Origin of the sequence: Paenibacillus monticola (assembly GCF_009664975.1) — a bacterium.
Taxonomy (GTDB): Bacteria; Bacillota; Bacilli; order Paenibacillales; family Paenibacillaceae; genus Paenibacillus_AQ; species Paenibacillus_AQ monticola.
This window is the reverse complement of record NZ_WJXB01000002.1, coordinates 288,358-345,340: the sequence shown is the minus strand read 5'-3', so window position 1 is coordinate 345,340 and position 56,983 is coordinate 288,358. Positions and strand designations below refer to the sequence as shown.

General features: G+C 44.1%; 59 protein-coding genes, 1 tRNA gene and 1 other annotated feature (1 of these 61 cut by a window edge). Of the genes, 37 read left to right on the top strand and 23 right to left on the bottom strand.

What is annotated here, in order from left to right; genetic code table 11:
* Positions 1-60: 60 nt before the first annotated feature.
* On the bottom strand, positions 61-354 hold the full coding sequence (locus tag GJB61_RS06065) for a phosphatidylinositol kinase (RefSeq protein ID WP_154117572.1): 294 nt from the start codon (positions 352-354) through the stop codon (positions 61-63).
* A gap of 818 nt (positions 355-1,172) precedes the next feature.
* Between GJB61_RS06065 and GJB61_RS31540 the strand changes: the two genes are divergently transcribed.
* Positions 1,173-1,274 carry a YjcZ family sporulation protein gene (locus tag GJB61_RS31540; protein WP_229521502.1) on the top strand — a complete coding sequence of 34 codons (102 nt, stop codon included), beginning with the start codon at positions 1,173-1,175 and terminating at the stop codon, positions 1,272-1,274.
* A 172-nt stretch (positions 1,275-1,446) separates the two neighbouring features.
* Here the strand turns inward: GJB61_RS31540 and GJB61_RS06060 are convergent, their stop codons facing one another.
* The 3 genes from GJB61_RS06060 to GJB61_RS06045 form a co-directional block, all read right to left on the bottom strand.
* Complete coding sequence (locus GJB61_RS06060; protein ID WP_154117571.1) at positions 1,447-1,854, bottom strand: hypothetical protein; 408 nt, start codon at positions 1,852-1,854, stop codon at positions 1,447-1,449.
* A gap of 260 nt (positions 1,855-2,114) precedes the next feature.
* Positions 2,115-2,333, bottom strand: a complete 219-nt coding sequence (locus GJB61_RS06055) for a hypothetical protein (protein WP_154117570.1) — start codon at positions 2,331-2,333, stop codon at positions 2,115-2,117.
* A 610-nt stretch (positions 2,334-2,943) separates the two neighbouring features.
* A complete protein-coding gene (locus tag GJB61_RS06045) occupies positions 2,944-3,159 on the bottom strand; it encodes a hypothetical protein (RefSeq protein ID WP_154117569.1) in 216 nt (71 codons plus the stop codon).
* Between the two features lie 322 nt (positions 3,160-3,481).
* Here GJB61_RS06045 and GJB61_RS31110 point away from each other — a divergent pair, with 322 nt between their 5' ends.
* The 4 genes from GJB61_RS31110 (at position 3,482) to GJB61_RS06030 (ending at position 5,079) form a co-directional block, all read left to right on the top strand.
* Positions 3,482-3,649 (top strand): hypothetical protein, encoded by a 168-nt coding sequence (locus tag GJB61_RS31110; protein ID WP_229521501.1) that lies wholly within the window; start codon positions 3,482-3,484, stop codon positions 3,647-3,649.
* A gap of 269 nt (positions 3,650-3,918) precedes the next feature.
* Positions 3,919-4,464, top strand: coding sequence for a hypothetical protein (locus GJB61_RS06040; protein ID WP_154117568.1), 546 nt, complete (start codon positions 3,919-3,921; stop codon positions 4,462-4,464).
* Positions 4,465-4,513: 49 nt separating this feature from the next.
* Positions 4,514-4,762 (top strand): hypothetical protein, encoded by a 249-nt coding sequence (locus tag GJB61_RS06035; protein ID WP_154117567.1) that lies wholly within the window; start codon positions 4,514-4,516, stop codon positions 4,760-4,762.
* 47 nt (positions 4,763-4,809) lie between these two features.
* Entirely contained in the window at positions 4,810-5,079 is a 270-nt protein-coding gene (locus tag GJB61_RS06030; protein ID WP_154117566.1) for a hypothetical protein, read from the top strand.
* A 559-nt stretch (positions 5,080-5,638) separates the two neighbouring features.
* Here the strand turns inward: GJB61_RS06030 and GJB61_RS06025 are convergent.
* Positions 5,639-6,100 (bottom strand): nucleoside deaminase, encoded by a 462-nt coding sequence (locus GJB61_RS06025; RefSeq protein ID WP_154117565.1) that lies wholly within the window; start codon positions 6,098-6,100, stop codon positions 5,639-5,641.
* Positions 6,101-6,460: 360 nt separating this feature from the next.
* Complete coding sequence (locus GJB61_RS06020; RefSeq protein WP_154117564.1) at positions 6,461-6,682, bottom strand: hypothetical protein; 222 nt, start codon at positions 6,680-6,682, stop codon at positions 6,461-6,463.
* Between the two features lie 451 nt (positions 6,683-7,133).
* Here GJB61_RS06020 and GJB61_RS06015 point away from each other — a divergent pair, with 451 nt between their 5' ends.
* The gene (locus GJB61_RS06015) at positions 7,134-8,099 is read left to right on the top strand and encodes a helix-turn-helix transcriptional regulator (RefSeq protein WP_154117563.1); all 966 of its coding nucleotides are present in this window, start codon (positions 7,134-7,136) and stop codon (positions 8,097-8,099) included.
* A 263-nt stretch (positions 8,100-8,362) separates the two neighbouring features.
* Here GJB61_RS06015 and GJB61_RS06010 read toward each other — a convergent pair.
* Positions 8,363-8,434, bottom strand: a tRNA-Val gene (locus GJB61_RS06010).
* Positions 8,435-8,591: 157 nt separating this feature from the next.
* On the opposite strand from GJB61_RS06010, the gene GJB61_RS06005 reads away from it, so the two are divergent.
* On the top strand, positions 8,592-9,398 hold the full coding sequence (locus GJB61_RS06005; RefSeq protein WP_154117562.1) for a class I SAM-dependent methyltransferase: 807 nt from the start codon (positions 8,592-8,594) through the stop codon (positions 9,396-9,398).
* A gap of 51 nt (positions 9,399-9,449) precedes the next feature.
* Here the strand turns inward: GJB61_RS06005 and GJB61_RS06000 are convergent, their stop codons facing one another.
* From GJB61_RS06000 to GJB61_RS05975, 6 genes are all read right to left on the bottom strand, one after another.
* Positions 9,450-10,313, bottom strand: a complete 864-nt coding sequence (locus GJB61_RS06000; protein WP_154117561.1) for a GNAT family N-acetyltransferase — start codon at positions 10,311-10,313, stop codon at positions 9,450-9,452.
* 334 nt (positions 10,314-10,647) lie between these two features.
* The gene (locus GJB61_RS05995; protein WP_154117560.1) at positions 10,648-11,229 is read right to left on the bottom strand and encodes a GNAT family N-acetyltransferase; all 582 of its coding nucleotides are present in this window, start codon (positions 11,227-11,229) and stop codon (positions 10,648-10,650) included.
* Positions 11,219-11,989 carry a DUF4386 domain-containing protein gene (locus tag GJB61_RS05990; protein WP_229521500.1) on the bottom strand — a complete coding sequence of 257 codons (771 nt, stop codon included), beginning with the start codon at positions 11,987-11,989 and terminating at the stop codon, positions 11,219-11,221. The genes GJB61_RS05995 and GJB61_RS05990 overlap by 11 nt, the downstream gene beginning before the upstream one ends.
* Positions 11,965-12,645, bottom strand: a complete 681-nt coding sequence (locus GJB61_RS05985; RefSeq protein WP_338115722.1) for an ATP-binding cassette domain-containing protein — start codon at positions 12,643-12,645, stop codon at positions 11,965-11,967. The genes GJB61_RS05990 and GJB61_RS05985 overlap by 25 nt, the downstream gene beginning before the upstream one ends.
* Positions 12,646-12,655: 10 nt before the next feature.
* A complete protein-coding gene (locus GJB61_RS05980; RefSeq protein WP_154117557.1) occupies positions 12,656-13,033 on the bottom strand; it encodes a GntR family transcriptional regulator in 378 nt (125 codons plus the stop codon).
* A gap of 2 nt (positions 13,034-13,035) precedes the next feature.
* The gene (locus tag GJB61_RS05975) at positions 13,036-13,776 is read right to left on the bottom strand and encodes a hypothetical protein (protein WP_154117556.1); all 741 of its coding nucleotides are present in this window, start codon (positions 13,774-13,776) and stop codon (positions 13,036-13,038) included.
* A 194-nt stretch (positions 13,777-13,970) separates the two neighbouring features.
* Between GJB61_RS05975 and GJB61_RS05970 the strand changes: the two genes are divergently transcribed.
* The 5 genes from GJB61_RS05970 to GJB61_RS05950 all read left to right on the top strand — a co-directional run bounded on the left by GJB61_RS05970 (position 13,971) and on the right by GJB61_RS05950 (position 17,355).
* Complete coding sequence (locus tag GJB61_RS05970; RefSeq protein ID WP_195724250.1) at positions 13,971-14,936, top strand: aldo/keto reductase; 966 nt, start codon at positions 13,971-13,973, stop codon at positions 14,934-14,936.
* 218 nt (positions 14,937-15,154) lie between these two features.
* The gene (locus tag GJB61_RS05965) at positions 15,155-16,201 is read left to right on the top strand and encodes a site-2 protease family protein (RefSeq protein ID WP_154118142.1); all 1,047 of its coding nucleotides are present in this window, start codon (positions 15,155-15,157) and stop codon (positions 16,199-16,201) included.
* Between the two features lie 73 nt (positions 16,202-16,274).
* On the top strand, positions 16,275-16,493 hold the full coding sequence (locus tag GJB61_RS05960) for a hypothetical protein (protein ID WP_154117554.1): 219 nt from the start codon (positions 16,275-16,277) through the stop codon (positions 16,491-16,493).
* An 88-nt stretch (positions 16,494-16,581) separates the two neighbouring features.
* The gene (locus tag GJB61_RS05955) at positions 16,582-17,025 is read left to right on the top strand and encodes a GNAT family N-acetyltransferase (RefSeq protein WP_154117553.1); all 444 of its coding nucleotides are present in this window, start codon (positions 16,582-16,584) and stop codon (positions 17,023-17,025) included.
* A gap of 90 nt (positions 17,026-17,115) precedes the next feature.
* Complete coding sequence (locus tag GJB61_RS05950; RefSeq protein WP_154117552.1) at positions 17,116-17,355, top strand: DUF3892 domain-containing protein; 240 nt, start codon at positions 17,116-17,118, stop codon at positions 17,353-17,355.
* A gap of 75 nt (positions 17,356-17,430) precedes the next feature.
* On the opposite strand, the gene GJB61_RS05945 is transcribed toward GJB61_RS05950, so the two are convergent.
* Positions 17,431-18,660 carry an MFS transporter gene (locus tag GJB61_RS05945; protein WP_338115681.1) on the bottom strand — a complete coding sequence of 410 codons (1,230 nt, stop codon included), beginning with the start codon at positions 18,658-18,660 and terminating at the stop codon, positions 17,431-17,433.
* Positions 18,661-18,917: 257 nt separating this feature from the next.
* Between GJB61_RS05945 and GJB61_RS05940 the strand changes: the two genes are divergently transcribed.
* Both GJB61_RS05940 and GJB61_RS05935 read left to right on the top strand, forming a co-directional pair.
* Positions 18,918-19,469, top strand: a complete 552-nt coding sequence (locus tag GJB61_RS05940; RefSeq protein WP_154118141.1) for a copper amine oxidase — start codon at positions 18,918-18,920, stop codon at positions 19,467-19,469.
* 90 nt (positions 19,470-19,559) lie between these two features.
* Positions 19,560-19,883, top strand: coding sequence for a DUF1292 domain-containing protein (locus GJB61_RS05935; RefSeq protein WP_154117550.1), 324 nt, complete (start codon positions 19,560-19,562; stop codon positions 19,881-19,883).
* Positions 19,884-20,028: 145 nt separating this feature from the next.
* Here GJB61_RS05935 and GJB61_RS05930 read toward each other — a convergent pair whose 3' ends face one another.
* Entirely contained in the window at positions 20,029-21,504 is a 1,476-nt protein-coding gene (locus GJB61_RS05930) for an aminotransferase class I/II-fold pyridoxal phosphate-dependent enzyme (RefSeq protein WP_154117549.1), read from the bottom strand.
* Positions 21,505-21,594: 90 nt separating this feature from the next.
* Between GJB61_RS05930 and GJB61_RS05925 the strand changes: the two genes are divergently transcribed.
* The 4 genes from GJB61_RS05925 to GJB61_RS05910 all read left to right on the top strand — a co-directional run bounded on the left by GJB61_RS05925 (position 21,595) and on the right by GJB61_RS05910 (position 26,301).
* Positions 21,595-22,881: an MFS transporter gene (locus tag GJB61_RS05925; protein ID WP_154117548.1), complete on the top strand. Its 1,287-nt coding sequence runs from the start codon at positions 21,595-21,597 to the stop codon at positions 22,879-22,881.
* Positions 22,882-23,242: 361 nt separating this feature from the next.
* Positions 23,243-23,839, top strand: coding sequence for a hypothetical protein (locus tag GJB61_RS05920; RefSeq protein ID WP_154117547.1), 597 nt, complete (start codon positions 23,243-23,245; stop codon positions 23,837-23,839).
* A 364-nt stretch (positions 23,840-24,203) separates the two neighbouring features.
* Positions 24,204-25,616 carry an NADP-dependent phosphogluconate dehydrogenase gene (gndA, locus tag GJB61_RS05915; RefSeq protein WP_154117546.1) on the top strand — a complete coding sequence of 471 codons (1,413 nt, stop codon included), beginning with the start codon at positions 24,204-24,206 and terminating at the stop codon, positions 25,614-25,616.
* Between the two features lie 136 nt (positions 25,617-25,752).
* The gene (locus tag GJB61_RS05910) at positions 25,753-26,301 is read left to right on the top strand and encodes a shikimate kinase (RefSeq protein WP_229521498.1); all 549 of its coding nucleotides are present in this window, start codon (positions 25,753-25,755) and stop codon (positions 26,299-26,301) included.
* Between the two features lie 26 nt (positions 26,302-26,327).
* On the opposite strand, the gene GJB61_RS05905 is transcribed toward GJB61_RS05910, so the two are convergent.
* Entirely contained in the window at positions 26,328-26,639 is a 312-nt protein-coding gene (locus GJB61_RS05905) for a rhodanese-like domain-containing protein (protein WP_154117545.1), read from the bottom strand.
* 151 nt (positions 26,640-26,790) lie between these two features.
* On the opposite strand from GJB61_RS05905, the gene aroA reads away from it, so the two are divergent.
* From aroA to GJB61_RS05870, 7 genes are all read left to right on the top strand, one after another.
* Positions 26,791-28,083, top strand: coding sequence for a 3-phosphoshikimate 1-carboxyvinyltransferase (gene aroA / locus GJB61_RS05900; protein WP_154117544.1), 1,293 nt, complete (start codon positions 26,791-26,793; stop codon positions 28,081-28,083).
* Positions 28,084-28,119: 36 nt separating this feature from the next.
* Positions 28,120-28,554, top strand: a complete 435-nt coding sequence (locus GJB61_RS05895) for a CoA-binding protein (RefSeq protein ID WP_154117543.1) — start codon at positions 28,120-28,122, stop codon at positions 28,552-28,554.
* A gap of 165 nt (positions 28,555-28,719) precedes the next feature.
* The gene (locus GJB61_RS05890; protein WP_154117542.1) at positions 28,720-29,394 is read left to right on the top strand and encodes a hypothetical protein; all 675 of its coding nucleotides are present in this window, start codon (positions 28,720-28,722) and stop codon (positions 29,392-29,394) included.
* A 384-nt stretch (positions 29,395-29,778) separates the two neighbouring features.
* Complete coding sequence (locus tag GJB61_RS05885; RefSeq protein WP_154117541.1) at positions 29,779-31,665, top strand: glucose PTS transporter subunit IIA; 1,887 nt, start codon at positions 29,779-29,781, stop codon at positions 31,663-31,665.
* Positions 31,662-33,428 (top strand): phosphoenolpyruvate--protein phosphotransferase, encoded by a 1,767-nt coding sequence (ptsP, locus tag GJB61_RS05880; RefSeq protein WP_154117540.1) that lies wholly within the window; start codon positions 31,662-31,664, stop codon positions 33,426-33,428. Before GJB61_RS05885 ends, ptsP begins: the two co-directional genes overlap by 4 nt.
* A gap of 195 nt (positions 33,429-33,623) precedes the next feature.
* Positions 33,624-34,151 (top strand): sigma-70 family RNA polymerase sigma factor, encoded by a 528-nt coding sequence (locus tag GJB61_RS05875; protein WP_154117539.1) that lies wholly within the window; start codon positions 33,624-33,626, stop codon positions 34,149-34,151.
* Positions 34,144-35,568 carry a hypothetical protein gene (locus GJB61_RS05870; RefSeq protein ID WP_154117538.1) on the top strand — a complete coding sequence of 475 codons (1,425 nt, stop codon included), beginning with the start codon at positions 34,144-34,146 and terminating at the stop codon, positions 35,566-35,568. The genes GJB61_RS05875 and GJB61_RS05870 overlap by 8 nt, the downstream gene beginning before the upstream one ends.
* Positions 35,569-35,674: 106 nt before the next feature.
* Here the strand turns inward: GJB61_RS05870 and GJB61_RS05865 are convergent, their stop codons facing one another.
* Positions 35,675-36,199 carry a type 1 glutamine amidotransferase domain-containing protein gene (locus GJB61_RS05865; protein WP_154117537.1) on the bottom strand — a complete coding sequence of 175 codons (525 nt, stop codon included), beginning with the start codon at positions 36,197-36,199 and terminating at the stop codon, positions 35,675-35,677.
* A 225-nt stretch (positions 36,200-36,424) separates the two neighbouring features.
* Between GJB61_RS05865 and GJB61_RS05860 the strand changes: the two genes are divergently transcribed.
* From GJB61_RS05860 to GJB61_RS05850, 3 genes are all read left to right on the top strand, one after another.
* Complete coding sequence (locus GJB61_RS05860; protein WP_229521497.1) at positions 36,425-36,856, top strand: hypothetical protein; 432 nt, start codon at positions 36,425-36,427, stop codon at positions 36,854-36,856.
* A gap of 284 nt (positions 36,857-37,140) precedes the next feature.
* A complete protein-coding gene (gene ccpA / locus GJB61_RS05855) occupies positions 37,141-38,151 on the top strand; it encodes a catabolite control protein A (protein ID WP_154117535.1) in 1,011 nt (336 codons plus the stop codon).
* An 88-nt stretch (positions 38,152-38,239) separates the two neighbouring features.
* Entirely contained in the window at positions 38,240-38,935 is a 696-nt protein-coding gene (locus tag GJB61_RS05850; protein WP_154117534.1) for a 5'-methylthioadenosine/adenosylhomocysteine nucleosidase, read from the top strand.
* Positions 38,936-38,953: 18 nt separating this feature from the next.
* Here the strand turns inward: GJB61_RS05850 and GJB61_RS05845 are convergent, their stop codons facing one another.
* Positions 38,954-39,586 carry a GNAT family N-acetyltransferase gene (locus GJB61_RS05845; protein ID WP_154117533.1) on the bottom strand — a complete coding sequence of 211 codons (633 nt, stop codon included), beginning with the start codon at positions 39,584-39,586 and terminating at the stop codon, positions 38,954-38,956.
* Positions 39,587-39,748: 162 nt separating this feature from the next.
* Between GJB61_RS05845 and acsA the strand changes: the two genes are divergently transcribed.
* Positions 39,749-41,473: an acetate--CoA ligase gene (gene acsA / locus GJB61_RS05840; RefSeq protein ID WP_154117532.1), complete on the top strand. Its 1,725-nt coding sequence runs from the start codon at positions 39,749-39,751 to the stop codon at positions 41,471-41,473.
* 130 nt (positions 41,474-41,603) lie between these two features.
* Here acsA and GJB61_RS05835 read toward each other — a convergent pair whose 3' ends face one another.
* Positions 41,604-44,579 (bottom strand): transglycosylase domain-containing protein, encoded by a 2,976-nt coding sequence (locus tag GJB61_RS05835; RefSeq protein WP_154117531.1) that lies wholly within the window; start codon positions 44,577-44,579, stop codon positions 41,604-41,606.
* 139 nt (positions 44,580-44,718) lie between these two features.
* Positions 44,719-44,979, top strand: a binding site (T-box leader).
* 71 nt (positions 44,980-45,050) lie between these two features.
* Here GJB61_RS05835 and tyrS point away from each other — a divergent pair.
* The gene (gene tyrS / locus GJB61_RS05830) at positions 45,051-46,304 is read left to right on the top strand and encodes a tyrosine--tRNA ligase (RefSeq protein ID WP_154117530.1); all 1,254 of its coding nucleotides are present in this window, start codon (positions 45,051-45,053) and stop codon (positions 46,302-46,304) included.
* A gap of 163 nt (positions 46,305-46,467) precedes the next feature.
* Here tyrS and rpsD read toward each other — a convergent pair whose 3' ends face one another.
* On the bottom strand, positions 46,468-47,067 hold the full coding sequence (rpsD, locus tag GJB61_RS05825; protein ID WP_154117529.1) for a 30S ribosomal protein S4: 600 nt from the start codon (positions 47,065-47,067) through the stop codon (positions 46,468-46,470).
* A gap of 400 nt (positions 47,068-47,467) precedes the next feature.
* Here rpsD and GJB61_RS05820 point away from each other — a divergent pair, with 400 nt between their 5' ends.
* The 5 genes from GJB61_RS05820 (at position 47,468) to GJB61_RS05800 (ending at position 52,511) form a co-directional block, all read left to right on the top strand.
* Positions 47,468-49,450: a sensor domain-containing diguanylate cyclase gene (locus GJB61_RS05820; protein WP_154117528.1), complete on the top strand. Its 1,983-nt coding sequence runs from the start codon at positions 47,468-47,470 to the stop codon at positions 49,448-49,450.
* Between the two features lie 192 nt (positions 49,451-49,642).
* On the top strand, positions 49,643-50,461 hold the full coding sequence (locus GJB61_RS05815) for a hypothetical protein (RefSeq protein WP_195724248.1): 819 nt from the start codon (positions 49,643-49,645) through the stop codon (positions 50,459-50,461).
* A gap of 96 nt (positions 50,462-50,557) precedes the next feature.
* Positions 50,558-51,673: an aminopeptidase gene (locus tag GJB61_RS05810; RefSeq protein ID WP_154117526.1), complete on the top strand. Its 1,116-nt coding sequence runs from the start codon at positions 50,558-50,560 to the stop codon at positions 51,671-51,673.
* A 105-nt stretch (positions 51,674-51,778) separates the two neighbouring features.
* Positions 51,779-52,024 (top strand): HPr family phosphocarrier protein, encoded by a 246-nt coding sequence (locus GJB61_RS05805; protein WP_154117525.1) that lies wholly within the window; start codon positions 51,779-51,781, stop codon positions 52,022-52,024.
* A gap of 193 nt (positions 52,025-52,217) precedes the next feature.
* Positions 52,218-52,511 carry an Fpa/YlaN family protein gene (locus GJB61_RS05800; protein ID WP_154117524.1) on the top strand — a complete coding sequence of 98 codons (294 nt, stop codon included), beginning with the start codon at positions 52,218-52,220 and terminating at the stop codon, positions 52,509-52,511.
* An 88-nt stretch (positions 52,512-52,599) separates the two neighbouring features.
* Here the strand turns inward: GJB61_RS05800 and cax are convergent, their stop codons facing one another.
* The gene (cax, locus tag GJB61_RS05795; RefSeq protein WP_154117523.1) at positions 52,600-53,670 is read right to left on the bottom strand and encodes a calcium/proton exchanger; all 1,071 of its coding nucleotides are present in this window, start codon (positions 53,668-53,670) and stop codon (positions 52,600-52,602) included.
* A 155-nt stretch (positions 53,671-53,825) separates the two neighbouring features.
* Here cax and GJB61_RS05790 point away from each other — a divergent pair, with 155 nt between their 5' ends.
* On the top strand, positions 53,826-54,191 hold the full coding sequence (locus GJB61_RS05790) for an Asp23/Gls24 family envelope stress response protein (RefSeq protein WP_019911482.1): 366 nt from the start codon (positions 53,826-53,828) through the stop codon (positions 54,189-54,191).
* A 118-nt stretch (positions 54,192-54,309) separates the two neighbouring features.
* On the opposite strand, the gene ftsW is transcribed toward GJB61_RS05790, so the two are convergent.
* Positions 54,310-55,554 (bottom strand): putative lipid II flippase FtsW, encoded by a 1,245-nt coding sequence (ftsW, locus tag GJB61_RS05785; RefSeq protein WP_154117522.1) that lies wholly within the window; start codon positions 55,552-55,554, stop codon positions 54,310-54,312.
* Positions 55,551-55,898, bottom strand: a complete 348-nt coding sequence (locus GJB61_RS05780; protein ID WP_154117521.1) for a YugN family protein — start codon at positions 55,896-55,898, stop codon at positions 55,551-55,553. The genes ftsW and GJB61_RS05780 overlap by 4 nt, the downstream gene beginning before the upstream one ends.
* Before the next feature lie 206 nt (positions 55,899-56,104).
* On the opposite strand from GJB61_RS05780, the gene GJB61_RS05775 reads away from it, so the two are divergent.
* Positions 56,105-56,983: the 5' portion of a M20 family metallopeptidase gene (locus GJB61_RS05775; RefSeq protein ID WP_154117520.1), read on the top strand. Its footprint extends 294 nt past the window's final position; 879 of the gene's 1,173 nt are visible here — the first part of the coding sequence; its start codon is at positions 56,105-56,107; the stop codon falls past the right edge of the window.

Genomic DNA, 56,983 nt, shown 5'->3' with positions numbered 1-56,983 from the left:
CCTTTTGTATGCCCATAAAAAAAGAAAGAGGATATGCACAAGCATATCCTCCCCTAATCCTCAAATGAAAAATGGAAGCAAATACAAAGCAGCTATACCGCCAAAAGGTATACGTCTCTGGATAAAGCGACGTCTTGGGAAAAACCCTGGATGAAACCCAAATTGTCGATAAGTAGAATTTTGTGCGGGCATTCCATTCATGTGACCCATCATTTCATTTGTAGGGATAGCAAGGCTAACATAATCCTGATCTACGTGAGCGATAAATCCATCATGTGCTTGACCATCAGTCGTCATTATTCCAACGTATTTATTCATGCAACTCCAACTGACTTGTTGATAATTTGTATCCATGAATAACCTCCTCAGATAATATATCTCGACAACAGTCTATGGACTAGAACCTATATCGTTCACGGCGAATGCCTATAAGTAATAATATTTGGGCGGTGAAGCTGACAGAAGCAACTGGAAACACAAATAATCCCAATTGCTTATTTTCGCCGCTTACGCCCGATCAATCCACCGACCACAAACACAACTAAAACTGACACAAAAGCGAAAATAATCCAGAAAGCGATTCGCAAACTAAACACCCCTTGCAAGTTGTTGATAGCAATTATACAGGGGCTGGTCGCGAAAGGATATGACGATGATCCTATATCTATTGAGGCAGATTCAGCACAATTTACCTGAAGGCCAACGCTATCAATGGGAAGCTGTCCTATAATGAATGGGAGAATGACGAGAAAGATTGAAGCTGCACCAAACTAAGCCAATTTGCGTAGCATCGCTCCGAGCAAAAAAACGCCGCATTATCTGCGACGTTTGCCTCTATTGAAAAATCCGAAAACTACAACCAAGACAATCACAATAATTATCCATGACATAACAGCCAACTCCTTTATTACTAATATAACCAATTACTAGTGACAGAATTCATTGAGGTTAAATTTTTCCACTTTGCCCAATCCACAGTAAGCATTTGCTCATATCTTGAATTGTACTCAATTGCAAAGGGGGGTTAACAAATGAGTGAATGTGGACACGAACATAGAGTCATTAGTCCTTTTACTTCGACAGGAGCAATCTTGGTACTTTATATCTTGTTAGTTATTATTTTAAAAGCCTGCATATTCTAATTATTATTCAATTTCAGAGGAGGAATTATAATGGGTGAATTTGCTGGAGGATATGGTGGATTTACATCTCCCACTGCAATTTTGGTTCTATTTATCTTGTTGGTAATCATATCTAAGACTTTCCTGATTTAAGTATTAGACCATCTAATATGGCTACCTCCTAGAATAGACATTGGATAAAACCCCCTAGTTAATCCGATGAAATTCTAGGGGGAGCTCTTTCAAGAAGATTTAATTGGTTATAAGGTCTCATGAGGGTGAAATCTCAGAAAATACGTTAAACGATTCCTTCTGAACAGGTATATTATTCTCTATATATAATCTTGATCTCCGCATTGGAAACATTATTGATTAGATTTGAATCGTGTTGGGCTCGAATGTGAGAGTCTTGATCATCCGTGAGGAAGAGAGGAACGGAAGAGGGCAGGTTCGTCTTGCTTTCATGTTCTAATTCAGTTGAATAATATACAACTTTTGACCATGGACGACTATTGAAATTTTTACGTGAAATTACATCCTCGACATAAAAACTTTCATTCGATAGACGAGACACTAGCCAATCTCCAGTGCAAACATCCGTATCAAGAGAAAGCTGAATAATCTTCTTTTCTTTACTGTGGCTCATTACGCCTTTTGCAACCGATATTACTTTACCATTTCGTAATACTTCAAAATTCTCACTATATTCGTTGGCAAACTCACTTAAATACATTACGGACCCTCTTTCTGACTACAGTTTATTATAAACTCCTATTTATCATTTGAATCGGCCAAACCATTGAAATAATATACAGGGACAAAGTGGGAAAGATCACGTAGCGGAAGATTAAAATTGAAGATATTCGAGCCGATCGCATAAGAGTAACTTGTCTGACTACGATGATGATTGGGATTGGATGCGGATAGAAGATGTGATAGATGTGACTTCATAAAGAAACGGCCCCATTACTTGCGTGGGGCCGTTTCTGTTATTCAGGAAGTTGCATGTTTTTTGAATTCATTAGGTATAGCGGTTTCTCCAATTATAGATTCTACAGCCTTCCAAGCGTCTTGGAAATTAGTTCCACTATAAGTTGTTCTATTCCGAGTGGGGCTTGTTAGTGACATATCAAAGACGATAAATTCACCCGCTGCTTCCGCGACCCTAAAACTAACGGTACGGTCATTGTTTTGTATTCGTACTTCCTCCAATTTATATCCTCCTCCTCTTCATCATTCATCGTGTTAAATGGTTCAGCCCATTCTTGGACGAATACTTATGCTATTTCATTCTACATATGAGATTATATATGACAAACCGATTAACGAAAAGTATCTAAGATATAAAGGTAGAATTAGGCCTGGGTAGGACATCTTGGTACAAATTATGCCCAATATGCCATAATCATTCTACGAACGTTAGTTCTGAAAATATGTAGTGATATAAATTTTTTTGAGTTCTGCGTTGGAAATGTTGGAGGTTCGATAGAAGAGCAAGTAGAAGGCTCTCTCAATAACATGAGTGAGAGGTTAAAGAAGGTAAATCTATCTCTGGATTCTGTAGTTAAGGTAGATGTACTGCTCAGAGATGAACCATTTCCATGGAATTTGTATACGAAGGCGGTCCTAATGGGCTAAAAGTTAAAATTGATGCAGTAGCATATAAGGGTAAGTAATATAATACAGTAGCAATCAAAAAGACAGCGAAAATCGCTATCTTTTTTTTGATCAATATCATCCGAATTTAGTCTCAATTACATTGTCAATTTAGTTTTCGCACCCGAAAAGAGAACCCGTTAATATGTATGGCGGGGGTTATCTTTTACATATTAGAAAAATTTGAACCATACTTGATATACTGATTTTCATGAGCATCATTAGGATAATCGCGCTTTATTGCATGGAGGTAAGCAACAATAGCAAATGAAGCCATAAAACCACCCACCATGCCTGTGAGTACAGTAAAGAGAGAAAATCCGAATAGACCACCCAAACTAAGGACAGATAATGCCACAAGTAAAAAGCTAACCCATTTCATTGATGTTTGCTCCTTTAGGGGATTTTAACCATTATAGTATTAATGTGGTGTTAATCAATTATACGAAATAATGAGTTACAGGTTCCACTTGTGTTCCCCAGAGTACGATTGCTTATTCATCAAGACATCCAAAGAAAGCTTAAGCCAACATAATAAAAAGAGAGAATGAGAACGACTGCAATGAGTGTCCATATAACAGCTTTCTTCATTTCAAGCACCTCGGTTCTATATGCTAAATAGAACTTAGCATATGTTTGATGTAGACGCGAGTATGTAACACCTCTTTTTTTATAAGGGAAAATATGGTATTGTGAAGGTGAGAATGGAGATGATAATCATGAGATTTCTTTTTGTGATCGGATTTATCATTGTAGTTGCTGGCCCTATGGTGTGGTCCTATATTGCCGTTGGAAAACGTATATCTGCAGAAGAAAAGAAAGCTGGGAGAGACCTAACTAATGAGATCAATCCTTTTACAGGTGGAAGATAAATTGTATTAACCCTACTGAACATGGTGGGGTTATATTTTTGCTCACTAGCTACGGCTACAAGCATTCCTAGCCAGCTCGGTAATTATGCACATTATGAGTGGGATATTTCCGGGAACTCTGTAAGTTCTTAAGATAAGGGAATTTGGAAGAAGAAATATTAAACGGCCTAAAAATAGCTAAGCAAAAAGTAAACAACTCTTCGGTTAACTTAAACGATTATAAGCAACTTTTATTTAGGATCATATCAGATAGGGAGTAGGACGGTTGCATGAGATTAAGAGCATTAATTTTGACAATATTGATAATTTCTTTAATGGGATGTAGTTCTGGATTTAAACCAGATACCTTTTCTGAGAAAGATTTTGCATTTCAAAAAGTAGACGATGTAAACGCAAAGATACATTACGGAATGACACGTAAGGAAGTAGAAAAAATTCTTGGTGAGGGAGAGGAATCTTATTTAGCCTCTGTAATTTACAAAAATGGAGTTATAGTAATGTATAGTAAAGAGAAGGTAGTAGGGTTTGCTTTGAGTGAAGACTCTCATGGATTTTATAAGACTTCAAGAGGAGTTGAAGTTGGAATGAGTAAACAAAATATCATAGAGTTATTCGGAGAAAAATACGCGATTGAAACACCTGAAGGATCCCTAGACTATATGTATAATTTAGAAGATAAAAAATTGCTGAGTAATGAATTTCTAAAAACCGCTGATCAAAAATATAAAGAAAATACATATTTGTTTACAGCATTTTTTAATGAAGATGGAAGTATTCGTAATGTTTATTTACTTGATCACAGGATCTACAAATAACAGATTAATATGGTGGGGTTATTAATAATAACTAAACAGGAGAATCCTAATGAAGAAAAAATATTTAGCCATACTCATGGTTTTGTGTGTCTTATGTCTGCTATGTATACAACCCGGATATGTTGAAGCTGATAATGGGGCCGTGATTGATAGAGAAACAAAAGATAGGCTAATTCAACAATACGGACTTGATAAGCCAGAGACTTCGAGTTGGAGCGGCGTTGATGTTGGAATAAGCAATCTGGTCCAGTTCTTTATAACAGTAAGGAAGATATTATTAATCCTTATGCTTTTGTGATACAGAAGGTTAAATAGAAGTACTGAAAAGCAAGAAGGAGGAAACCAATGATAAATGATATTCTTAAATATTTCGGTAGTTGTGTAATTGCACTTGGACTTATTTTTTGTATCCCTATAGGAATGGACGGCGGAACTATATTTTCTGTTTTAAGTTTAGCAATAGGAGCTTTATCCATCGGACTATTTTTTATTGGTTTTGGAGCCTTGCTCCAGTCTACCCACCGAATTGAAATGAAAATTGCTGGATCTAAGCCCCATGTTCCTAGTAAATACTTTATACCCCCCAGTGAGAAGCCTAGCAATGTTAAAGACTAATTTATATGCATTAGAATATTGACTGATCCTAAAGAGGAGCTAAGACGGACTGAATGAAAACTATACTTAAGACATGAAAGCCTCGGGACTTTTAGAAAGAATGCGAGGGGGGCTTGACCCCTTTGGTGGCAGCGGACAGCAATCATACAAGCTGCAGGTATTTTGAGGGCATCGGCCCAGGGAGGGATAAACGATGCACCCTAAATGCAAGTATTGTGATAACCCTAAGCCACCGAGAGACTACAGCGGTGAATGACAGAGATATCAAACATTGAAGAAGTGTTTGCGCGCATCGCAGCCACGCAGGTCCCCAACTGGAATAGATGTTGCTCCTGCAAAGATTTGCTACTGGAATATGTGGACAACCACCAACACGGACGGTACAACATGTGTCTCTGAATGCTTGGGAGACACCCAAATGCAAACGGACACTACAGGCTGTCCTTCCTTTTGGTCCTATGAGTTGCTTGTGGAGTTGTAGCGAGGCACCATCCAGCCCCCGAGAGAGGGCAGAGGCGGCATACATCACACGTAGTAGTGTTAAAGAGTAGATGAGTATTTAATGGGAGAATGTGTAACCATCGAATACTTTTAGCCCTTCGACATTTAATACTTTTTCTATTACGACTGGCTTATTTGGACTTTTTTCGATAACTTCTTTGCATGAGATCATTATATTACTGCCTGCAATTTCTGCTAGTTGATCATGTGACACACTATAGACTATTTTTCCTAAATTAGACCATACCATAGCGCCTGTACACATTACGCAAGGTTCACAGCTGGTATACAAAGTATATTCATTAAGATCAAAAATGTTGTTTTCAGAGCAAAAAGTACGTATAAGTCCAATTTCAGCATGGTGTGTAGGATCACAATTACTATTTATTTTATTTTCTCCATACATTACAATTTTGTTATTTTTTACCAGGATAGCACCGAATGGTTCATTTCCCTCTTCTCTAGCCTTTAAAGCCATTTTAATAGCCACTTCAATAAATTGTTCATCTTTTTTTATCATAAATAGCACCTCCTATGTAAAGTTACTATAACAGAAATTCATCCATTTTGAATAATAACGTTTCGTTCAGGTCATACGAATATTTTTAGCGGAAATGGATTGCCAGAAGTTCGCCTAGAACCGCCAATGAAGGGGCTTTAATGGGGGCCAGTGAGCACGACGTTACTTGTTATGTTTGCGATACGGACTTCAAAGTCGAGATCAAAAACGAGCCAAGATACACATCCAGTCTGAAAAAAGTTACTGCGTGTTATTATTTCACATTTCTAAGAAATGGCGGCATATATAACATTTACAGTCTTTATAGTCTATGGCTACCGATCTACCAAATAACCTGGCATCGGTAGCCATAGCCAATATCTAATTATTTAAGCAAAAAACTTCATAGGGGACTTTAGAAAAGCTGGATTCAAAATCATCTATAACTGCTCTAGCTTCTGCTTCAGTCATTCCCAACACCTTGAAAAAATAATGAAACATATGATCAACCAGAGTTTCAAATTTGCGTGCTTCGGCTGCATTCTCTGGCTGAGACATGTAGGACGTGTGCTGTCGTACAAGTAAATCAGTTTCAAATCTCATTAACAATCGCCTCCAGTTATTTAGTTTATGCAAAAATACGGGATTGGTATAGGGGTGCTTTTCGGGAAGTTTTGTCGTTTGATAAGTGGCGCAGGTATGGGGAAAATTGACGATTTAGGGGTTATACATCAATCACAGAAATGAAATCATATTAGAGACGAGAAATAACGTGTACTTTAGATTGAAGGCTGTTACTACGGAGTTGGATCAAAGGATTGAATAAATACTGGATGCTACGAAAAACAGAAAGAGAAGTGACGCTCTGGATGAATTCGATACAGATACAAGAAAGTAGCCTATGAGATAGCGGCGTTTTTACAGGTGGCTGGAAAATTGAAAAGATGATTTTTGTTTAGAAGAGAAAATGAAATAACAGCAAGTGAAATCAAGCAGTAATCCCTCTATTTCTTTAAAATAAATGTAGGGTGATCGAAACGGGGTGAATAGACGAATGTACGAGTGGCAGAAACAAATTCAAATAATCGTTGATGAAATTGACAAACATATTAAAAATTATAATGACGAAGCCTTGACACTACGCTTTCTTTCCCACAGGCTGGGCTATTCCGAATTTCATACAACGAAAAAATTCAAAGAAATATCGGGTATGCAATTTAGGGATTATCTGCGGCATAGAAAATTAGCCTTTGCACTAAAAGAAGTTCGGGATAGTGAAAAAATCCTTTTAGATATTGCTTTTGATTATGGTTTTTCGTCACATGAAGCTTTTACCAGAGCTTTTAAGGGAACATATGGTATAACTCCAAGTGAGTACCGGAAAAAGCCTAAGCCTGTCGTTCTTCGTACAAAAATAAACCCTTTCGACCGCTACTTTTTAGGATTGGGAGAGATTGGGATGATGAGATCTACAGATGATGTTAAAATTTATTTTGTAACCGTTCCCGCTCACAAATTTTTGCACATTAAAAACTATGAGAGTAATGGGTATTGGGATTTTTGGCAAAAGCAAAGTCTTATTCCGGGACAGGACTGCGAAACCATTTGCGGCTTACTCGATAGTATCAAGGGCAAATTAGATGACGATGGTGGGAGTGAATCTAACAGCGGCAACGGTCAGATTATGGCGTACATGAATGACCCGAACGGCAGACTCTGCGATTGGGGTATTCCACGTACAGAGTGTTATGGTGTACGACTTCCTTTTGATTATAAAGACGAAGTACCACCACAAATGCTAATGATAGATGTTCCCGAAGCCGAGTATATTGTTTTTGAACATGGGCCATTCGATTATGAGCAGGAAAATCGTAGTGTGGAGGAAAAGATTGAAAAGGTAATGGCAACTTTTGATTTTGCAGGCACGGGTTACTGCTTTGATACTTCCCCCGGTAGAATAATTTACTTTTATTTTAATCCAGAACGGCATTTTAAGTATATCAGGCCTGTGCGGAAGTAGATAAAATCGACTGCCTATCCACTCTTGTTTCTAACGAGAAAATCAAATAGGAAAAAGCAATTTGATGAAATGTGCGTATGGAAAAGAAGAAAAATGAAATTAGAAGTTTTGAAAAAGATTAGTACGGATATTGTGCCATAAAGGAATGTTCAAAGACAGCAGACCATTTTTTAGTAATAGCTGGAGGAGGGAAGAAGGACGTTCAAACCTATCTTCTGTCCATAAAAAGTAAAAAAAGCCTTGATAATCAAGGCTTTTTTCAATAGGACGGATGGGATTCGAACCCATGACCCCTACCCTGTCAAGATAGTGCTCTCCCGCTGAGCTACCGTCCTGCAACGAAATTTATAATACCATAGGATGTGAGGGATTAGCAATATTTTTTTCGGGAACTAGTACATTTCTCTTAAACAGTTAAAACCATTGAAAATTCAGTCCACTGTTTGTAAACTTAGACAAGTGGAAACTACCATATTTTTCTAGGGGGACTATATGCAAGAACAACTAGCACGTGTGAATAAGGCTGCATGGGAAACGAAAGCGTATCAGGCTTGGGTACGACATCATGGAACACCTAATGAACTAGCTCAAAAATTACAGATGGACCCTAGACACCCTTTGCGTTATTGGTTGAAGTACATGGGTAATCCATCAGGAAAGAAAGTACTTAACCTGCTTGGTTCGCACGGTAGGAAAGTGATTTGTTTAGCTTTGTTGGGTGCTGATGTTACTGTGGTAGATATTTCAGAAGAAAATCGCTTGTACGCTAACGAAGTTGCGACGGCGGCCGGTGTTAAACTGAATTATATCTGTTCAGATGTGTTAAATATCCCCAATGAAGAAAATCTCGGAAAATTTGATATAGTATTGATGGAGTTTGGGATTTTGCATTACTTTACGGATTTAAGGTCCATTTTTTCTGTGGTCAGCAGAAGGTTAGGTTCAAATGGTCGGTTGATGTTAACGGACTTTCATCCTTTTGCCAGGACGTGGATGAAAACTATAAATTTACAGGATCCAACAGGGATTTATTTTGATGATAATATCAAAGAAAGAGAAATTGCGTTTGCCCAGCTACTTCCCGAAGAAGAACGATCCGAATTAGGCAAGGTTTTGACGCGGAGTTGGACAGTAGGTGATATTATAACTTCAGTGGCCGCCGAAGGGTTATGTATCCGCACATTTGAAGAGATAAGGAATGCTCAAGACCCAAGTTTTCCTGAGTTCTATACTCTTATTGCTGATAAATTAGATGTTCAACTGACCCCATTATTTGGTTTGACGCATGGTTTGAGATGAGGGGGAGCGGCCCAATAGAAAAGCCTTTCCCATAACGGGAAGGGCTTTAAATTATTTAACGGAGGACACATAATAATGTGACTCAGCAGATATCTCAAATCCTATCGACTCATATAGGTTTAACGCACGTCTATTTTGAGTGACTACGCCAAGGCGAATCTGAGAACAGTTCTGATCTAGCAAGAGTTTAACGATCCCAGAAAGAATTTCACGGCCGTAACCTCTGCCTTGGTATGATGGAAGTACACAAAAATTATGAATAACAGCAGTATCCGCCTGAACATAATTAACTCTGATCATGCCAACCGGAGTCATACTACTCAAAGCAATGTAGTTAACCCGTTCGGCTTCTCTTGTACGCGCAAAATAATTCCTAGTCCAAAATTCTGAATCGCCAAAGGCTTGTGATGAACATGTAATCATGAATTCTAAATCCTGAGCTTCTTCTAAACGTAATACTAGGTTAGAGCGAAGTGGACCAACAGTTTGTAACCGATTCAGAATCATCGAGAATTCAGAGGTTGTTAAGTTAGCCCCTAAATGCTTTATACAATCAATACCTGGTTTGGAATTTGAAGGTATCCTAAAGCGGCGAGTTTGAATGTCATGGATTTGCATATCTGATGCTGCATGTTTCAGTAAACCGTGAAATATCCCCTTGCGACGAAAGTCCGGGTGTACCATGCCGTTGATATTAGCTTCCATACCATCCGAAGTATACCAACTGAGAAAACCGATTAACTGATTATCAATTTGGCACAGGAAGGCCTTATCTCCATCTATCTCCTTAAGGCTTTCTATACCTACTCTTAAACTTGAGTTGTCGGATATCTTGCATAGATGTTCTAACCAACGAATTTGCTCAATTTGAGGATTCGAAAAGTCTTGCATTTTAGAAATTTGATATTTTTGCATGGGGTGCCCTCATCTTGAAGGAAACACGCAGTTTATGGACGAGTAGGCGTTATCCTTCTATAATTTGTCCGTTTATTCGTGGTTATCAATGGGACCGCCTCCTCGATATTGTATTAGTCTATTTTTATTTAAATAATGATAGAAGTCAATCCTTTGCATTCACTCATATAAGTAATTTGAGGTGAATCTCTCGACAAATCTTTTTCAATCATAAAGCTTTATAGGAAAATAGTATCCGTATCCAGATTGCCCAATGCTGATCATGCAACTAATAGAGCAAGAGAAAATTAAGCCTGAAATGTAGAAACAGGAAGAGCAAAAGGCAAGGTTATCGTTAAATTGAAAGGTTCTGATGTTCTAATGAATGCTTCCATTCTTGTTGAAGAATAGCGTAAAGATATTCATCTACCCATATTCCCTTAGACCTATAATTTTGCAATAAATAACCTTCTCTTCTCATGCCAACACGCTCTAATAAACGGATAGATGACTCATTTTCAACGTTGCTATACGCAATTACTTTATGTTTATGAAGTATCTCAAATAAATAACCTAACAATCCGGTTACAGCTTCAGTGGCATATCCTTTCCCCTGATATTCAGGAGCAATAGTAAAACCAATCTCCACAATATCTGGCACGGTTTCTAAAGTATGAACAGCACAATCACCAATTAATTGGTTCGTAGTCTTTAAAGCTACTGCGTATTGGAGCCAAGCTCCAGGTATATTAGGAGAGGCTTCAATCTGCTTGTTTATAAAAGCTACAGCCTGATCGTGTTGGTAGTTATCCCATGATTGGAACCTCGCAATGTCGGGCCTAGAACGATATAAATAAAATGACTCTATATCTGTAAGACAAAACTGTCTTAGCACAAGTTGATTCGTTTCAGTGTAAATAGTTGCGTTATTGTCCATAACTGTTTCCTTTCCCATAAGAGATTGCAGATACATTGAATCCTTTTACGATAAGCCATACTGCTAGAGTCATTTCATACAAGGCTATCGGTATGGCCAACACGGCTCCCCATATTGAAAGCTGTAAAATGATACCGAACATTTCTAAGATGGATGCAATAAAAATGAGTGTTGCACCGGAAAGACCCATGACGGATATAAATCGGGGAATCAGTTTTGATCTATAGAGTAAGTAGCTGCACATCATCGTATTTATGCCCAGCATAAAATTGGGGCCAAGCAGAAAGGTCCAGTCGTGTATTGCTTTTAATAATGTACCTGAAGCTTGAAAAGAGGCGATATCCAGGGCTCCTGCAGATACAAATTTCTGGCTTAAGGTCAATAAGGACAGTACACTGATTATACCCACAGTAATGGCAATCGCTTCAAGAAACCTGAAGCAAAGATGCCATAGTGCAATAGTTTCATTATATTTTCTTAGAATTGGAAACATTGTTGTTGCAGTACCAACTACAGTAACGACAGTAATCAACTCGAAAATCGCTCCCAGCCTTACCTTATTGGCATGTTCAGAACCTCTAATCAGGTAATCGGGACCATTTAAGATAGGATCGTATAAAAGAAGACCTATGACTGACGCCACCCCCGCAACTATAAATAGCACTCCAACAATTTTAGAGCTTATTTTAAGTGAGAAATTCATTGGGTTGTCTCCTTTGTTTGAAAAGATATAAATTAGACATAGTTCTTCTTCATCCAACTTGTGATGCCTTGCCCCTCTGATTCATGTAATTTCTCCACATCAATCATTTTAAGTAATGCTCCGCCTTTGATCGCAATGAAGCAGTCTAGTAAGGGCTCAATTTCCGCAATCTCATGGCTCGTCATGATTAATGTCTGAGATTCCAAGTCAATATAAGAAATCATTCCTTTCACGATAGATTCTCGCACCATCGGGTCAAGTCCGGACAAGGGTTCATCCATCAGAATATAAGGGACTTCTCTCGCTAATGTAAGCATGATTTTTAAACGAGCACGATTTCCTTTGGAGAGATCTTTGATTTTCATCTGAGGTTCCAGCTGCATAAACTTCATGATTTCTCCTGCTTTAGAAAGGTTAAAGTCGGGGAATTGTGAAGCCTGGAAATCCATAGCTTGGTTTACTGTGAATATATAATAAAATGAATCAAGTTCCGATAAATAAGAGACGACTTTGCTTATTCTTCGATTGGCAGTCACTCCATTTACGGTAACAGTCCCACTCGTGGGATACGATAGTCCGGAAATGAGTTTTAATATGGTGGATTTCCCACTACCGTTCTCACCGACGATGCCAATGATTTTACCTATGGGCAACGTTAATGAAATCTCGTGAAGAGCGGAATGGTTCATATATTTTTTCGAAACATTAGTCATTTGAATCAAGCTACTCATCTCCTAGATCAAATTTGTTCAAATAGTCTTTAAGTCCTGAGATGATCTCTTGTGAGCTGCATCCCATTTCCTGCATGACTTGGACGAATAATTGAATCTGCTCATGTTGCAATTGAACACGTTGCTCCACCAACCGTTCTTCCTGTTCCGTAACAAATGTACCCTGACCTCTTTTCGTTTCCAGAATACCCTCACGCTCCAACTCACTGTAAGTACGCTGAATTGTATTGGGATTAACACTATATTTTATCCCCATATCACGGACAGAAGGAAGCTTCTCACCTGCTTTCAATTCTTTGCTTACAATCTGTCGACTGATTCGATCTGCTAATTGCAGATAAATTGGCTTAGAAGCATTAAATTCATCCATCGTTACACCTCAACTTTGTTGTCAATAATCCATGCGGTCAGAATAAATAATCCAATGATAATAACGAAGTTATAAAGATATTCTCCTGTATATATTTGTATAGGGGCTATTGAAAAAGAAGGGAAATTATATGTGATGCCCCCCCAGTTGGTACCTAAACGATATAGGCTAGTGGATTCGAATAGGGATGTTACCCAATTGGGTATGACAATAGCCCCAATCACTACTAACCAGCTCCAACGTCCGATTCTAAATTTGTAAAATTGAAATAGCGACCAAAGAAATAATACGCAAACGCCGATCATTGCAGAAAGTATAATTATATGGGGGAATATTAATAATCCCGAGGTCCAAATATCAGCCCAATACGGTTCTATGAAGCTGGATTTGGGTTCGATCAGCAATCCAGACATTACATACAACATTAATAATGAAATTATTACCATAATCAGCCCGTTTACTATTTTACTAAGTAGCAATCTAGAAGCCGGTTGGGGATTATGCAGCCATAAGTGTAGCTGATTTGCCTCTGTTTTCAAACTGATAAATACCATCATCGGAATATAGAAAATATGAAAAACAATAGCAACTCCTAAGGGGATGAACATAAGCAATGTATTATCTGCTATCTTCCCCACATACATCGTCAACATTACAAACAATAAATTAATGACGAGTCCGACGAAAAAAATGGTTCTTGTCAATTTAAAATCTTTTTTTAATAATGCTGCCCATGCTCTCATTCCATTCATCCCCTTTGACCTAATGTATTAATGCAATAGTACACTAATTCATTGGGTCATGTAAATAGGTAATAAAAAAAAGGTGAGAACCGAGTAAGGAAGAGCCGAATGACGCATGGATATTTCACCTGAAAGGCTATATTATGGCTATACAAGAAGTTTATAACTCTCAACAGAATAGGTGGAAAACTCATATGAAGCTTACTGATATGCCAGGGTCAAATCTACGATTTGCGCCATTGGCGCTGGGCACAGCCGAATTCGGAAGCGCTATCACTATGGAACGTTCTTTTCAGATCATGGATCGGTTTGTCGAAGGTGGAGGCACCTGGATTGACACAGCGCGGGTTTATGCCGATTGGTTACCTGACGGTCATGGGAAAAGTGAAATCACAGTAGGGAGATGGCTGGGAGACAGAGGTCTTCGGAAGGATGTTCTGATTTCTACTAAAGGAGCCCATCCGGATATGTCAACGATGCAGGTGTCACGTCTGGGGGAACAGGATATTATATCCGATGTCGAGGAGAGCTTGAACTGTCTGGGAGTGGATACTATTGATCTGTATTGGCTTCATCGTGATGATGAGAGCCTTCCGGTTGATGGGATTCTCAACACAATGAATGAATTGGTTAACACTGGTAAAATCCGCTATTTTGGCTGTTCTAACTGGCGACCTAACCGGATTCGGGCTGCTGCAGAATATGCCAGCAATCATGAACTGCGCAGCTTTGTTGCGAGTCAGATCCAGTGGAGCTTGGCAGAGCTAAACGAAGATTCAGGTTCTGATCCAACAACAGTCAACATGGATAAGGATGGATTGGAATTTTATAAAGAGACAGGGCTCAGCATGTTCGCCTTTACTTCTCAAGCAAAGGGTTTCTTTCAGAAACTGCATGCCGGAGGTATTGAATCCCTTAAGGATGCGGTAAAAAACAGTTACTATAATGAAGTTAACCGAGGACGGATGGAACGCGTAATGGAAGTATCACGACAAATGAACATTTCCATCTCATCTGTTGTGCTTGGCTATTTAATCAGTCAACCCTTTCCCGTTGTGCCGATTATCGGAAGCAGTTCGGTGGAGCAGGTTGAAGAAGCCATGGAAGCACTTGATGTAAGATTAACTCCTGGGCAAGTGGACTATCTAGAGCAAGGCTGATAGCAACTGAGCTTACTTGATACTATTTTTGAGACATGTCTGCTCTGCTTGCCGGGGCGGACTTGTTGATGTTCTCTCTTGGATGATGAATCGGTGCCCAGAGGAACTTCTTAGACCGTTATGGTAAAATAGGAGGATATCTCTAAAGAAAAATTTATTAGTCAAAGGGGCTCAAGATCTTGCCGCAAAAAGAACCGCAAAAAAATACATCCACACCCATGAAATGGTTGGGAGGCGGAGCTGCCATGCTCCTCCTTAAAGGAAAGGCAATCCTGTCCCTCTTGAAAATAGGCAAAATTGCCGCCCCGCTAATTTCAATGATGATCTCCATATGGGCCTATGCCTTGATTTATCCCTGGGGGTTCGCCGTAGGTTTTGTACTGCTATTGCTTGTTCATGAGTTGGGTCATGTCATTGCAGCTAAACAGAAGGGATTGCCAGTCAGTGCCCCTTTATTTATTCCCTTTGTTGGTGCTCTGATCGCGATGAAAAGACAGCCACTTGATGCTGAAAGTGAAGCCTACATTGCTTTTGGCGGCCCTATACTAGGTTCAATTGGTGCTGTAGCTGTTTTTGTAGCGGCCTATTATACAGACAGTCCGCTCCTCTATTCTCTGGCCTATATTGGATTGCTGCTTAATTTGCTCAACCTGCTGCCGATCCATCCGCTGGACGGCGGGCGCATTGCCGTAGCGGTTACCCGCTGGTTGTGGCTAGTTGGTTTGGTGGGTGGTTTAGCGGTCATTCTCTATCTGCAGTCCATTTTATTCTTTATCATTTGGGCGCTGTTTGCTTACGATTTGTACAAAAAATTCATTAAGCAGCGCAAGAAAGGCCAGGGCAACACCCTGTCATCTGTGTCCAAAGGATTTTTGATTCCAGTGGAGCATCTGAAGGATGTAGGCTATATGATTCCGGGGCCGGACCATAGAAGAGATTTGCCCTTTACGACCTACAGTGATCTGAACCGGCAGCAACATGTTAAGGTCAACTGGGATACTCTTGATTATAATGGTACAGCCGTATTGACGCAGCAAGCTATCATAAGTAAGGTGCGAATTACCCGTCTGGAACATGTGACGCTTGAGAATGGACTTCACCTCAGAATGCATCTCGAAATCCTATATACTCCCTTTGACAACGACAAGTATTATGATGTGCCGGCAAACACACGCTGGAAATACGGTGCTGCTTATTTTCTACTGGCTGGTTTTCTGGCGGGGATGATGTATTTGGTCCATTTGGTGGGGAATGTAAATCTTTAAGGTTTTAAAAAACTCCGAAATCGTCAAAGCTGTAGTAAGAACAACGGCAGATAACGATGAAGGGGTGCTAAGCATGGGTACAAAAGTGAAATGGGGAGCAGTCTGTGCGTTACTATTTCTGCTGCTGTGGATAACGGGTTGTGTCATGGTGAAGCAGGCACCTAGTGTTATAGAGATGCAGCAAATGTCGAGTTTAGATGGAGGTCTGCAGAGCCCATACGGCCCTCAGGCTCCTGTTATGCAGGATGTATATAGCCGCTCGATTCCAGATAACGTTTACTCTGCGGAGTAGGTTACTTGCCCTTCAACTATACAGTTAACCCATTATTCTGTATAATAGGTCAACTATCGTTTCATACATAGAGAGGGGAATTGCAATCATGGCGGCGGAAATCGTACGTGTTATCACAGAGGAACAGCTTCAAATGGGTCTGGATATTCGGGAAAAGGTGTTTGTCGAGGAGCAAAAAGTACCGGCTGAGGAGGAAATCGACGAATACGATGTGATTGGCCCGAATGCGCATCATCTCCTAATCATAGATGGGGGAATCCCCGTAGCTACGGGCAGATTAATTTATTATAAAGCAGGCACTGCCAAAATGCAGCGAATTGCCGTGCTGAAAGATTATCGGGTCAAGGGTTACGGACGTGTCCTGCTGTTGGCGATGGAGGAACTAGCCCGCGAGCTGGGTTTGGAAGCTTCCATTCTTGACGGTCAATGTCAGGCGGAGTCCTTCTACACCAAACTAGGTTATGAAGTGATTTCTACGGAGCCTTTCTATGATGCTGGAATTTTGCATGTACGGATGCAGAAAATCCTCTAGTTATTTGAGCTAAGCACATAATTCACTGTTCCTTTGCACAAGCTATGATGTGCCTCATCAGGGCAAATCTAAGTGCAAGGGGCGAACGATATGGAATCCAGTAACGAACGTGAACGATTTATTGCGGCACAGAAGAATGGTGATGGGGATTTACGAAGCTTCCAGACCTCTTCAGGACGTGTGCTTGACTACCAGCAGGCACTTCAGGAAGTCCAGGCAGGGAAAATTGCAGGAGTTAATGTATTTAAAGGCAGGGACGGGGAAATGTATATTCGCGGTGACGCGGATGGAGATCCAACGAACAACCTTGACCAGCTGCCGTTATTTTAGAATAGTTGTAATGAATATTACCGGTCGGACAGGCGTCTACAGACGCGAATGTCCGGCCGGTTTTAATTGTATGTTTTACCCCTGACTGGAGTAGTCACGTTGCAGAATAGAGCGGCTCATTATCACTCCGAGAATAGAAACTATTAGAAGAATTCCCACAATGGTAAGCGAAATGGATGCTCCTGTATAGTGTATGCTTTGCGTGAACAGACTGACCAGTACAACCCGCATCCCCATTCCGACAGCGCTAAAGAAACTGTTCACCCGACCGATTAGTGCATTTGGAACCAGGTCCATCATCACCGTATTTCGGGCTACCCGAGCTCCTGAATTTCCCCATCCGAGCAATATTTTTAGACTAAGGAAGATGACAATAATAGTTGTCCATGCCGCTATTAGTAAACCGACAGTGAAAATAGTGACTGATAGGAAAACCGTAATATAGGCCCCCCATCTTTTCATCATAAGTGGAATGGTAAATCCGGCAAGTACCGCTCCAATAGCATAGATCATATCTGCTAGACCCAGTACGGTTGCATCCGCCTGTAAATTTTTTGCTATGTAGATCGGCCAAAGATAGTTTCCTACCATGACTCCAATAAACGGCATTAGAGAGCTGATATAGAACAAGACTAGCAAAGGACGGCCCTTTAAATAAGAAAATCCTTCTTTCATATCCGAAAACATCGATATTCTGACCGTAGTCCTGCTGGAATTTGATGTGGAATACGGAATGATAAAGAGGAGTGTAAGGCCTATGATATGTGTCGTGGCATCCATAAGCAGCAGAATGCTCAAATCTGTTCTCTCAATGACAAGACTGGCCAGTCCACCGGCAACCATAGAGGCAACCTGACTTTGTATTTCCATCACACTGTTCAAAGTACGGTATTGGGATCGTTCAAAAATCTCCTGATTGAAAGCGAACTGTGCAGGATAATGGATCGTGTAATACAAGGTGCCGCCCATATATATCCCGATCAGATGCCAGGTGTGAAATTCTCCGGCTAAAAATCCAGCTATGGCAAAGCAAGCAACAATTAGCATCCCGGTCCATTCATTCAGGAGAAGTATAGCCTTTCTGGAATAGCGGTCTACCAATACCCCAATATAAGGGGACAGAAAGAATAGAAAGATCGTCACGCTTAAGGCAGCGTAACCATAGATTTCTTCCCCGTTCTCTCGATTCACAAGCAGCCATGGTACTGCGATCATTGTAATACCCGTTCCTATGGAAGAGGAAATATTGGCTATAAGTAATATAATCAAGCGTCGATCACGCATCACATTTGACAGTGAATTCACCTGCTTCAGTGGTTTTAGGTGTGATCATAACATATCCACTCAATAATGAATAGATTTGTGAAGTGACCCTGATTAGTTGCAATTTAACTCTGGCGACGGTATAACTGCTATTCCCTTTCGATAGGAGTGGGAAGCATAAAGCGCACTATATGAACACCTGCAGCGGTGTAATGAAATTTTTACCTGTATGCAGCGCAACTTGGCGGCGGAAAGGTAGTATATATTAACAGCATGAATTACTTGGAGGGTCTCTAATGATGAGATGGAGAAAAATTGCACTGTGCGTGCTCGTGTTTTCCCTCATGGGCAGCTCATTATTATTCGCAGATGAAGTAAATGATAAAATCAGAGTATGGAGCAACGGAAAAGAAATTGCAGACGGTGGTTATTTAATTGATGGTAAGACTTATATTCCTGCTAGAGAAGTAGGGGGAATTGTGAGTTGGGATGGTTCTGGAAAAGTGACAATCCTCAAGCCAAATGTGCAAATTGTTTTGTTCAAGGGTGATACTGTTTTTGGTAATGTAAATGTAGGCAAACTCAAATTCAAGGTATTATCTCAAGTAGATAGCCTGACGGATGAGATTTCTTCGGTTAAAGTTGCGATTACTGATCCATCAGGGAACATCAAGGATATCGATTCGCGTGATATGGAAGGAACGAAGAAGGAAGATTTCTGGTTCTCAAGCTCGGAGATTACGTATGATTTCAAAGATACCGGTAAATATCGGGTAGGCTTCTATATCAAGGTGTCAAAGAATGGAGATTACGTACTTGTGTCAGAGAAAGTAATCACTGCGCTTAATTAGGGATTTTGTGGCATTGTCAAATTGACCTGAACTTATCAAGCATGATACGATACCCTTTGTAGGATAATTCAATTAAAGTGAGGTTTTACAATGAGCGATCACAAACATGAGCATGACCATGAACATGGTGAAGCATGCGGTTGCGGACATGATCATGACCATGAGCACGAGGAGTTTGTGCTGACCTTGACGAACGAGCAGGGTGAAGATGTAGAGATGGTGCTGGTGGAAACGTTCGACGTAGGCGAGAAATTATACGCGCTGCTGCTGGAACGCGAAAATCCTGAAGCTGATGGCATCATTCTGCGCATGGAAGAAGAAGACGAGGAAATGGTATTGTACAATATCGAAGACGAAGCTGAATGGAAAGCTGTTGAAGAGGCGTACAACGAGCTGCTTGCCACGCAAGAATAGATTTCGGTACGGATAAAGTTATCCTTTGGATAGCTGATATTACACACGATAACTTATCCTTATAGTTCAAGAAGAAGCGGGTACCGTCCATAAAAGGACGGTACCCGCTTCTTCTTAGTTGCTTTGTATTTTAGGAGAAAGATGATCAGGAGATTGGATCTGCCTCCACAATGACTTTAATGTTCGTTATACTACGATCCTCGGGCCCTTTGACTGGAAGTCCAATCTCTACATGGTCTATGATATAGTCAATATTATCCTGGGTAATAATTTCACCAGGAAGAAGAATCGGGATTCCCGGTGGATACACGTAGATGAACTCGGCGATGATGTATCCTGCTGATTCCCGGAAGGGTATCAACTGCGTATCTGCATAAAAGGCGTCTCGCGGAATAAGGGCCAGTTGCGGAATTTCCGGAACCTGCACCTTCATCTCGTAGATTTCCCCTTTGCTGTAATGAATAGCAGATAAGACCCGCAAGGCAGCCAATAATTTATCTACTGAATCTTGGGTATCACCAGGAGTAATCAGGCAAAGAATGTTATACATATCACTAAGTTCTACTTCGATATTGTATTTCGCGCGCAGCCAGTTTTCGGTCTCATAACCGGTGATACCTAAGTGGCGCACGTGAATGTTAAGTTTGGTAGGATCAATGTCGAAGGTTGCCTCAGTGCCAAGTATTTCTTTTCCAAAGCTGTACAGGCCTTCAATGTTATTAATAGTATCCCGAGCATAATTGGATAAAGCGATGGTTCTCGCTGCCATTTCATGTCCGTTCAGAGCAAGATTGCGTCTGGAGGTATCCAGTGAGGCCAGTAAAATGTAAGATGTAGATGTTGTTGTCAGCATGCTCATAATGGTCTGCACCCGTTGCGGGTTGATCAGACCGGTCTTAGCATTCAGATTCAGTACCGAGCTTTGCGTCATGGAGCCGCCCAGCTTGTGTACACTGGTTGCAGCCATATCCGCACCGGCTTGCATGGCCGATATCGGCAGATCCTCATGAAAATGAATCAGTACTCCATGTGCCTCGTCTACCAGAACGGGGACATCGTAGTTGTGGGCCAGTTCCACAATTGAACGAAGGTCGGCACAAACGCCAAAGTACGTAGGATTAATTACTAGAACTCCCTTGGCATCCGGATGGCGCTTTAATGCTCGTTCCAGCGAGCTGGTGGTTATGCCGTGGTCTATCCCAAGATTCTCATCCTGTACGGGTGAGACGAACACAGGTTTGGCTCCGGAGAAAATAATGGCCGACATCACTGATTTATGAATGTTGCGCGGCACAATAATTTTGTCACCCGGTGAGCAAACAGAGAGGATCATCGTCATGATGGCATTGCTCGTGCCCTGTACGCTGAAATACGTATAGTCGGCGCCGAAAGCCTTCGCAGCCAGCTTCTGAGCTTCTAGTATCACGCCTGTGGGCTGATGAAGATCGTCTAGCGGTGCGATATTGATCAGATCTATGGATAGAGCGTTATCGCCGATAAACTCACGGAATTCGGCATCGGTTCCTAGCCCCTTCTTATGTCCCGGAATATGGAATTGAACTGGATTACCGGCGGCATGCTGTTTAAGAGCAGTGAAGAGGGGAGTACGGTGTTGATTCATTTAATGCTGTCACAACCTTTCGCAAATCGTAAATTTTCAAGCAAGCATCAGTATAACAAAACAATCAACATATTACTAGGATGTGATGGAATGCCTGGCAAAGTACAACAGCGTATGCATATTAATTTGGCATCACCTTTTATTATTGAGATGTGGGTCATCATTTTTTTGGTTGAGTTCGTCAAAGGTTCGCTCCTGGTAGCGTTGCTGCCGGTATATATGGAGAACATGTTAGGTTTGTCGGTTACAGTGGTCGGTTTCGCCTTTGCCCTGCAATATTTGGGCGACAACCTCTTCCGCAGTCCGTCCGGCTGGATTATGGAGCGTATTGGTTACCGCTGGACGATGACAGGAGCACTGCTGCTGATTCTGGTGGCCTTGGGGATGATTATCTATGCTAAAGATGCAGTGTCACTTTCAGCTGCGTGCCTAATCTTAGGGATGGGTACCTCTCCGTTATGGCCTTGTGTAATGACAGGTGTAACCGAGCTGGCTGGCTCTACTAAAAGTGGGAGCAGTGGTGCAGCGATGGGTGCTGTCGAAATGGCTTCACTTGCGGGAACGGGGATCGGCCCCATTACAGTAAATTTTTTGATGGATCATGGTGGGCAGAGTTACCGGATGGCCTTTTTATTCCTGCTGGTCTGTGCTGCGGCTGTAGTGGCGGTTGCCCTGTTTCTGCCCAAAAGAATCGGACATAACGCTCCACATGTTGTGCGGGATATGAGTTCAGAGGGGGACGCGGTGGAACGTAAACCATTGGGTCCGCTGGGAAGCCTCAAAAGAACTCTGCAGCAGGTTAGAACGTCGCTGAAAGTTAGTCGTTTGTTATACCCTGCTTTGTTTCTGCAAGCCTTTGCCATTGGTCTCATGACTCCTGTAGTTACGTTATTCGCACGCACTGAACTTCATGTTACTCCGAACCAATTCAGTCTGCTCCTGATCGCGGGTGGAGGGATTACGGTTCTTACGCTAATTCCGGCTGGACGTTTGGTTGACCGCATAGGAACAACGGTGTTCTTAAATATCGGTTTCCTGCTGGCTGCCTTTTCGTTAGCGTTGTTCTCTCAAGTTCGTTGGCTGCCGCTGGCGTTCTGCGCCGTGGCACTGGTTGGTGTGAGCTATGCGTTTATACTGCCGGCCTGGAACGCCTTTTTGGCTAAGCAGGTACCTAAAGGAGAACGGGGAACCGTCTGGGGCTTATTTCTAACCCTGCAAGGCTCCGGTATGGTTGTGGGGCCCGTGCTATCGGGTAAACTATGGGATACCGTTGGACATGGTGTACCTTTTCTCGCCAGCGCTTTTGTCATGCTGCTGCTGTTCGTGCTGCATCTGCTTATTGTCCACCGAACGAAGCTGAAGTTGAACGCTAATTGAACTAATAACGGCAAAAGCCACTGGTGTCCGGAGGGTATATCCGGTACATATCAGCGGCTTTCTTTGTAGGTATGGAGTAAGCGTAAATCCTATAAATGGCATGAATGTAGTCACTGCTTTAATTAATGAACCATTCAATGTAGCCAAACGCAACAAAAGTTCCGCTATAGGGTTTGGAAAAGGAGTGTTGCGGGTAAAAATAGTCAATAAACCAAGTTACCGCTACATAAACTGAAGTATAAAATAAGCGTAAGACGAACGCGAAATTAATTCATTTCTAGTGGAGGTCCTGCGGACAGTATCACTCTAAGTTTAAGCGAAGCTGGCTCATGCTGGCGTATAGCTGTGAGGGGGGATTGCCTTGAACAAAAACGATGAGGTTGAGTATTGTAATCTGGAATTACGCTTTGATAGACAGCATATTCAGGACCTTATAAAAGATTTGATCCAAGAAGGCTATTCCCTTTACTGGAGCGAGAACGAAAGTATCTTTGTTATTTCGGTACGTACCGGCCGCAAGCTGGTGAAGCTGCGCTTTCAACGGATCAAGGATGGTTATAAGCTGGTGGGGGACTATATGATCCGCGATGCACGCCTTTCCGAATGGATGGAGAAATTGATCGGTGACATGCGCGGACACGCCATCGTTAAGCGTTTTCGTGACCGCCAGATTATTATTGAGAACATTTTATTCGGTGAAGTGATTCGTCTGGTAGAGATATCAGGGTATCAACAGCGTGTGCTGTATCAGAAGGGGCCGTTGCTTTCGGATCTGGAGCTAACGAAGCTCTACTACTCTGTAGAGGGAGAGGAACGAATTCTCCAATGTAGGGTGGATGTTGACGAACAGCTGGATCGGCTGAATGAGGCACTGAAGGTGAAGGATCAGGTGCTTGTAGATGAATGTACAAGAAAGCTTACCTTTTTGACTAAAGAATTAGGTATGCTGGAATGGTGAGATAATGGGCAATAGACGCAATCAGAGGCACCCTGAAAAATTAGGGTGTCTTAGTTTTGAGACAAAATTTACTCGCAGGGGTTCACTTCTGCTGCTAAATACGTTAATATAGTCATTGTGATACAATCTTCTTGACTTTTAGGTGTTTGTCAATGAAATTGATCTCATTTTGCAGTCTGACTTTGCTGTCTCTGACAAAGGGTGGTATTCTTAAATATAAGCAAGTATAAGCCTATGTCATACTTAGCTTATATTTTGACGAGAAACGGGTATCGTCCCCGGTAAAGGACGGTGAAGCCGTTTCTTCTTGTGCTGCGAGAAATGGATTTCACAAAAATATAGGGTGCAAAGGGTGGAGGACCAGATGGCAAAACAACAAATCGGCGTCATTGGCTTAGCGGTAATGGGCAAGAATTTGGCTCTGAATATCGAGAGCAAAGGCTTTAGCGTTTCAGTATTTAACCGTTCCCCGGAGAAGACACATGATCTTCTTGGCGAAGCGAAAGGTAAGAACCTCACGGGTGCTTTTACCATCGAGGAATTTGTTGAATCACTTGAAACACCGCGTAAAATCCTGATCATGGTTCAAGCGGGTAAAGCAACCGACTCAACGATCGAACAGCTTCTGCCGTTTCTAGATCAAGGTGATATTATTATCGATGGGGGTAACGCCTACTTCCCTGATACGGTTCGTCGCAGCAAAGATCTGGAAGATCAAGGCTTCCGTTTCATCGGTACCGGTGTTTCCGGTGGTGAAGAAGGAGCACTTAAAGGACCTTCTATTATGCCAGGTGGTCAAGAAAGCGCGTATAAGCTTGTAGAACCAATTCTTACGGCGATCTCGGCCAAAGTGGACGGAGAGCCTTGCTGTACATATATCGGACCTGACGGTGCGGGCCACTACGTTAAAATGGTGCACAACGGCATCGAGTATGGCGACATGCAACTGATCTGCGAAGCTTATCAATTGCTCAAGGATGTACTTGGTCTTGATGCTAAAGAACTTCATGATATCTTTGAAGAGTGGAACAAAGGCGAACTCGATAGCTATTTGATCGAGATTACTACAGATATTTTTGCACAATATGATAAAGAAACCGGCAAACCTATGGTTGACGTCATTCTGGATTCTGCAGGTCAAAAAGGGACCGGCAAATGGACAAGCCAAAGCTCGCTTGATCTTGGCGTGCCTTTGTCCATGATTACCGAATCCGTATTCTCACGTTTCCTGTCTGCTATGAAGGATGAGCGCGTAGAAGCAAGTAAAGTTCTGAACGGTCCGACTAACGAGCCATTCCAGGGCGACAAAGCTGAATTTATCGAGAACGTGCGTAAAGCATTGTTCGCGAGCAAAATCGTATCCTATGCGCAAGGCTTCGCACAGCTTCGTGTAGCTTCCGACGAATACGGCTGGAATCTTAAATATGGTGAGCTGGCTAAAATCTGGCGCGGTGGCTGTATTATCCGTTCCCGTTTCCTGCAGAACATCACGGATGCTTATGCGAACAATGCAGAGCTGAAGAACCTGCTGCTCGATCCGTTCTTTAATGACATCATGGGTTCTTACCAAACCGCATGGCGTAAAGTAATTGCCTCAGCTGTAACACTTGGTGTTCCAGTACCAGGCTTTGCAAGTGCTTTGGCCTACTATGACAGCTACCGTACAGCACGTCTGCCAGCGAACCTGCTACAGGCACAACGTGATTATTTCGGAGCTCACACCTTTAAACGTGTGGACAAAGAAGGCGTCTTCCACCACAACTGGTTGGCAGAGTAACAGTAAATTCATATATTTTGAGATAGCCGCAATCAGCGGCCCGGAAGGCTCCGTGAGAAATAGCGGGCTTTTCGGGTCTTTTTGTTTTTTTGACCCTGTGTTATGATATGACAAATGTCGCGGTTGGAGGGTAGTCATGGCTGGGGATACAGAAGAATTGGAAAGTATGAGCAACATAACCGGGAATAAGAATATCATCTTGGTAGGTATGATGGCTACAGGCAAGACGACAGTTGGTGCTCTTTTGGCTGAAGAATTGGGCTATGATCTGGTCGACGTGGATCAGGTTATTGTTGAGACTGAAGGCAGGAGTATTGCTGAAATCTTCGCAGATGAGGGTGAAGAATACTTCAGGAGTGTAGAATCAAATATACTGAAACGTGTCTTGCAGGCCGAGCGAAGAGTGATTTCGACAGGTGGTGGCGCAGTATTGGCACCGGGGAATACTTCATTAATGCTGGATAAGGGTCTTGTAGTTGCTTTAACAGCAGCGATCGAAGAGATTATTGCCCGTGTTAGCGTAGATCACAACCGGCCGCTGCTCGCCGGCAACGCGGAAGAACGGGTCAGACACATTATGGAGTCTAGGCGTGAGGCTTACCGTTTCGCGCATTGCACGGTCGATACAACGGGACTAAGTGCGGCACAAGTGTCGCAACATATTTTACTGCATTACCGCGGTTGAGCTTTTAAGTGCATCCGCATGTTATGCTAATCTTCCAGAGTTTCATTCCATTCAATCATTCCGCCGCTTAAGTTAGTGGCTGTGTTATAACCGAACTGCTGCAAATATTCACAGACACGCTGGCTTCGGGCACCGGAGCGGCAAATGAAGATAACCTCGGCATCTGCCGGAATATCCTCAGTACGTTGCGGGATTTCACCCATAGGAATATGCTGTGCACCGGGGATCATTCCCAGGGCGACTTCTTCATCTTCACGAACGTCGATCAGGATAAGGTTCTCGCCTGTCTCGAGACGTAGACGCAGTTCCTGCGCTGTGATTTGGGGGATATCATTCATGGTTGTGACCTCTTTTCCTCAGCAGAATGCTCTAATGATAACACATGTGCAGAATACCCTGTCAAACGAAGCTCTACATATACAGAACGAATATGAGAATACAGATCAGATTTACTGCTGCAGACTATAAGTACTAAGGAGAGTTTATATTATGGACGTTATTGTTAGGCCGACACCAGTACTGCAAGGAGAATTTGGAGCCCTCTCTTCCAAAAATTATACAACGCGCTATCTGCTCGTTGCTGCCTTATCTGAAGGAGTCAGCACGATCTATCACCCGGCTCATAGTGAGGACAGTGATGCCATCCGCCGATGTATAGCGGATCTTGGAGCGGTGCTTACTGAAGATGACGAGAAAATCGTTATTCAAGGTTTCGGACGCCATCCTCGTGATGTAAAGGAATTGAATGTAGGCAATGCAGGCGCGGTTCTACGGTTTCTGATGGCTGTGGCCGCCCTTAGTCCTGAGGTTACGTTCGTGAATACATACCCGGACTCTTTGGGTAAACGGCCGCATGATGACCTGATTACAGCACTGGGTCAGCTTGGAGTGGAAGTGGAGCATAATGTTGGACGTTTGCCGATCACCATCCGAGGCGGTAATCCGACAGGGGGACGAATCACAGTTTCAGGCGCGGTTAGCTCTCAGTATCTTAGTGCTTTACTTTTTCTAACACCCTTGCTGCAGGAGGATAGTGAGATCATCGTTCTTGATGACCTGAAGTCGAAGGTAGTTGTAGGCCAGACATTGGAGGTGCTGGAGCAGGCGGGAATCGTGGTTTACGCCGCTGACGATTATATGTCCTTCAAGGTACCTGGACGCCAAACCTATGCTGCCAAGTCCTATACGGTACAGGGTGATTATCCAGGTTCTGCGGCTGTGCTTGCGGCAGCAGCAGTTACGAAGTCGGATGTGAAGATTCACCGCCTGGCCGAGCATAGCAAGCAGGGAGAAAAAGCGATTGTCGATGTGCTGCGTATGATGGAAGTACCGCTCACCCATCAGGAAGGCACGGTTCATGTGCAGGGGAACGGCAAACTGAAGGCGGTTGAGTTTGACGGAGATGCGGCAACCGATGCGGTATTGGCCATGGTAGCTGCAGCTGTATTTGCCGAAGGAACGTCGCGCTTCTATAATGTGGAGAACCTGCGCTATAAGGAATGCGACCGCATTACCGATTACTTGGCGGAGCTGACTCGTGCAGGGGCCAATGTAGAAGAGCGTCGTGACGAGATTATTGTCCATGGCATGCCGGAGGGCGTTGAAGGTGGTGTTACGATTAATGCACATTATGATCATCGCGTGATTATGGCATTGACCGTTGTGGGTTTGCGCGCCCGGCAACCGTTGGTTATCAAGGACGCTCACCATGTTGCGAAGTCGTACCCACAATTTTTTGACCACTTGCGTGCGCTTGGCGCGAATGTAGAATGGGTAGAATAACAGTACAAATACAATTTAAGGGAAGGTGTTGTTAATATGAGCTTTGAGAACCCTACTCGGGAGCAGATCGGCGATATTCTCGCCTCAGCCGGTAACATCGCAGTTGTAGGTTTGTCCGATAAAACGGACCGCACCTCTTATATGGTCGCAGGTGCTATGCAAAGCCGCGGCTACCGCATCATACCGGTTAATCCAACGGTAGATGGGGATATTCTGGGTGAGAAATGCTATCACACATTAGCAGAAATACCAGAACCGGTTGATATCGTCAACGTGTTCCGCCGCAGTGAATTCTGTGCAGAGGTTGCTCAGGAAGCGGCTGATATCGGTGCACGTGTATTGTGGCTGCAGCAGGGGGTTATCAGCCAGGAAGCCGCTGATATTGCTGCTGAACACGGCATGATTGCGATTATGGACCGCTGCATCAAGGTCGAAGAAGCCATCACCATGCACGGGCGAAGCCGGGCGTGAGAGGTGTAAACTATGATGGAGATGGATCTGCATGAAATCTCCATAAGTAGTTGTAGAAATGATCCATGGCGAATGATATACTTTTGCCAGACGAAGAACGTCCTTGATCGCATGCCTACATTGCGGTTGAGGGCGTTTTTTTTATTTTAAGGGAGGGAATAGGCTTTGGAATTCGATGAAGCACACAACCTATGTATCGAGCAGCATTCGCAGACAAGAACGGGCGAGCGAAAGGGAAGATTACTGAGAGGCCATAATTTCGCTGAGAAGCTCTTCTTGCAGAAAGTTTGGTGGCCGTTATTTGAGTCGCTAGAGCATCTGCATCCGGAATATGAAATATACGACTGGAATCGTAAATCGCAATTTTTGGATTTTGCCTACCTACCGCAGAATGGGGGGCGCTTTGGGATTGAATGCGATGGTTATCAGAGCCATGTGAAAGATATGGACCGTGAGAAATTTAGCTATGCGCTGAATCGGGATACCTTTCTTACAGGCATGGGTTGGCGAATGCTGCATTTTTCTTTTGACGATATTCAGCAACGCCCCGAGGTATGCCGGATGCTGTTGCAGCTGGTATTAGCTCCTTATTTAGCGCGCAAGTCAACGGGTGTCGATCTATTATCATTGTCAGGTGAAAAAGAAGTTCTGCGTTTGGCTTGGCGTCTAGGAAGGGCGATTCGACCTAAGGATGTAGCAGATCATTTTAGTATTAACTTCCGGACAGCCCGCAAATTGCTGCATTCCCTTTGCAAGAAGGGACTTCTGAAACCGGTAAATATAGGAGAGAGGGTGAGATTTTACGAGGTGATGGTGATGCAGCCAGGTCAAACATGGTGATGATGCTGTCGTGAGAGTTGGGAATGAAAAATAAGTTAAATGCACTTCATACAACTAAATTTCAGAAAAAGGATGACTAATTTATTTTAATTGTATTTGATACATTTAAAATATGCCCAAGATAGCTCAAGAGGTAAATTCTTGATTTTTAACTGTATGGAGTGCAACTATTTTACTTTTATTGCTATACAGAAGACTTTTAACTGTACATAATACACTTAACTTTAAGGTATCAAGGAAAATAAGTAGGAGAAGACAGTATAATTGTCATAGCTCAAGAAGAGAATGGTTTTTGAAAATGAACTATTTATTCTTGTCATATTCTTTTGACAAAAACTCCCGCAGCGCTTACCATTCAATATAGTATGAAAGGAGAGGGTCACCTTGAATTGGCTCGGATCATTGCAGCAGTTGGGCAGAGCCATTATGCTTCCTACCATGGTATTGCCAGCGGCAGCCATTCTGCTAAGTCTGGGCAGCTTACCGTGGTCTGCATGGGGACTTTCTTCGGTATCCGAAGTGGCAACTTACGCGGGGCAGGGTATTTTTTACTTTATGCCTTATTTGTTCGCGGTCGGGGTAGCATGGGGATTGTCCAATCAGGCCGGACCGGCTGGACTTGCAGCATTGGCAGGGATGTTCACTTACGATCGGATCGTTACCAATATGGGAGACGGACATATCCAGCCTGCGACTTTAATAGGTATTATGCTCGGAATAGTCGCTGGTGTTGCTCATAACCGATTTAAACATATCAAGCTTCCGGAGGCGATCCAGTTTTTTGGAGGGTCTCGTTTTGTTTTGCTATTTATGGGCTTGTTTTCGGCGCTGTTTGCCTGGATAATGCTGGGTGTGGCACCGCTGCTGCAGAACGTTTTGGATGTCCTGTTTCAGGACATTTTATTGACAGGTGGGTTTGGTGTTTTTGTATATGGGGTATTGTACAGAGTGTTGACCGCTTTTGGTCTGCATCACATTCTCAATAATGTATTTTGGTTTCAAATGGGTACCTTTACTACTCCTGATGGAAGTGCTGTTGTTCAGGGGGATTTGCCGCGTTTTTTTGCCGGAGACCCTACAGCGGGCATTTTTATGGCGGGGCTGTTTCCAATTATGATGTTTGCTCTGCCTGCAATTGCTTTTGCGATTATTCAGGAAGCACGCGAGGATTTGAAGCCAAAGATTAAAAAGACTTTTTTGCGTGCCGCATTAGTCTGCTTCCTGACTGGTGTCTCTGAACAGATTGAGTTTGCTTTCTTGTTCGCTTCACCGCCTTTATTCATTCTGCATACTGTAATGTCCGGTCTTGCCATGGTTCTGACTTACTCGTTGGGAATTCATCATGGGTTCTCCTATTCGGCTGGAGCGATTGATTTTTTTCTTAATCTGCACTTGTCACAGCGGGCTTGGCTGCTGATTCCGATTGGCATTGGCTACGGCATTATTTATTATAATCTGTTTCGCTGGGCAATCCGCCGCTTTCAGATACCGACACCAGGACGTGAAGAAGGATCTGAGCTTGGAGATTGGGCGGGTAATATTCCTTATCAGGCACCACTTGTGTTGGAGGCGCTTGGCGGGAAGGAAAATATTGTTCAGGTTCAGGCTTGTATTACCCGTCTGAGGCTTACCGTGCATAATGACCGTTTAATCGATACAGCTGCGCTTAAGGGACTGGGCTCTGCGGGGATTATTAAGCTTGGCGGAGGTAATGTACAGGTGGTATTTGGAACGTATTCGGAGCTGATCCGTGAGGAGATTAATAAGCTCTTGCTGCGGGACTTGCCGCAGGTACTGTTCAGCTCTCCCGTGCAAGGCAGAATGCTGCGGATTGAGGAAGTGCCGGATCATATTTTTGCTGCGAAGCTAGTGGGTGATGGTGTTGCCTTTCTACCGGAAAAAGGAGAACTTGTCTCCCCGGTATTCGGTAAGGTCATGCATGTGTACCCTACAATGCACGCCGTGGGCATCTCAACGCCTGAAGGGCTGGAAGTGCTTTTACATATAGGTATCGATACTTCGCAGCTTAAGGGGCCGTTTGAGGCGGTTGTGAAGGAAGGGGATAGTGTGGAGCCCGGACAGCTGCTCGTTAGATTTGACTTGGATTTCTTGCGTGAACATGCTGCCTCACTGGCGACACCGATGGTGATTACGAATCCTGACCGAGTAAAATCCTGGAGCTATGCTCCATTTAAAACTGTTAAAAAGGGGCAGTCATCTGTAATGTCTGTTGTATTACATGAAAGTAACGTTGGAGGGATTGAAGCATGATTCAAGGCATAGGCGCCTCAGCAGGTGTTGCCATCGGAAAGGCCTTTGTCTTGCCGAATTGGGAATGGAGTCTGCCGGATACACAAGTGAATGCTGTTGATCTGGCTAAGGAGTTTGAGCGTTTGTACGAAGGTATCCGCACCTCCAAAGACGAAATTGAATTTATCAAGCGGGAATTCAGGGAGATCGTGGGTCCGGAGGAATCAAGCATCTTTGACGCTCATCTGGCTATTCTGGATGATCCGGTGTTTATGAGTGAAATTCGGGGTATTATTGAGCGCCAGTACAAGGCTGCGGAAGTGGCTGTCAAGGAAGCAATAGATCACTTTGTGGCGATGTTCGATCTGCTGGACGATGAATATATGAAGGAGCGGGCGGTGGATATCAAGGATGTCGGCAACCGTCTGCTAAAGCATCTGCTAGGTGCACCGGAGGTTATTTTACCATCCGATACACAGCCGTATATTCTGGTAGCGAAGGAGCTTTCTCCTTCCCAGTTAGCTCATTTGAACCCAGCTTATGTTCTTGGAATCGTGACTATGATGGGTGGGAAAACCTCTCATTCGTCTATAATGGCTCGAGCCCTAGGCATTCCACTTGTAGCAGGCCTTGAGAATAAGCTGGAGAATCCGATTCAGACCGGGGACATGCTCGTCCTGGACGGCGAGACTGGGGCAGTGCAACTGCATCCTGATGAGACAACAGTCATGAAATTTGCATCCATGCGTGATAAGCAGCATAAAAAGAGAGAACAGCTGGAACAACTCGCTACAGTGGAGGCCATCACCAAAGACGGGGTTGCCTTGAGACTGGTAGGCAATATCAGCTCGGTCAAGGAACTGAACTTGGCACAGAAGTATGGAGCGGAAGGTGTTGGACTGTTTCGTACGGAGTTTCTATATATGGATCGCAATACTTTTCCTACGGAAGAAGAGCAGTTTGAGGTGTACAAGCTCGTCGCTGAGAAGGTTGGCAGCAGCACCGTAGTTATCCGGACGCTCGACATTGGGGGAGACAAGCATCTGGATTATTTCCAGCTACCGGAGGAGCAGAACCCGTTCCTGGGCTATCGTGCTATCCGGATCAGCTTGGATCGTAAGGATATGTTCAAGACCCAACTGACCGCGATCGTGCGGGCCAGTGCATACGGTAATGTGAAGATGATGTTCCCGATGATTTCTTCTGTAGATGAAGTTCAGGCAGCTAAAGCAATGCTGGATGAGGTCAAGGAAGAGCTGGAACAGCGAGGTATTCCCTTTAATCGGGATATGCCTGTGGGGATCATGATCGAAGTTCCAGCAGCGGTTATGATTGCTGATCTTCTGGCTGAAGAAGTGGATTTTTTCAGTATTGGTACAAATGATTTGGTGCAATATGTACTGGCTGTAGACCGGATGAATGAACAAATCGCTCATATGTACCATCCCTATCATCCGGCAGTTTTACGAATGATCCGTATGACCGTTGAAGCAGCGCGGAATGCAGGAATCGATGTTAGTGTCTGCGGTGAAATGGCTGCCGATGAGCGTTCTTTGCCACTCTGGCTAGAGCTTGGAATTAGTGAGCTAAGTATGTCGCCACAGGCGCTGCTGAGAGTGAAACATCGCGCGCTGAACACTGTAGCTTCCGATGCCAGAAGAGTTGCAGTAGCTTGCTTCCGCAATCGTACAAGCTCTGAGACGGAAGAGCAGCTGGGTGCCTTTTCTCAGAGAAGTGGGGCTACGCTGGGTGCCAGCGGGGAGTCCAAGGAAAAAACTTCTTAAACTTCTAAACCGCAAAGAGTTCTTACAACATTCACATAAGAAGGCTCGGCACACTTGCCGGGCCTTTTGCATTTCTCACTAGTATTACAAATCATTACAAAAAAACAAAACCGTTTGCCTGTCAGCACAGTCAATAAATAGAGAATAAGAAAAGCTGGTTTGTTTCTGGAAGGAAGCAGGGAGGGCCAATAGGTAATGGACAATATTATAAGGGGCGAGGCGCTGCTTGCCAGCGAAGAGGAGCTCTTCTTCGAACGGGTATCGTTACAAAAAAGGAAACTGTATGGGATCGCCTACAGCTATCTTCGGAGTGAATCTGATGCACTGGAAGTTCTGCAGGAGGCTACCTGCAGAGCATGGATTAAACGCAAAAGCCTGAAAGACCCCGAGCGGTTTACTCCTTGGATCATTCGAATTGTGATCAATTGCTGCAATGATGAATTGAAACGCAGAAAGCGGAACGGAGCCACAGAGCCTGCTCGGTATGACAACGAAATGATGGAGATGAGAAGTGACCTCAGACTGGATATGGAAAAGGCATTAGAAGGAGTTAAACCGAAGTATCGCCAGGTACTTGTATTGAAGTATTACAGGGATATGACTGTGGTTGAAATTGCCGAGGTACTTACTAAACCAGAGGGTACAATCAAGACCTGGCTGAACAAAGGTTTGAAGCAGCTGAGGAACAAGATGAAAGGGAAGGGGGATCTGTATCATGGTTGAACCAGATGTGAATCCGCTTAAGGAACATCTCCAGTATATTTCAGTTGAAGCTGAAAAAGTACTGGATGTACAGCTGGATACAGCCATCCGCCGCGGCATTGAGCAAGGTCAACGCAGGCGGATTTCCCAACACAGGGGATCTGTTGTAATGCTGTTAGCAGCTTTAGCAGTAGCTTTATTCATTATTGTTCCTTGGGCTTACCAAAATGCGAAACCCGAAAGAGCGCAGCTCCCTCCGAAGAGCTGGGGAGAATTGGAGCTATTTCGTCCAATTGTCGAAAATAATATGACCCTGAAATCGGCGCTTGATATGGGACTAGTAACGCAAGTGAAAAGTTCATCGCCGGAAGTTAAGGGGTTTCAGTGGACAATTAACGGTGTGCTCACAGATCGCCGAGGAATGTTTGTGCTATACACCGTACAGAACAATACTCAGCAAAAGAAGCATATTCAGGCGCTCCATTTCACAGATACTCCTGAAATTAATAAGAACGGAGGATACGGTGCTTCAGGAAGCTATTCTGAGGAGGATGGCTCACCTGGAGTGACACTTAGGTATGCACAAATCACTTGGAACGACTATCTTGAAAAACTGCCGAAGGAGCTGGCAATGACGTTAACCCTCGTCCCTGACTCTGGCACAGCCACAGCCACAGCCACAAGCGTAAATAATACAATTGAACTGAACACGGTTATTAAACTGGATCAAGTTGATAGTTATTTCGAAGGGCAGATCGTTGAACTACAGAAGAGTATGTCCATTGCAGGTCAAAAGATCAACATAAACAAAGCATATATAGGGCCGACAGGGATTTATGTGGAGGGAGACTATGACGGCAGAAATACCATGAAAATATTTGATGTGATAAAACCAAGATTGTTACTGGGCAAAGGAAAAGATCAATCAGAGGTCTACAGCTTTGCCGGACCTTCGATGAATGGAGCGATAACAAATGTGTATCACAATGATAACAGACAACCGGATGCTCCCATCCGACTTATAATTGATGGAATCGCTGCCCTGGACAAATCAAAGCAGGAATTTGTTATTGATACTGAGAAGTTGGAGCTGATTAAAGCACCCGATGAAAGGCTGAGTATTTCCCCTCAGATGTCAGTTGCTGTTCCTGGAGAACTGATTCTTACTTATTTCCAACCTCGCGAGGACACAGGCGAATCTGCTCACAACGCAGTAGTTATTTATAACAATTTTACAGATGGGGAGGGGAGTGGACACTTCATGGACAGTAGTAAAGGAACAACATCATACCTTGCTGCCACGCGTGAACAGGCAAATGGGACTTCCATAGATTATTATTTTAAATATCCTACGGAGTCTTTGCCGCAGCCGCTAACATTTAAACTAGAAGGCCATCCAAAGGATGTTCTGGAAGCAGGCTCTCTTCAGATCAGGTAACAGGCAGGATTATTATTAAATATCAAAAAAAGCCTCTCTTGTCTCACGCGAATACCGTGATCTCAAGAGAGGCTCTTTTCCACATTAATAAATATTGTATCGGTACTTATTCCCCCGCAAGAGCATCGCAGAAGGCTTTGCCATAAGGCGGGAGATCCGGTGGGCGGCGGGCAGAGATAATGTGTCCATCTGTGACGACGGCTTCGTCTTTCCAGATCGCTCCGGCATTTTCCATATCATCACGGATACCAGGAGTGGAGGTAACAGTAACACCCTCCAATATTTTGGCGGAAATCAGCACCCATCCTGCGTGGCAGATTTGGCCGATAGGTTTCTTGGCCGTATTGAAATCCTGCACCAGCTTCAGTACTGCGCTATAGCGGCGAATTTTATCAGGCGCCCATCCACCAGGAACTAAGATGCCATCATAATCTGCGGCATTAAGCTCATCCCACGAATACTCTGCCTTGGCGGGTACACCGTATTTACCTACATAAGTTTTATCTTTTTCGAGTCCTGCCAGATGAACCTCGGCACCTTCTTCTCTAACCCGGTACACGGGGTACCAGAGCTCCAAATCCTCAAATTCATCGTCTACGAGTGCGATGACCTTTTTGCCGGCTAGTCTCATCCTGTGCAACTCCCTTCGATTAACAACATTTTTTCATTGTATCAAATTTAAAATATGAAGTCATCCTTGGGAAAATAATGCTTTGAATTTTTGGTAAATAAATCATTTTATGCAAATGGGAAGGGTTTTAAAGAGGAGAGGTCGAATATAGCCCTTGAAAAGGCTAGCTAACGAATACTAATAAATATCATGCTTGAGGTGTGAGAAATGAATAGAGAAAATTTAATGAAGAAGTCATGTGATTGCGGTGGTGTCATGACCATACATATACATACGCTGATCTATAGCACAAGAGTGAGAATTAATCATGTTCCGGTATACACTTGCCAGGAGTGTGCTCGTTATGAACCACTGCCTTGCATCAAACGAGATCTGGGGAAGTTAATTGGAGAACTAGAGGAGTCTTGGACAAGAAGGTCTGTTTCTTTTGCAGAAAGAAATGAATGGGCCAGTGTTCTGAAGGAAACTTTCTCCGGCTTTATTACAGGTGGTATTCCAGAACTCGACGAAGCCATTCGGAAGTCCATACAGGGCCGTATTGATTTATTACTTGATGTGTATAGGTTCGCAGGTGATTGTGCAGATCGGAAATGGATGGAAGACACAGGGAATAGACTGTCTCAGTTGACCTATCAATCCGCAGAAAGTGCCAAATGAAAGATTTTTCTGCAAAAACAATGAAAATCTTTCACGAATGTTGGATTTTTCACTCACTTTTTGTTACGATAGAAAGAAGATACAGTATTGTTGCAAAGAGGATGGAAACCATTGCTAGAATTGGAAACTAGAAATGGGCAAAACCTCGATTTCGGAGTACGACTTCAACCTTGAAAGAAATTTTGAAAGGAAAATGAAGCGTTATCATTGCACAATTGTACAAAGTGTCGTATCATAATTTTAATTAGACGAACGATAAAATTTATCGCAATGGAGAGAGTAATTTGACGGTAACCATTTACGATGTAGCTCGAGAAGCAGGCGTATCTATGGCTACGGTATCACGGGTTGTGAATAATAACCCGAACGTGAAACCGCAGACTCGGAAGAAAGTTTTTGAAGCGATTGAACGTTTGGGCTATCGTCCAAATGCCGTGGCGAGAGGACTCGCCAGTAAGAAAACGACAACCGTTGGGGTTGTCATTCCAGATATTTCAAACTCGATTTTTGCGGAAATTGCGCGTGGGATTGAAGATATCGCCAATATGTACCACTACAACATTATTTTGTGTAATGCCGATAAGCGTAAAGAGAAGGAAATTCGTGTTATTAATACTCTTTTGGAGAAACAGGTGGACGGGCTGCTCTTCATGGGCGGAACAGTAACGCAAGAGCATATTCAGGCTTTTCAGACTTCTTCAGTGCCAATTGTATTATGTGCTACAAGTGATGAACAGGGGAATTATCCTTCTGTTGATATCGATCACGAAACGGCTGCTTTTGATGCTGTGAATACATTGATTCGTCACGGCCACCGTGAGATCGCGATGATTAGCGGTACGTTGCAGGATCCTGCGAATGGCTATGCACGGTTCCATGGATACAAGAAAGCGCTTGAAGCGGCTGGAATTGAGTATCAAGAGGATCTGGTACGGATTGGTAACTATCGTTACGAATCCGGTGTTGAAGCTATGAAGTATTTCCTCGGTCTGAAGCATAAGCCGACAGCCATTTTTGCCGCAACAGATGAGATGGCGATTGGCGCTATCCATAGTATTCAGGATGAAGGTCTGAAGGTTCCGGATGATTTCTCAATTATTAGTGTGGATAACATTCGTATGGCTTCCATGGTTCGTCCGTTGCTTACTACTGTAGCACAGCCTATGTATGATTTGGGTGCGGTAGCCATGAGACTTTTGACGAAGCTGATGAAGAAAGAAACCGTTGAGAATCCGCGTGTTATTTTGCCGCATGAGACGATTCTGCGTTTGTCCGTAAATCATTTGAATAAGTAAGTGAGCATTTAATAAATGTTCGGCAGAAAGCTCCTTATGGAGCTTTTTATGCTTTTTATATAGTAAATAAATGGGGAGCGTTGTATATATGCCTGAAATTATTGGTTTGATAGGTGCGATGGATGAAGAAATCAGGCTGCTGCTGGAGGGGATGGAGGATAGGGAGACAGTGGTCAAAGCAGGAATCAATTATTATACCGGAACCCTATTCGGCAAGTCTGTTGTGCTCTGCAAATGCGGGGTGGGTAAAGTGAATGCGGCGGTAACCACACAAATTCTGCTCGACACGTTCGGGGCTTCCCAGGTACTATTCACGGGTGTTGCAGGAGCGGTGCACCCTGAATTAAACATCGGGGATATTGTCATATCGTCCAGCTGTATGCAGCATGATATGGACGTCACAGCACTTGGATATCCAAGAGGCATCATTCCTTATCAGGAGGTATCCTCATTTTGTGCAAATCCGGCTTTAGTGCTGCTCGCTGAGCAGGCTTGCGTAGAACTTAAACAGAAGTATTTGATCGGCAAGGTGCTCTCCGGGGATCAGTTTATCGCTAATGCTGATGTTGTTGCCGAACTAAAAGAACAGTTGGATGGAGCCTGTGCCGAGATGGAAGGGGCGGCAGTTGCGCAGGTATGTTATATGTATGACACTCCTTTTGTGGTGATTCGTTCCATGTCAGACAAGGCAGATGGCTCTGCACATGTGAATTTCCGAGAATTTACAGTAGAAGCATCAGAGCGCTCTCATGCGATTTTGGAATACATGCTGAAGGCGTTGTAATCAATCCTTTGTGAACGTTCAATACATAAAGCGTTGTCTGAAGCGCACTCTGTCGAAGGTCTCTTGTGAAGATAAGGGTACCTCTTGGCCAATACGAACCATCAGGCAGTTGGCAGGGTGTGAACAGATTTCCGGATCGTCAGTAGCGTACCAGACCATATCCACCGTCTTCATTAACTTCTCCATCATTTGGCGATAAGCCCAGACATCGAGCCCACTTCCGCGCAGATCCCAATGCCAATAATATTCTGTAGTGAACACAATGCAATTCTCCAGCTGTTTCTGCTCAAAAGAGGTGGAAATGAGCAGCCTTCCTAGTCCCATCCCCCTATAGTCATCAGCTACTTCTATTGCGCCCAGCTCAATAAGATCCTCCATCCCCCCTTGCGACCATAGTTCAAGCTCATCCGGATAATGAAAAGTGACATAGCCTACAATGGTTTGGTTCTCAGTTGCCGCGATTACACGCCCTTCAGGCAGCCTAGCGATCTCTATAAGGGCTTCCAACTGTTCATGGGGACTACGAAAGGCATCAAGGTCTTTATGCATGCTAAGGCCCTCCAGAGTCTCAGGAGAACGCGGACCGCTCACCGTAATTGTTCGATCGGCATATCCGAGGGTATGAGATATGGGGATTTTATAATGATCCATGGCCAAGCTCCCTTCAGTCTGCATAAATTATGGAATGTAAACGCTTCCTGTGATATACTGATTTGGACATAAAAAATTCACATTAAGCGTATTGACATCATTAATTAAGAGAAGAGTCTCACCCTTAGAGCTTAAATCATAAAAGTAAGGGAGGCAAGAGTGATGGGGCAAGTCCATAGCGAAATTTTGCCGAGCCGTGGCGTGAGCTCAAATATGCCTGATTACGCGCAGGCTGTAACCCATTTTGAATGGGAGGATGTAGAGCGAAGTTTCTCTTGGTATGAAACCGGCAAGGTGAATATGGCCTACGAGGCAGTCGATCGTCATGTCCATGAAGGACGGGGGGAGAGAACTGCCCTGCTTTACAGTGATGCTGTACGGGAAGAATCCTTTACATTTGCCGATCTGCGGGAGAGATCGAATCAGTTCGGAAATGTATTGCGTAAATATGGCATCGGCAAGGGAGATCGGGTATTTATATTTATGCCGCGCCAGCCTGAGCTCTATTTCAGTCTACTAGGTATTCTGAAAGTCGGTGCTGTAGCAGGACCTTTGTTTGAGGCATTCATGGAGTCGGCAGTCAAGGATCGGTTGGAGGATAGTGGGGCAGTAGCGCTGGTGACGACACCTGAGTTGCTGCATCGGGTAAAGCGTGACGAATTGCCCAATCTGCGCCACATTTTTCTGGTGGGTGGTGTTTCGGAGCCGACACAGGGAACCTTTGGATATGAAGAAGAAATGGCCGCAGCCTCAACAGAGTTGGATTTGGAATGGCTGGGTTTGGACGATGGTCTAATTATGCATTATACAAGCGGTTCGACAGGAAAACCCAAAGGTGTCTACCATGTGCAAAGAGCCATGATTCAACATTATTATACCGGTAAAATAGTACTGGATCTGCAGCCAGATGATATTTACTGGTGTACAGCAGACCCTGGATGGGTTACAGGAACCTCCTACGGGATCTTTGCCCCCTGGCTGAATGGAGTGACCAATGTAGTTAGAGGCGGTCGCTTTAGCCCTCAGGACTGGTATAAGACGATTAAGCGTAATGCAGTGACTGTATGGTATAGCGCTCCGACCGCATTCCGCATGTTAATGGGAGCAGGGGAGAGCAGCCTGGAGGGAACTGACTTGAGCAGCCTGCGCCACGTGCTGTCTGTGGGTGAGCCGCTTAACCCTGAAGTAGTGCGTTGGGGAGAAAAAGTATACCACCAGCGTATCCACGATACATGGTGGATGACGGAGACGGGTGCACAGCTGATCTGCAATTATCCAGGGATGGATATCAAACCAGGCTCTATGGGTCGTCCGTTGCCTGGCATCCAAGCCGCTATTCTGGATGATCGCGGCAATGTTCTGCCACCTTACTCGATGGGCAATCTGGCAATCCGAACGCCATGGCCCTCCATGATGAGTACCATTTGGAACAACCCGGCAAAGTATGAGGAATACTTTCGTATTTCCGGATGGTATATTTCTGGGGATTCAGCCTATATGGATGAAGAGGGGTATTTCTGGTTCCAGGGACGAATCGATGATGTTATCAATTCCTCCGGTGAACGTATCGGTCCCTTTGAGGTGGAGAGCAAGCTGGTGGAGCATCCGGCTGTTGCTGAGGCTGGGGTAATCGGTAAACCCGATGCTATTCGGGGGGAGATCATCAAGGCCTTCATATCTTTGCGGGAGGGGTATCTTCCAACGGCTGCATTAAAAGAAGAAATCGCTGCTTTTGTCAAAGCAGGACTATCCGCGCACGCAGCCCCTCGGGAGATTGAATTCAAGGATAAGCTGCCCAAGACTCGTTCAGGCAAAATTATGCGCCGGGTACTAAAAGCATGGGAGCTGCATCTCCCAGCTGGAGATTTATCGACCATTGAGGATTAGGCTTAGAATATCAGCAAAACGTAATGGATTAAAAGCCAAAAACCAGCAAGTCTCTAATAATCGGAGCATTGCTGGTTTTTGGCATTTTTGCAGTTTGTAATAATGCGGGCAATTTTAGATTTACAAAAAACTACTTACTCTTTTTGGCTTTTCCAGTATTACCTGCAGCATTCTCTGCAGAATTAGTGTTGGCTGGTGTATTTCCACCGTTTGTTGTTGAATCTGTGGTTTCTGCAGGCGACACTATGATCATTCCAGGATCTTCTGGAACTCCTTCTGGAATGATCTCAGTTTCAGGTATCGGCGTTATCTCAGGCAGCACTTCTGGACTTGGTGTAACCTCCGGTGTCGGCGTAGCCCCGCCAGCTACACTGCCCGATGCTGTCTCATGACCGGCCACATCCACGGCATTCACATAAAAGGTAGCATTGACACTGGAAGGTGTGCCAGGTTTGAATACCAAAGTCTCACCTGCCATTAGAACAGCCTGTTTCTGGAAAGCTCCACCGTTTAAGGAACGGTATAATCTGTAACCGACGACATCAGATGAACCGCTTGGCGTGAAGCTGATTACAGCTTTGCCAGTGCTATAGGACACGTTGATGTTGCCTGGCGCGGTTGGGGCTGTACCATCATCCACACGTGGATCAACCTCTGTAGGATAATCGCTCTTCGCATCAGCGGGCATATAATACGCTATCGATTCATGCTCTTTCATGGCAGGGAAAGCAGCCATCAGCTCTTTGACCAGATCCTGAATCGGCTTTTCGCGCTTGACCACAATTTGTTCCTTCAGGAAATCTTCGGGTGTTCCCTCTAACGGAATGTAATTGACGCCATTATAAGTAATATACTTAGCTTTGGAGATACCGTCATCACTATCCTTAGGTACATATTTTACATTAAAAAGGTCTGTGGTAAATTTGTCAGTCAGTTCGGTGGGCAGCTTGCCGCTATAGGCGGACACTGTCTTTTTGACAATGCCTTCAGGTTGTGTGAATTTCTTCGTCACAAAGATCGCCGGCTGTTTATCAATAACTGCATTCATAACCTTAGCCCATAAAGTCTGAGCCTGATGTTTCTGAGTATCACCCTGAAGGGTATTGATCTGTTCTTTATAACCCACCCACATACCAAGTGTGACGTCTGGGGTGTAGCCCATAAACCAGACATCTCCATAGTTCTGGGTTGAGCCAGTTTTGCCGACGATGGGAACATCGCTGAAATGTTTGTATTTGCTTTTGACTACACTGGCGGTGCCTTCCGTAATTACGGTACGCAGCATGTCAGTCATCAGAAAAGCTGTCTGTTTGGAGAATACCTGTTCAGGATTCACCTTATGCTGGTACACGATTTTCCCTTCAGAATCCACGATCTTGTCAATCATGTAGGCATCATTAAAGGCGCCTTGATTGCCGATTGCAGAGTAGGCATTAGTTAATTCTTCGACAGATACGCCGTAACGTAGTCCACCGATAACTCCTGTCTTGGCATTGTAATCATCATCTGTAATCGTTGTAATTCCCAGCTTCTTGGCAAAAGCCCATGAATTATCTATGCCAACTTTCTCATTAAACAGCTTAAGTGCAGGCAAATTTAGTGATTTGTTAAGCGCATAACGGGCAGTGACTAGACCCTGATAGCGATTATTGGCATTTTTGGGGATGTGGAAGCCTTTGGTTCCATCCTTTAGAATAATGGGTGCATCATCCAGAATCCCGGCAGGCTGAATTAAACCAGCATCAAGGGCAGGTAAATAGGCAGCGATTGGCTTCATGGTTGAGCCGGGCTGACGGACCATTTGGGTTGCGTAGTTCATCTGCTCAATTTTAAAGTCGCGACCCTCGATCATCCCAAGAATAGCCCCGGTTTTGTTGTCGATCATAATGCCTGCTGTCTGTTCCTTGCCTCTGGCTTTGCTGTCTTTTGTAAAGTTATTACTGTCTTCCGAGATGCTGTGCATGGCACTATAAACTTTCTTGTCAATAGTGGTGTAGACCCGGTAACCACCGGTCATTAACTGCTGCCGTGCTTCCTCTAGACGAGCCGCACTGTCATCGGAACTATCAGTAGTAGCAACAGTATTATCTGTACTAACAGCACTCGCGGCACCTGTCACAACAGCTTTCTCGTTGTTCAGGGTCAGAAGAATCTCTGCTGCTTTGCGTTCTGTTTCGAGCATCAGGTAAGGATAGGTAGCATAAGCCTTCTTCGTGTACGGTGCTAGAGAGCCTTTGATATCGAAAGCGAGAGCGTCGTCATATTGGGAGGTAGTGATTTTATTCTCCTCCAGCATCCGACGGAGTACAAGCTGCTGCCGCTCCAGGGCTCTGTTGAATGCCGTTTCATTGAACTCGCCCAGTCCGTTGAAGGCGGAATAAGCGGATGGCAGCTGGGGTAGACCTGCTAAATATGCAGCTTGGGCTATATTCAGTTTATCCAGATTATCCTGACCGAATATTCCCTTGGATGCTGCTTTGATCCCAAATAAGTTGTAGCCGTTAGAGCCGTTCCCAAAGGGAACTTTGTTCAGATAGGCTGTTAGAATTTCTTGTTTGGATAAGAAGCGTTCAAGTCTCAGTGATAATAAAATCTCCTTCACCTTACGGTCTTCCGTCCGGTCCAGACTAAGGAATACACGTCTTGCGAGCTGTTGGGTAAGCGTACTGCCCCCGGTCTGAACAGACTCGTTCAGCAGCTTTTGCTTGACGGCACGTAAAGTACCCTTGAAATCTACGCCATTGTGCTCATAGAAATTATTGTCCTCTATTGCAAGAACTGCATCAATGATAAGCTGGGGGATATTATTGTATTCAATGAGCCTGCGGTCTTCTTCAGTACGGAGCTGGCCGATAGGGCTTCCATCACGGAAATAAGCGAATCCGGTGATAGAGTTCTGGCTAATTTGCTGTTGAATGAATTGCTCGGAGCGGACAGGGTCTTCCTTCACTATAGAAGTGACGTAACCTGCCACAGCACCACTGGCAAACAGAATGCCCAGTATGCTAAGAATAAACATCCACTTGACTACAGAGCCGAACCTGCGGAACCAGGATCTACGGGGTGGATGCTTTTTTACGGTTTTCTTTTTGATCTCCTCAACCATCGACGATAATCCTCCTTTTAACGGAATTATTATAGCACAATTTGGCGATTTTGAATGCGCTTATACTTGAGAACAAGTTTTTCGCAAGGATTTGACTTTTGAAATGTGCTTGTGATATAAATAGATTCAATTGGATATCAAAAAAGCGCAGAAAGACATCAGTAGAAGGTAAGCTTTGTATTATCAGAGAGTCGGTGGGTGGTGCGAACCGATAACAAGCCCCTTTGAATTACAGTCTGGAGCTGTCTGGAGGAACAACAAGCATACTTTGCCTGTTAAGTAGTCCGGGACCGGGTGCAATCCCGTTATATGTAATGAAGTGAAAGTCCTTTGCAGCGCTAACATGCATAGCAGGGATTTTAATTAGGGTGGTACCGCGAGTCTATTTCTCGTCCCTTGGGATGAGAAATAGACTCTTTTTGTCGTGGTGGCACAGTTATCCATATATACACTTAGAGGAGGAACAAAAGTATGAAATGGGAAGAATTATCGGACGTTCAACAGCAGGAAGTGGAGCATCAGCTGGAAGTCATATCACGTGGTGTCGTGGAGATTGTGCCGGAAGAAGAACTGAAACGCAAAGTCATCAAATCTGTAGTTACGGGTGTACCCCTTAATGTGAAGCTGGGGCTTGATCCATCAGCGCCGGACATCCATGTCGGTCATACCGTTGTTATGCATAAATTACGCCAGTTTCAGGAGCTGGGTCATCAAGTGCAGCTTATTATTGGGGATTTCACCGGACGTATCGGCGATCCTACAGGTAAGTCGGAGACGCGCAAGCAATTGACGGAAGAAGATGTACAGCGTAATGCTGAAACCTACAAGAAACAGATCTATAAGATATTGGACCCCAATAAAACGAAGGTGTTTTACAACTCGGAATGGCTCAGCCCGATGACCTTTGCTGAAGTTGTAACCTTGTCCGCTAAAGTTACAGTGGCACGTATGATGGAACGCGATGATTTCACGAAGCGCTTTCAGGGCGGACTGCCGATCAGTATTCATGAGTTTTTCTATCCATTGATGCAAGGGATGGATTCTGTTGCCTTGAAGAGTGATGTGGAGCTTGGCGGAACAGACCAAAAGTTTAATCTGCTGATGGGGCGTACACTACAGAAGGAATATGGTGTGGACACGCAAGCTACGATCATGACACCTTTGCTTGAAGGTCTTGACGGCGTACAGAAGATGAGCAAGAGCCTTGGCAACTATATTGGTATCGATGAAGAGCCGAACGAAATCTATGGCAAAGCGATGTCGGTACCTGATGAACTGATGCTTAAGTACTACGAGCTGGCTACTGATATCAGCAATCGTGAGCTTGTGGTTCTGAAAGAAGCGCTGCAAGAGGGCGTAACGCATCCCAGAGATGCCAAAATGCAACTGGCACACACATTTGTGCGCATGTATCATGGTGTTCCTGCGGCGGATGCTGCACAGCAGCATTTCGTCACTGTATTCCAGCAGCGTGCGCTGCCGGATGATATCGAGATCTTTGCCGTTCCTGCCGCAGAGCTGGAGGATGGCACGATCAAGCTTGTCAAGCTGCTCACTCTGCTAGGATTTGCAGGCTCCAATGGGGAGGCCAAGCGCAGTATCCAGCAGGGTTCGGTTAAGCTGAACGAAGTGAAGCTGGAGGACCCTAATGCGGACTTGACGCCTCAAGAGGGCGATATCTTACAAGTAGGCAAGCGGAAGTTCGCTAAGCTAACGTTGTCATAAGGCTTAATCATATAATTTGGCATTAAAAAACAGCAAGTCTCCAGTAAAGTGAGACTTGCTGTTTAGCATTTACAGCCTTAGATTTTCTTGAAGGCTGTAAATATCAACAAAAAATCCCCCGGAAAATCCGGGGGATTTAATCATACTCGCTATAAGCGAGATATTAACGGTTGTAGAATTCGACGATTTGTTTCTCATCGATGTCTTGGGACAGCTCGGAACGTTCTGGCAAACGGATATATTTACCTTCGAATGATCCATCAGCATATTCCAAGTAAGCTGGAAGGTGTGAACGGTTTTCAAGAGCTTCTTTGATTGAACCCATAGCGCGGCTTCTTTCACGAAGTCCGATAACGTCGCCCAAGCTTACACGGTAAGAAGCGATATCGACTTTTTTGCCGTTAACAGTTACGTGACCGTGGGATACCAACTGACGTGAACCAGCACGGGAGTTAGCAAAACCAAGACGGTAAACGAGGTTATCCAAGCGGCTTTCAAGCAAGAACATAAAGTTTTCGCCGGCAATACCTTGGATCTTTTGTGCTTTAGTGAAAAGAGTCTTAAACTGCTTTTCGCCCAAACCGTACATGTGACGAAGTTTTTGTTTCTCCATCAACTGCATTCCGTAGTTACTTACTTTTCTGCGTTGGTTAGCTCCGTGTTGTCCTGGTGGAAAAGGACGTTTAAGATCTTTTCCTGTACCGCTAAGGGAAATACCTAGACGGCGGCTGAGTTTGAATTTCGGTCCTGTGTAACGTGCCATATTATAATAGACTCCTTTTTAATTGTAATTTCAATTGAATTAGGCTCTATTGTGCCGCTTTTCGTATCCGTGAATAGCAATTAACATGCTCTCACACTGTCAGGAAAGTTCAGCCGCTGTCCTGATAGTAACGAATTGCGTGAGGGTGACACAACGTTACGCCATGTAAGACTGGTTACAGTCTTGTTCAACAATAAATATTATATGAAAACAACAGTCAATGTCAAGCGTATCTTAAAAGAGTTTTTGTCAATCTTTGTCGTTAGTTCTTAGGTCCTAAAAAAAATCCCGGAAATGAGGAAAATATAATGCATTACAGGAGGAAAGAGAGTAAAATATAGCTAATTAGATGTTATCGGAAAAAGAGATTTTAATTTTAGGTGCAAAGGGGATCCTCTTTATGTCAGAACAGGAAGCATACGGTCTTAAAGACAGTCGTATGCTGTTACAGGACACTATGCAGTCAGGCGGAGATTCTGATGATCCCGCCGCGTGGCTCAGGGAAACGGACATTGTATCCTATGACTTCCCTTATGCAGCCAACCTGATTGCAGATAGCTTCATTGAATGGCAAGGAGAACTTAATGCTCTTCCGTTTACGAAGAATTGGGAGTGGTGTGTTCTAGACGCCGAAGGTAGATGGATAGACCAGATAAAAGACAGGCAAGAGCAGTGGAGACCGCAATGGGAAGAGGCCGCAGCTGTAAGTGTGAGCTCCGGCAAAATGCATGCGATGCAGTTCTTAGTTGAGGACCGAGATGTGAATTTTTTTACAATACCTATGTTCACACGCAACCACAGAGAGATCTTTGCTTTGCTCGGCTGTGCAATGTCTACAGAACAATATGAGCAGGGTGGAAAGCATACCGCTGAAGCCATGGCGTTACATTTCCATACTTGCTTCTACCGCAGGTTTGAGCATGTGTTTGTATCTGATCTGGCAAATGTTCATTTACATGCCGAGCGGGAGAGCAATCGCCGTTCAATATTATTCCAGATCGTCCAGCGGATGCATGATAATATAGATGTGAATGCCGTACTTACAGAGGTTATAGATAGTATTTCTGCAATGTATCCAGGTGCTCGCTTAGAGCTGTTTATGTCGCAGGATCATCGCAGTTCTAATCCGCAGGTTAAACCGCTTCCATTACTCTGGACAAAAAACGATGTGTGCGCAAGAGCGTTTAAAGATGGCCGAGTTGCGATAGAAACAAGCCTAGAGGACAGTCACGTTGTGGAGATTGGTCTTCCACTTGGTGGGAAACAGGGAGTTTATGGTGTATTCCATATGATTATGGATAATCAGGTCTTCTCAGACATGGATTTGCAATTTCTCTCCATGGTGGCTGATACGGCTGGTACAGCTTTCGAGAATGCAAAGCTATATGAGCGCTCCAACCAGTTAATCCGCGAGTTACGCATGAGCAATGAACTAACGCAGCGTCTGAACAAGAGCTTGCGTTTGGGGGAAATTTTTCAGTTTGCTTTTGAAGAACTGCTCGAAATGTTTGAGGCGGATTATTGCTGTATTGTACACATGAATGAGGAAAAAGGCGGCCTTGAGGTGATCGCCTGTAACCATCAGCCTTTACTCCACGAAATATTAAAGGATGGACAAGGACTCGGTGGGAAGGTGTATGCCACAGGGGAACCGCTAATATTGTCAGACTACATAAATAATAATGCCACGGCTTCACGGTTGATGGATTCGACAGATTCGCAGTCACTAATTGCTACACCACTAAATGTGGGTGGAGAAGTGCGAGGGGCTATTATGCTTGCCCATCGAGATGCTCATTACTTCTCCTATGACAATTACAGGCTCCTGCAAGCCATGGCAGGTCATATTGGGCTTGCTGTTGGCAATGCACGTTTACATGCGGAAGTACGGCGTCTCGCGAACCGAGACACTCTGACAGGTTTGTTTGCGCGTCATTATCTGGATGAAATGATTAAGGAAAGACAAAATACAGATTTCTGTGGTTCCTTGATAGTAGTAGATATAGACCAGTTCAAAGCAGTAAATGATACCTACGGCCATCAAAAAGGCGATAAGATTTTAAAACAGGTCAGCGAGATTGTGAAGTCATCCATTCGTCAAGGAGATATTGCCGCCAGGTGGGGCGGTGAGGAATTAGCTGTATATTTACCACAGCTTGGCGTACAGCAGTCAGTATTAGTCGCTGAACGGATTCGTGAACGGGTGATGGGGGAGACAGAGCCAAGGGTCACTGTATCCTGCGGAATTGCTGAATGGAGCTGGACGGATGAGCGGGTAAGTGTAGAAACGCTGTTCTACCGGGCAGATATGGCGCTGTATGAAGCAAAGAACAATGGACGCAACCTGGTCATTGTTGACAATAAGACAATTAATGCATTTTGAGGAATCCGCTGGGCATGAGCCTTGAGGGTTCTTTTTTTTGGAAATCTAAAAATTTATTTGTTTCTTATTGAATCTTATAACCCAGTATAAGTCCCGGCTGAAGGGATAACCTATAGTAGGTTATTTAATCAGTCCGGGAAAGGCATGAGGGCAATGGGCGAGATGTTATTCTTTAAAAGGTTTATATGTGTAATGATAATGATTAATGGCGTGGTTTGCAGTAGTTGCAGCGTAATTAAAGACAAGCCCGCTAAGGAGGATTTGGCCTTGGCTCTATCGGGTGTGACAGGAAGCGATGCACTTAGCTTTGAAGGAGCAGCCACGCTGTTACGTGAGGGGAAAGCAGTTCCGGAAACAACGCTATATTACGGTGGTAAAGTCGAAAATCATAACAAGGTAAGTTTATATACGCTTCTGCCCGATAAGAGTCCATCCCTACCTGCGGCCACTAGCGACATCAAAGAACTTGTGAAGAGACCGACAGTGGCATTGTCCTATTATAGTAAACTGGAGAAAAAAGAAGGCAAATGGAAGCTTCTATCGGCCGCCCCCTCGTCTGGAGAGGATAACCCGCTGCCTGCCCTCAACCCGCTGCACCAGCTTGAAGAGCTGGAGGTGATGGATAAGGTGGTGACTGAAGAAATGGGTGCTGCAAGAGGCACAAGGGTGCTGCGAATTGAACTGACCTCTGCACAGGCGCGAGATCAGCTGTCTACCGATCTGGAACGAGAGATGATGGACCTGCGTCCCGTTCTCAAGGATCAGAATCCGAAGACGAATGAGAAGGATTTGAAAGTGAATGAGGCTTTATTGACCTTGTGGGAGAAGAAGAACAGTGAACTTCAAAAGAAGCTTGAGCAAGCCGAAATATCTGCAGTTTATCATGTGACTGTGGACACGAAACGTAATTTGCCCAAACGCCTCACTTGGAAAAGAACGGTGAATTATAGTGGGGAAAAAACTGACACTGAGACCTATGTGATGGAGGTTGATTTCTATGGTTATCGTTGATGTTCCTTGGTCAAGTTTATACAATATCTTGTGCTCTAGCGTGTTATAATAGTAGGGCATTTTATTTACACATATGAGGAAGGAAGAGAAAGAAAAATGATGGATCCCCGAATTCAGAAGCTAGCGAAGAATCTTGTGAGCTACTCTGTAAACGTTCAACCTGGCGAGAATGTGCTCGTCGAAATGATCGGCAGTGAGAGAGATTTAATTAAAGCAGTTGTGGAGGAGATCGGTAAAGCTGGCGGCCATGCTTTTGTACAGCTAACAGACCGGACCGTCCTACGCAGCATGCTGAAATATGCAACACGCGAAAGTCTTCAGACATGGGCGGAAATAGACTTAAATCGCATGAAGCAAATGGATGGTTATATTGGTATTCGTGCAGGGGAGAATGTGAATGATCTGTCCGATATCCCGGAAGAGAACATGAAGCTGTATAATTCTCTTTACTCGCACCCTGTACATAGTGAGCAGCGCGTCAAGCATACTAAATGGGTTGTTTTACGTTATCCTAATGCAAGTATGGCACAGCTTGCCAATGTCAGTACGGAAGCCTTTGAGGACTTCTACTTCCAAGTGTGCAATCTGGATTATGCCAAGATGGATAGAGCTCAGGATGCATTGGCGGATCTTATGAGACGAACAGACAAGGTACACATTTCCGGGACAGGTACAGATATTACTTTCTCCATTAAGGGGATTGGCGCTGAGAAATGCTCCGGGCAGAAGAATATTCCGGATGGAGAGGTCTACAGTGCGCCTATCCGCGATTCTGTGAACGGAACCATTAGTTATAATGCCGCAACTCTGTACAATGGTATAACCTTTGAAAATGTGAAATTCACTTTTGAGAACGGTAAAATAGTTGAAGCCTCCAGCAACGACACGGTGCGGCTGAATGATATTCTAGATTCGGATGACGGTGCCCGTCATATTGGCGAGTTTGCGATTGGCTTTAATCCTTACATCCTACACCCGATGAAGGATATTTTGTTCGATGAGAAAATCGCCGGAAGCTTACATTTTACACCAGGCCAGGCTTATGAAGAGACTGACAATGGCAACCGTTCTTCGATTCACTGGGATCTGGTGCTGATTCAACGTCCGGAATATGGTGGCGGAGAAATCTATTTTGATGATATCCTAATCCGTAAAGACGGCCTATTTGTAATCCCTGAATTGGAAGGTCTGAATCCCGAAAACCTGAAATAAAATGTAAAAATAAGAAAACTCCTTGCGTGAGTAAGCGGATTCAATGTATCATGGAATTGATTACAAATGACTTAAGTTTCATAATCAAGTTGCGGAGGGATTCATATGTCCAGTAACAATGCGGCAATCGTCGATATTGCTCAAACGGCAAGTCAGTTCAATTCATCTATCGTTCTTCAAGCGGAAAACAAGTACATTGATGTTAAGAGTATTCTTGGTTTGTTCACTACATTGGTATCAAGCCAGAGCTACGAACTTCATGTTCATGGAGCAGATGCTGAAGAAGCTAAGAAGGCAATGAGCGAAGTATTTGCGAAACATGGTTTAAACTTTACAGTAGTAGCAGAGTAATTATTTGTTACTAGAAAGCGTCCTGCCGGTTTGCGGCGGGGCGTTTTTTAAAATATAATAAATTATAGGGTTCACAATATATATGAAAGTAAATGCTTCTGTAAACTGAATTGTTGTATTGATATGAGATTTCGACTAATATTAAATAAACTAGCAATAACAGCTGAAACTTTTGGACATGGGGGGGAAATGTATGACTTCATCAGATTTGCAGGAACAGATTAATCTAAGAGCGATCACTCTTCTACAAGAAGATGCCGATAAAATTGAGAAGCTTATCGAAGTGCAGATGGAGAATTTGGCGACACGGTACTGCCCTCTCTATGAGGAAGTACTGGATACCCAAATGTACGGTTTCTCCAGACAGGTCGATTTTGCAGTTAGAGTTGGATTAGTGCAAGAACTCACTGGGAAATTGGTACTGAGCAAACTGGAACGCAATTTGTCGGTTCTTTATGAAGCACTGAACAACAAGGCGAATTCATAGTATTATTTGCATGGCTTAATTCATTTATAAAAAAGCGCACATGAGGACTGTTGAGTCGCTCATGTGCGCTTTTTGCTGTGTTTAAATGCTAAACAAGATAGAAGGAGACTCCAAGAATCAGATAGACAGTCAGCAGCAGCAGCCCCTCATACCAGTTGGTTGCCCCATCTTGAATAATCGACTTGGCAATAAATACGGAGACTGCAATAGCGACAATCTCAATCGTCGTAAACACAATATCCATCGTATTTCCCATGAAATAACTGACAAAGATTAGCACGGGTGCTACGAATAGGGCAATCTGCAGGCTGCTGCCTACAGCGATCTCCACTGCGGCCCCAATCTTATTCTTGGTAGCCAGCATAATCGCCGCGCTATGTTCAGCAGCGTTACCGATAATGGCCACAAGGAATGCACCGACGAACAGTTCACTGAAGCCGAAGCGTTCAGTTAATGTTTCTAATGTGCCGACAAGCCATTCACTGACAAAGGCCACCATAACGGTTGCAGTCACCAGATAGAGGATGGATCTTTTCATGGACCAGGCAGGAGCATGTTCGTTGGGTAATTCTTCTTCTTTGTCCTCCGTAACATCCCCCAAGTATTTCTTGTGTGTAATCATTGAGAAAATAAGCCAGGCAATATAGGAAGCAATGAGCAGTCCCGCTACGATGAGGCTTAACACATCTGTATCTTTCGCTGTAATGGAATGGGTGTTAAAGAACATGGCAGGAACGAACAGAGCAATTACAGCGACGATCATCAGTGAGCCGTTGAGTCCGGCGAGTGTAACGTTGAAATTCTGCACCTTGTACTTCATGCCGCCAGCGAATATACTAAGGCCCAGAACCAGCAGCAAATTACCGATGATAGAGCCGGTGAGACTCGCCTTGACCATATCGAATAGTCCTTCCTTTACCAGGAAGAAAGCGATAATCAGCTCCGCAGCGTTGCCGAAGGTGGCATTAAGAAAGCCTCCTAATCTTTGTCCAGCATAATGGGCTACGCTTTCTGTTGCCCGGCCTAGAAAGCCGGCTACGAAGACGACAGAGACCGCAGACAGGACGAATTGAAGCGTATGATCCCAATTTGCGAAATGTCCAATGGCACTAAGGACAAAGGTGATGACCAGCAGGGCCGGCGAAATCCATTTTTTCAATGTAAAGCACACTCCAGTCTATTTATGTAAGTTGATTTCATAATCAAATATACCCAAATTGTTCCTGAGTGTAAACGAAATTGAGATAAAGTCATTTGCTTTTTAGCCTGTTTTGGAATTACAATAATTAATAATGAGTGTGAGGGGGATATGGCATGGCAGAACAACTTCAACTAGAAATGGGAAATATACGGATTTCAAATGACGTCGTCTCTAAAATTGCCGGATTGGCTGCCTTGGAAACTCCAGGAATTGCAGCCATGTCTGGCGGCTTATCGGAAGGCTGGGCGAAGCGCCTGAGTGGTAAGAATGTGCAGAAGGGTGTTACCGTTGAAGTGGGGCAGCTGGAAGCAGCAGTGGATTTACGTATAATAGTTCTTTACGAAACACCAATTCATGAGGTGTGCCGGATGCTTCAACAAAACGTACGCGAAGCTGTGGAAAGCATGACTGGACTTCACATTGTTGAAGTGAATGTTAAGGTTGAAGGCGTCGCTTTCAAGAATGACGAAATTTCTTAAATCGTAATATAGCTGGTCAACATCATAATAATTACAACAAAGGGTGTCCCTAATCCATTTACTGGATTTGGGGACACCCTTTGTTTCTAAGCGCAACTATAGGCTGGAAATGCCGAGTTTACCGTGCTCGGACTTGTCTGACTGTTGTAACTGATTTAGTTACTTCTTCTTTAGCAGGACGGTTGGTCTCCCTTGAAATGCTCAACATAATGCCCATGGACAACATGCTGACTAGCAGCGAAGAGCCCCCATAGCTGATGAATGGCAGAGTGACACCAGTTAGAGGAATGGTCTTGGTCACACCGCCGATATTAACGAAGGCTTGAATAGCGATGAGTCCCATAATACCAATCCCAACAAGTGTACCGAATGGATCGGTGCATCTAAGGGCGATAAGAATACCTCTCCAGATAAAGTATAGATACAGAAGCAAGAAGATCGCCGTCCCCACAAAACCGAGTTCTTCACCAATTACAGCAAAGATAAAGTCGGTGTAAGGGTAAGGCAGATAGTAGAGCTTCTGGACACTCTGTCCAAAGCCGGAACCCTTAATTCCTCCCTCTCCCAAAGCGGTCAAGGATTGAATGATATTAAAGCCACTGCCTGAAGCATCCTGATAAGGATTCAAGAAGGCATCGAAACGTTCTTGTTTGTAGTCCTGGTTAGCGATCACTGTCTCAGAGACAGGCGATAGGGAGTCGATCGCTCCTTTGGCTCCCAATACGAGTGCCGCCCCCAGTACTAGCAGAGCGACAGAAGCCAGAATGTGCTTCATGCTGGCGCCGCCAGCATAAATCACCAGCCCACTGGTGGCAACTAGAATCAGGCATGAGCCTAAATCCGGCTGCATCATGATCAGTCCGGCTACAATGCCGACTATAACCATTACGGGAATATAACCTGTGCGGAAATCTCTCAGCCGCTCACCTTTTTTGGTGATGAGTGCGGCCAGATATAAGATAATCGATATTTTGGCCAGTTCAGTTGGCTGAATGCCCATGCCTCCAATGCTTAACCAACTCTTGGCACCGTTAATTTTATCGGTGGAAGCTACAAATAATAGGAGGACTAGGGTAATAATAAAGATGGGAGCATACCATTTTTTGAATTTGCTGTAATGAATATTCATCACTGTAAACATAACGAAGCTTCCCAGCACGACCCAGATAATCTGGCGTTTCATAAAATAAAAAGGGTCATAGCTGAATTTCTTACTGGCTAAGGTCAGACTGGAACTGGCACTAAAGACCATAACCAGACCGAAGCCAACAAGCAGCAAGGTCAGAATAAGCAATTGGAAATCGGGCGTTCCTCTTTTGGGCAGGCTGACATTTTTTTTCGTCGTTCCCTTCCCGTTACTCAAACCTCCAACAGCTGTTTCAGCTGAAGAATCCGCTGGGCAGCGATGTCCATAATAGGCTGAGGTACAGGAGACTCATACTCTAGACCGTGTGGATAGGTTGCTTTTCCTAAGTAAACGGCTTCAATCGCAAGCACGGCATCCGACTTCTCCAGTTTACCTTCAACAGCGCGTGTATTAAATCTCAGGAAATAGTCGCCGCCATTCTGCAAATCTTCAATCTTACAGTCGTAAGTGGCGCGATAGTACTCCCATTGCCAGCGAATGAAACCAGCTTTGGCGGCACTCTCATCCAAATAGAAAAGATCGCTTGTTAATCCTACGAGGCCCGTGTTCTCAAAAATCATAGCGCACATATCCCCCTCATGAAGTATAATAGTTCATTCATTCTCCGAATTATGATGTTCTATCTCATGATAGTATGTTTCCAAAGGGAGCGCAAGGCGCAGGATACCCTGTGATACACAGTTTTTTGCGTTTCTGCTACAATAAAAGAAATATAGCTGTACTAGCTGCCGAAGCGGGTTACGTAAGAGAAAGGGATGGAAGAGGTATGGAGAAGTTACCGGTTGAATTACTGCTGCCAGATATGGTGAAATGGCGCCGCCATCTGCATCGACATCCGGAGTTGTCTTATCTGGAGAAGGAGACTTCGGCCTATGTAGCAGATAAGCTGGTTGATTTGGGAATTGAAGTTAAGAGAAGTACTGCCGGATACGGTGTTACAGGGATATTGCGGGGCATGAAGCCGGGAAAGACGGTTGTTCTGCGGGCGGATATGGACGCTTTGCCCATCCTAGAAGAAACACAAAGCGATTATGTTTCGCAAAATGACGGAGCTATGCATGCCTGCGGCCACGATGGTCATACGTCGATGCTGCTGGGCGCAGCGGCGTACTACAGCAGTCGCCGAGATGAACTGGAAGGAGAGATCCGCTTTCTCTTTCAGCCAGCTGAAGAGGTGTGTCCTGGAGGTGCGCTGGGTATGATCGGTGAAGGAGTGCTGGAGAATGCCGATGCCGTGTATGGCCTGCATCTCTGGACTCCGCTTCCGATCGGTACGGTAGGCAGTGCGCCAGGTCCATTAATGGCTTCGGCCGATGAGTTTTTCATTGATATAATCGGCAAAGGCGGACATGCCGGCATGCCGCATCGTACGATCGACAGCATTGTGGCCGGGGCGGCCCTCGTGACACAGCTTCAGAGCATTGTGAGCCGATCTGTTGACCCGCTGCAGCCTGCAGTATTAAGTATAGGGACTATACAAGGCGGGTTCGCCCAGAACGTTGTGGCCGAGCAATGCCGAATAACTGGAACGGTACGGGCTTTCAATGAGGAGACCCGTTATCTGATCCGGCGCAGAATCGAAGAGATCGCTACTTCAATAGCTGGTGCATATGGCACCGAGGTGAAGATAGACTATTTAATGGGA

Excerpts from the sequence above, each read along its gene's own strand:
- GJB61_RS06065 (WP_154117572.1), bottom strand. The coding sequence starts at position 354 with ATGGATACAAATTATCAACAAGTCAGTTGGAGTTGCATGAATAAATAC.
- GJB61_RS31540 (WP_229521502.1), top strand. The coding sequence starts at position 1,173 with ATGGGTGAATTTGCTGGAGGATATGGTGGATTTACATCTCCCACTGCA.
- GJB61_RS06060 (WP_154117571.1), bottom strand. The coding sequence starts at position 1,854 with ATGTATTTAAGTGAGTTTGCCAACGAATATAGTGAGAATTTTGAAGTA.
- GJB61_RS06045 (WP_154117569.1), bottom strand. The coding sequence starts at position 3,159 with ATGAAATGGGTTAGCTTTTTACTTGTGGCATTATCTGTCCTTAGTTTG.
- GJB61_RS31110 (WP_229521501.1), top strand. The coding sequence starts at position 3,482 with ATGGAGATGATAATCATGAGATTTCTTTTTGTGATCGGATTTATCATT.
- GJB61_RS06040 (WP_154117568.1), top strand. The coding sequence starts at position 3,919 with ATGAGATTAAGAGCATTAATTTTGACAATATTGATAATTTCTTTAATG.
- GJB61_RS06035 (WP_154117567.1), top strand. The coding sequence starts at position 4,514 with ATGAAGAAAAAATATTTAGCCATACTCATGGTTTTGTGTGTCTTATGT.
- GJB61_RS06030 (WP_154117566.1), top strand. The coding sequence starts at position 4,810 with ATGATAAATGATATTCTTAAATATTTCGGTAGTTGTGTAATTGCACTT.
- GJB61_RS06025 (WP_154117565.1), bottom strand. The coding sequence starts at position 6,100 with ATGATAAAAAAAGATGAACAATTTATTGAAGTGGCTATTAAAATGGCT.
- GJB61_RS06020 (WP_154117564.1), bottom strand. The coding sequence starts at position 6,682 with ATGAGATTTGAAACTGATTTACTTGTACGACAGCACACGTCCTACATG.
- GJB61_RS06015 (WP_154117563.1), top strand. The coding sequence starts at position 7,134 with ATGTACGAGTGGCAGAAACAAATTCAAATAATCGTTGATGAAATTGAC.
- GJB61_RS06005 (WP_154117562.1), top strand. The coding sequence starts at position 8,592 with ATGCAAGAACAACTAGCACGTGTGAATAAGGCTGCATGGGAAACGAAA.
- GJB61_RS06000 (WP_154117561.1), bottom strand. The coding sequence starts at position 10,313 with ATGCAAAAATATCAAATTTCTAAAATGCAAGACTTTTCGAATCCTCAA.
- GJB61_RS05995 (WP_154117560.1), bottom strand. The coding sequence starts at position 11,229 with ATGGACAATAACGCAACTATTTACACTGAAACGAATCAACTTGTGCTA.
- GJB61_RS05985 (WP_338115722.1), bottom strand. The coding sequence starts at position 12,645 with ATGACTAATGTTTCGAAAAAATATATGAACCATTCCGCTCTTCACGAG.
- GJB61_RS05980 (WP_154117557.1), bottom strand. The coding sequence starts at position 13,033 with ATGGATGAATTTAATGCTTCTAAGCCAATTTATCTGCAATTAGCAGAT.
- GJB61_RS05975 (WP_154117556.1), bottom strand. The coding sequence starts at position 13,776 with ATGAGAGCATGGGCAGCATTATTAAAAAAAGATTTTAAATTGACAAGA.
- GJB61_RS05970 (WP_195724250.1), top strand. The coding sequence starts at position 13,971 with ATGAAGCTTACTGATATGCCAGGGTCAAATCTACGATTTGCGCCATTG.
- GJB61_RS05965 (WP_154118142.1), top strand. The coding sequence starts at position 15,155 with ATGAAATGGTTGGGAGGCGGAGCTGCCATGCTCCTCCTTAAAGGAAAG.
- GJB61_RS05960 (WP_154117554.1), top strand. The coding sequence starts at position 16,275 with ATGGGTACAAAAGTGAAATGGGGAGCAGTCTGTGCGTTACTATTTCTG.
- GJB61_RS05955 (WP_154117553.1), top strand. The coding sequence starts at position 16,582 with ATGGCGGCGGAAATCGTACGTGTTATCACAGAGGAACAGCTTCAAATG.
- GJB61_RS05950 (WP_154117552.1), top strand. The coding sequence starts at position 17,116 with ATGGAATCCAGTAACGAACGTGAACGATTTATTGCGGCACAGAAGAAT.
- GJB61_RS05940 (WP_154118141.1), top strand. The coding sequence starts at position 18,918 with ATGAGATGGAGAAAAATTGCACTGTGCGTGCTCGTGTTTTCCCTCATG.
- GJB61_RS05935 (WP_154117550.1), top strand. The coding sequence starts at position 19,560 with ATGAGCGATCACAAACATGAGCATGACCATGAACATGGTGAAGCATGC.
- GJB61_RS05930 (WP_154117549.1), bottom strand. The coding sequence starts at position 21,504 with ATGAATCAACACCGTACTCCCCTCTTCACTGCTCTTAAACAGCATGCC.
- GJB61_RS05925 (WP_154117548.1), top strand. The coding sequence starts at position 21,595 with ATGCCTGGCAAAGTACAACAGCGTATGCATATTAATTTGGCATCACCT.
- gndA (WP_154117546.1), top strand. The coding sequence starts at position 24,204 with ATGGCAAAACAACAAATCGGCGTCATTGGCTTAGCGGTAATGGGCAAG.
- GJB61_RS05910 (WP_229521498.1), top strand. The coding sequence starts at position 25,753 with ATGGCTGGGGATACAGAAGAATTGGAAAGTATGAGCAACATAACCGGG.
- GJB61_RS05905 (WP_154117545.1), bottom strand. The coding sequence starts at position 26,639 with ATGAATGATATCCCCCAAATCACAGCGCAGGAACTGCGTCTACGTCTC.
- aroA (WP_154117544.1), top strand. The coding sequence starts at position 26,791 with ATGGACGTTATTGTTAGGCCGACACCAGTACTGCAAGGAGAATTTGGA.
- GJB61_RS05895 (WP_154117543.1), top strand. The coding sequence starts at position 28,120 with ATGAGCTTTGAGAACCCTACTCGGGAGCAGATCGGCGATATTCTCGCC.
- ptsP (WP_154117540.1), top strand. The coding sequence starts at position 31,662 with ATGATTCAAGGCATAGGCGCCTCAGCAGGTGTTGCCATCGGAAAGGCC.
- GJB61_RS05875 (WP_154117539.1), top strand. The coding sequence starts at position 33,624 with ATGGACAATATTATAAGGGGCGAGGCGCTGCTTGCCAGCGAAGAGGAG.
- GJB61_RS05870 (WP_154117538.1), top strand. The coding sequence starts at position 34,144 with ATGGTTGAACCAGATGTGAATCCGCTTAAGGAACATCTCCAGTATATT.
- GJB61_RS05865 (WP_154117537.1), bottom strand. The coding sequence starts at position 36,199 with ATGAGACTAGCCGGCAAAAAGGTCATCGCACTCGTAGACGATGAATTT.
- GJB61_RS05860 (WP_229521497.1), top strand. The coding sequence starts at position 36,425 with ATGAAGAAGTCATGTGATTGCGGTGGTGTCATGACCATACATATACAT.
- GJB61_RS05850 (WP_154117534.1), top strand. The coding sequence starts at position 38,240 with ATGCCTGAAATTATTGGTTTGATAGGTGCGATGGATGAAGAAATCAGG.
- GJB61_RS05845 (WP_154117533.1), bottom strand. The coding sequence starts at position 39,586 with ATGGATCATTATAAAATCCCCATATCTCATACCCTCGGATATGCCGAT.
- acsA (WP_154117532.1), top strand. The coding sequence starts at position 39,749 with ATGGGGCAAGTCCATAGCGAAATTTTGCCGAGCCGTGGCGTGAGCTCA.
- GJB61_RS05835 (WP_154117531.1), bottom strand. The coding sequence starts at position 44,579 with ATGGTTGAGGAGATCAAAAAGAAAACCGTAAAAAAGCATCCACCCCGT.
- tyrS (WP_154117530.1), top strand. The coding sequence starts at position 45,051 with ATGAAATGGGAAGAATTATCGGACGTTCAACAGCAGGAAGTGGAGCAT.
- rpsD (WP_154117529.1), bottom strand. The coding sequence starts at position 47,067 with ATGGCACGTTACACAGGACCGAAATTCAAACTCAGCCGCCGTCTAGGT.
- GJB61_RS05820 (WP_154117528.1), top strand. The coding sequence starts at position 47,468 with ATGTCAGAACAGGAAGCATACGGTCTTAAAGACAGTCGTATGCTGTTA.
- GJB61_RS05815 (WP_195724248.1), top strand. The coding sequence starts at position 49,643 with ATGATAATGATTAATGGCGTGGTTTGCAGTAGTTGCAGCGTAATTAAA.
- GJB61_RS05810 (WP_154117526.1), top strand. The coding sequence starts at position 50,558 with ATGATGGATCCCCGAATTCAGAAGCTAGCGAAGAATCTTGTGAGCTAC.
- GJB61_RS05805 (WP_154117525.1), top strand. The coding sequence starts at position 51,779 with ATGTCCAGTAACAATGCGGCAATCGTCGATATTGCTCAAACGGCAAGT.
- GJB61_RS05800 (WP_154117524.1), top strand. The coding sequence starts at position 52,218 with ATGACTTCATCAGATTTGCAGGAACAGATTAATCTAAGAGCGATCACT.
- GJB61_RS05790 (WP_019911482.1), top strand. The coding sequence starts at position 53,826 with ATGGCAGAACAACTTCAACTAGAAATGGGAAATATACGGATTTCAAAT.
- GJB61_RS05780 (WP_154117521.1), bottom strand. The coding sequence starts at position 55,898 with ATGATTTTTGAGAACACGGGCCTCGTAGGATTAACAAGCGATCTTTTC.